The following is a 57,671-nucleotide window of genomic DNA, read 5'->3' on the forward strand; positions in this document are numbered from 1 at the left end:
GTTGAGCAAAGCGAAACATCTGTCCTTTTTGGGTTTTAAGCTTAAATACTTTTTTAGACAGATTCTTCGGGCTTTAGCCCTCAGAATGACAATACCAATATTTATTTAGATTTCGACTATTTAGCAATTCGGGTTAATTATCAGATAGATGAAATTCTTATTGACAGGCAATTACAACAAAAAATAATTAGCTGTGAAGGTAAATTAAAAATGGAGAAACAGTGTTAAATTTTTTGTTCAACAACATAAAATGCAATCATAACAAGATTTATCCTTTTAGTGACGGAACTTTTTGTCCTGATTGCGGACAGGAAATAAAAATTTCGTGGCAGCTTTTGCGTTGTGAATGCTGTTCTTCAAAAAGAAATGTCAGGGTTTTCTTTAATAAATTATTGCCCGAAGAAAAATTCTGTAAAAAATGCGGCAGTTCTGAATATTATATTGAGACAAAAGAAAAAATCGAATTTTTTGATTATGAATACGCCATTATTTTGAAAGAAGAAGTAAATACAAAAATAAAAATTAAAAAAACTTTGCAAATTTGGATAGAAGAAGAAAATGTTCGGCAGGTTCTGCGCAAACCAAAATTGCTGACAGTGTTTTAGTAATCAATTTTTTCAGTCTGTCATTCTGAGGGTTTTAACCCGAAGAATCTGTCCGGTAAGCATTTTTAGCTAAAATCATAAATTGGACAGATCCTTCGCTTTGCTCAGGATGACATTCTCAAAAATCAATGTTTGCAATAATTTTAGCTAATTGGCGACTCGAGTTATTTAGCGATGAGAGTTAATCAGAATTTTTTATAGTAATATATTTATATGAATTTAGATGATTTAAAAAACTTAAAACAGCTTATTGAAACAATTTCAATCTTAAGATCGCCGCAAGGGTGTCCATGGGATAGGGAGCAAACGCATAAATCCTTGAGAGAAAACCTTTTGCAGGAAACTTATGAAGCTCTTGATGCAATAGATAAAGAAAACGATGATAATTTAAAGGAAGAACTCGGAGATGTTTTGCTTCAGGTGGTACTTCATTCGCAAATAGCTTCTGAAGAGAATAAATATACTATAGAAGATGTGGCAAAAGGCATTACAGATAAGTTAATAAGACGTCATCCGCACGTTTTTTCGGATATAAAAGTAAAAGACTCTGATGAAGTAATGGTTAACTGGGAAAAAATTAAGAGAAAAGAAAAACCGGAGCGAAATTCCGCTCTTTCAGGTATTGCTGAAACAATGCCGGCTCTTATGGTTGCGCAGGAATTAAGTAAAAAAGCGGTAAAAACAGGTTTTGAGTGGCCTGATGAGTCGTCTCTATGGGATTGTTTCGAATCTGAAATTAAAGAGTTTAAAGATGAAATTGTCGAAAATAATCAAAAACTTATGGAAGAAGAATTTGGCGATATTTTATTTTCTCTTGTAAATGTTGCCCGCTGGCATAAAATTGATCCTGAAATTGCCCTTATTAACGCCAATAAAAAGTTTAAGGCAAGATTTCAGCTTATGGAAACACTGGCATCAAAGGATCTTGCCGAATACAATATTGATGAGCTTGAAGAGTTCTGGCAGAAAGCCAAAGAAGAGTTGAAAAATAAAAAATGAAAGTAAAAATTATTGGCGGTGGATTAGCCGGATCAGAAGCAGCTTTGCAACTTGCAAAAAAGAATATTAATGTTGAATTATACGAAATGCGTCCTGAAAAAACAACAGGCGCACATCAAACAGATAAACTCGGAGAATTGGTTTGCTCTAACAGCCTTGGGTCAAAAGATTTAGGGGCGGCAAGCGGACTTTTGAAAGAAGAGTTAAGAATGCTCGGCTCTTTTCTCATAAAATTTGCCGATGAAAGCAGTGTACCTGCGGGAAATGCGCTTGCTGTCGACAGAGATATATTTTCGGAAAAAATTACTAACGCCATAAAATCAAATGATTATATAAAAGTTTTTAATGAAGAAATTACCGAAATTCCTTCGGATTGTCCAGTAATTATTGCCTCTGGCCCACTGACCTCAGATGGGTTGACGAAAGAAATAATTAACTTTACAGGTGCTGATAATTTGTATTTCTTTGATGCGATTGCTCCGATAATTGAGAAAGATTCGGTGAATTTTGATAAGGCTTTCTGGGCAAGCCGCTATAATAAAGGCGAAGCTGCTTATATAAACTGTCCTATGAATCAAGCAGAGTACGAAAAATTTTATGAAATTATTACGACTTCTCCTAAAATTGAACTTAAATCCTTTGAAAAAGATGCAAAGTTCTTTGAATCTTGTATGCCGATAGAAATTATGGCTTCAAGAGGCAAAGATACTTTAAGATTTGGTCCTTTAAAACCTGTAGGTCTTATTGATGATAGAACAGGAGATAAAAATTTTGCTGTGGTTCAGTTAAGGCAGGATAATAAAGCTGCAACTTTATATAATTTAGTCGGGTTTCAGACAAATTTAATATGGGGAGCCCAAAAAGAACTTATTCACAGTATTCCCGGACTTGAAAATGCCGCTATTGTCAGATACGGCGTGATGCACAGAAATACTTTTATACACAGTCCTTCGGTGATTGATTCTACTTTGCAGTCAAAAAAAAGACTGGATTTGTTTTTTTCCGGGCAAATAACCGGTGTTGAAGGATATACAGAGTCTATTGCTACAGGACTTCTCTCAGGAATAAATATGAGCAGGTTTATAAACTCAGAATGCTTGTTAAAACTTGATTCAGTATCAATTTTAGGGGCTTTATGCTCTTATATAACCTGTCATGAACACAAAAATTTTCAGCCCATCAATAGTAACTGGGGAATTTTAAGTCCTATGGAAATGGATAAGAAAACGAAAAAAGACAAGAAGCTTAAAAATAAGCTTCTTGCCGATAGATCTATAAATTTTATGAAGGATTTGGGATTTTAATTACAAGCTGTCCTGTTAAAATTCCCGCTTCGCTAAGCTATTTCTTCATCTATTTGTTCTGATTTCGCAGTTTTTCTTAGTTTTTTGACTTTATGATTCTGAAGAGACTCTATAGCCGCACTTTTTTTGTTTTCAACCATTTCAGGTGTAACTTTAATCTCGCTGATATCATCTCTTGAAGGAACTTCATACATGATATCGAGCATAATCTCTTCAACTATGGATCTTAAAGCCCTTGCGCCTGTTTTTCTCTTAAGCGCTTCAACCGCAATAAGCCTTATAGACTCGCTTTCAAACTGAAGGTCTACATTATCCATTTTTAAAAGTTCCTGATATTGTTTAAGAATGGCATTTTTAGGCTCTGTAAGTATTTGAACCAGAGCTTTTTCGTCTAAAGGATCAAGAACTGCATAAACAGGAACTCTTCCGATAAACTCAGGAATTAAGCCGAATTTGATTAAATCATCGGGAACCATTTTTTTAAGCATTTTTGCTGCGGTAAGCTCTCTTTCATAGGCAGCTTTCGGAGTTGTGGCACCAAAACCTACAAGTTTACCTGTGCCGGCTCTTGCATCAACAATTTTTTCAAGCCCTACAAAAGCTCCGCCAACAATAAACAAAATATTACTTGTATCAATCTGAATAAATTCCTGATGAGGGTGTTTTCTTCCGCCTTGCGGAGGAACATTTGCAACAGTTCCCTCTATCATTTTCAAGAGAGCCTGTTGAACACCTTCACCGCTTACATCTCTTGTGATGCTGGGGTTTTCAGATTTTCTTGCAATTTTGTCAATTTCGTCAATATAAATAATCCCTCTTTCGGCTTTTGCTGCATCGTAATCAGCACTTTGATAAAGCCTTAAAAGAATGTTTTCAACGTCATCGCCAACATAACCTGCTTCTGTTAAAGTTGTGGCATCAGCAACAGCAAACGGAACATCAAGCATTTTAGCCAGAGTTTGGGCAAGAAGGGTTTTTCCGCTTCCTGTAGGTCCTACAAGCAAAATATTACTTTTTTGTATTTCTACTTCTTTATTTTTATTATCAGCAATAGATAAATTATGGTTTATTCTCTTATAATGATTATAAACGGCAACGGCGAGCTGTTTTTTCGCATCGTCCTGACCGATTATATGCTGATCAAGATATAATTTGATATCATAAGGTTTCGGAATTTCTGCCAGTTTTGGGGCTTCAGCGTTTTCTTCTTTTTCTTCACTGGAATCAAGAAATTCTTCATCAAGAATTTCATTACAGAGATCGACACATTCATCACATATATACACTTCCGGACCGGCTATTAATTTTTTTACCTGATCCTGTGTCTTGCCGCAAAAAGAGCACTTTAAGCGCGCATCATCTCTTTTAGCCATAAATTAAGTTTCTCCTGCGTTAAAAAAACTAGAGATTATCAGAAACTTCTTTCTTTTCAATCTTAGTTATTACTTTGTCAACCATTCCATATTCTAAAGCTTCTTCAGGGGTCATAATATAATCCCTGTCAGTGTCTTTTTCGATTTTTTTGAAGCTTTGTCCTGTATGCTTAGCAAGAAGCTCATTAAGAGTACGTTTAATTCTTCCTATTTCAGCGGCCTGAATTTGAATATCTGTTGCCTGACCCTGCGCACCGCCTAAAGGCTGGTGAATAAGGATTCTTGAATGAGGAAGTGCCATACGTTTTCCCGGAGTTCCTGCTGCCAGAAGGAAAGCGCCCATGCTTGCAGCCTGACCAAGACAAATTGTATTTACATCGGCTCTTATGTGCTGCATTGTGTCAAAAATTGCTAAACCTGCTGTTACACTGCCACCGGGGCTGTTAATATAAAGCATAATGTCTTTTTCCGGATTTTCCGAATCAAGAAGCAACAGCTGTGCAACTATGAGGTTGGCTATCATATCATCAATAGGTGTTCCGAGAAAAATTATTCTTTCTCTTAAAAGTCTTGAGAAAATATCAAAAGATCTTTCTCCTCTACTTGATTGTTCAATTACTACAGGCACAAATCCCATTGAAATTACCTTTCTATAAACAAACTAATATTTACATTAAACTTTTGTTAAAGTGTCTTCAATATATTTTACTTCATTATTCTCAACAAGATAATTAATTATTTTTTGACTCATTATTTGTTGGGATAATCCTTGCGCAATAGCCGGACTTTGGGCCATTTGCTCATAAATAGCTTTTTCATCGGAGTTATAAACTCTTGCAAGCTCTTTTACTTTTTCTGCAAAATCTTCTTCAGTCAGCTGAAGATTTTCTGTTTTTGCCACGGCACTAAGAACCAAACTGGTTCTTACACGTTTGGCAGCTTCTTCTCTAAGGCTGTTCCACGTGTTTTCATGTCCTTGTTGTTCAAGAACCTGTTCCCATGAAATTCCCTGACTTTTGAATTTTGCCTGAACTTCTTCAAGAAGTGTTTTTGCTTCTCTATTAACCATAGAATCAGGAATATCAACGTTAGCAGAATCAACTACTTTTTCAAGAACAGCTTTTTCTGTCCTGATTTTATTTTCATTTTCTCTTGATTTTTCTAGATATTTTACCATATCTTGCTTAAGGTCTTCCAGTGTCTGGAAAGGACCGACTTTTTGAGCAAGCTCATCATTTATTTCAGGGGTGATTTTCTTTTTAATTTCATTGATTTTTATTGTAAACTCAGCGGGTTTGCCGGCTAAAGTTTTGTCATGGTAGCCTTCAGGGAAAGTTACATTGATTTTAAACTCTTCACCCCTGTTTTTTCCAACGACTTGTTCGGCAAATCCCGGAACGAAATGGCTGTTTGAAAGGTCAAGCTGCTGATTTTTTCCTGCTCCGCCTTTTATAGCTTCACCGTTAACTGTTCCGTTGAAATCAATTATGACTATATCGCTGGTTTCTGTGGGTCTGTCCACTATCGGCTCCAGAGTAGCAAATTTTTCGGAAAGAAGTTTTAATTCTTTTTCGATTACGTCATCGGAATGTTTAAATTCAGGTACTTCAAATACCTGACCTTTGTAGTTTACGAGATTAACTTCTGGTTTAACTTCCAGTCTTGCATTAATTGAAACGGGTTTGCCCAGTTCAAAGTTGTAATTTTCAATAACCGGTTCTGTTGTCAAGTCAAGTTGATGTTCACTTATTACATCGGCAAATATATTCGGCAAAAGAGCATCAAGTACTTTTTGCTGTATTCTTCCGACTCCAACATGTTTTTCTATCATTGAGCGTGGAGCTTTGCCTTTTCTGAATCCGGGGATATTAACATTTTCGCCTATTTTGCGGCATGCTTTATTGTATTCCTGAGCTGCAACATCGGCACTAACTTCGATGTTAAGCTTGAATAAGTTATTTTCCTGCTTTTCTAAATTTACTTTCATAATTTTTCTCTTATATTAACTGCATCAATTTATTGTGTAAATTTCCTGTTTTTAAAAAATTAAGTCAAGTGTATAATTTTCCACTTATAATAGTACACTTTAAACATTCTAAAGTAAATCTTTCTTGAATTGAACGTTAATTTAACTCTTATTTTAAATATAGACTTAAATTATAATAAAAATTTAATTATAAGAACTCGAACTATTGAAGGATATTTTTTTGATAAAAACCAAAAAGAGCAGAATAAATATAATAATCCGCCCTCTTTGTATAAAATTTGTTCTGATTTTTTAAAAAAGCGGGAAACGAGGCTCGAACTCGCGACCCCCTCCTTGGCAAGGAGGTGCTCTACCACTGAGCTATTCCCGCAGAATTGTGAAACGGTCGTATAAAAACCGGAAAAACGTTTTTGGTCGTTTGGAAGGTTTTTAGCTTACCCATCATAGTTTACATAAATTATACATGCGAAAGATTTAAATACAAGAGTTCCTGACTTAAATTTTTCTTAAACCCTTTACCCTTGTTTTGTCCTTGAAGAAACAAGCTTAATATCAGATATTTTGCCGTATTTATTTCCGAGCATGATTTTTTCGGCTTCTTCAAGAATTTTTACCACTTCATAACCGTTGAGACCGTCACTTCGCGGTTTAATTTTATTTTCTATGCAGTTAAGAAAATGCCGGCATTCAAGTTTCAGAGGTTCTATTTCGATGTAGTCGGGGGTTTCTATAATTCTTTTTTCTTGAGAAAAGTTATCATAGACAACAAGTTTGTTTTCAGGCAAGGTATCATCAAGAACCGCTGTGGCTTTAGTCCCTCTTGCGATAAGCATAACGTGCTTAACGGGATGAATCCAGCTATCGCTTAAGTGAACAAGAATATTATCCTCAAAATCAACGTCTAAATGAGCAATATCAATTATTCCATCATTATTTACCGAAGTGCCAACCGCTGATCTGACGTTTAAAGGTTTTTTGTCAATGATATAGGCCGCCATAGACAGGTCATGCGGTGTTAAATCCCACATTACACTCCTGTCATTTCTGAAAAAATTGACATTAAGCCTGTCGCTCTGAACATATATAATATCGCCGAGAACGCCTTCTTTAATCAGCGTTTTTAGTCTCGTAACGGCCGGATGATAAAGCAATAAATGCCCTACCATTAAAACAAGACCTTTTCTTTCTGCTATTTCGTTTAATTCTTCTGCTTCATGGCTGCTGGTAGCTATAGGTTTCTCAACATATACGTTTTTTCCTGCTTCAAGCGCTTTTTTTACCAGACTGTAATGTGTGTGGCTTGGAGTTGCTATTACAACGCCTTTTATGTCTTCTGTGTCGAGGACTTCATCAAAATCTTTTGTGCCAATAACTTCGCTATACTGGGATGTAATAGTATTAAGCGTTTCAGAATCCATATCACAAATGCTGTGTAAAGCCTCAAGGTTGTAGAAATTCCTTACCAGATTTCTACCCCAGACTCCGCAGCCGATTATCGCTACTTTTGTTCTGTCAGCACTCAAACTTATACGCTCCTATATATATCCTCTTTCAGTTTAAAAAATAAAGAAAATTAGTCAACAAATACATAAAATAAAGACACAAATTTTAATTATATTATTGAAACCTGTCAGTAAAGCAACTACAATTTAAATTGAAAATGATGAGAGGAAAAATGTCGCAATTCAGAAAACCATTTGTTCAAACAAGGCGTGATGCGTGGGTTGAGATAAACCTTGCACACATTGAACATAATATTAAAACATTAAAAAACTTTACATCTTCCGAGACAAAGTTTTTGGCAGTTGTCAAAGCGGATGCATACGGGCATGGATCTACCATGACAGCGCCTACTTTGCTTGCATCAGGGGTTGATATGCTTGGAGTTGCTTCTGTTGATGAAGGAATCCAGCTAAGACAATCGGGTGTAACTGCGCCCATACTTGTTCTCGGTTCAACTCCGGAATGGGCTATAACTTCTGCCACCGAGAATAAAATACAAATTTCTGTTTTTACAGACAGCCATATTGATGCCTGTATAGATACTTATAACAGGTTATCCACCTCCGCTTCGCAAAAAAAACCGCAGGTTCATATAAAAGTTGATACAGGCATGAATAGAATAGGTCTTTTTTATAAAGACGCTTCTCAATTTGTTAATAAAGTTTTGAATACCGAACAAATAGAATTAAAAGGCGTTTTTTCTCATCTTGCCTGCGCGGAATGTCTTGAAAAAAGCGAAATACAAAAACAAAAATGGCTGGAGGTCATTAAAGATATAGATAATAAAAATATTTTGAAGCATATAGCTAATACAGCAGCCCTGATAAGCTATAAAAACATGCATTATGACATGGTAAGAGCAGGTATAGGAATTTACGGTCTTATGCCTGATTTAAGCCCTGATATAGTCAACAAGCCCGAATTAAAACCTGCTATGAGTCTTAAGGGAAGGATTATTTTTCTTAAGGAGATTGAGAAAGAAAACGGCATAAGCTACGGACACAGTTTTGTTACGGAAAATGAAGTTACAAAAATTGCTACAATTCCGATAGGTTACGCGGACGGAATTTCGAGAAATCTTTCAAACAAAATTTACGGAATTCTAAACGGTAAAAAAATAAAACAAATAGGCAATATAACAATGGATCAGATGATGTTTGATGTTTCAAATGTTGATGTCGCTGAAACAGGGAATATAATTACTCTTGTAGGACAAGATGGAGATGAGTCAATTCATATTGATGAATGGGCAGATTTATTAGGCACAATAAATTATGAACTCACATGCCAGCTAAAAGTCCGCCTTCCAAGAGTTTACACAAGAGAATAATATTTTAGGCTTTAACGTTAAGTTTTTGGCATATTTTATCAAGCTTATTATCCATTTCGGCAAGTTTTATAGAGGTAGCCATACTAATATCAAAAGTCCTAAGTGTTGAATAATCAATTAAATCTTTTCTTTTGTCTATTTTTAATTTATTCACGGTTTCTTCTAAGAAACGATCAGAAGGAGTAGATAAATTTAAAAATTGCTTAATAGCCGCATGTGAACCTGCATTAGCAGAGGCATTGTAAAAAGATTGAAGTCCGTCCATTTTTAATTTCTCCTTTTTTTGATTTTACTAAACTAAATTTTAACTTCTGAATATATAAATCATGTGAATAAAAAAAATTGACAGCAAAATTCATGCGAAATTTTTGATATTTCCGAAAATTCACTTGTGGTAATGGCTTGGGTGCAATAACTTGCCTTAATACTTCTTAATATTTTAAAGATTTTAATCAGATAACCGATAAAAAAATAATATATTAAATTGATTAATATATTATTCTGATTGTGCGAAAGCGGCATACTGTAGTAAAATAAATAATTATCATTTTGTTTAAATTCTTATTAAAGTTATATCTATAAATTTGGAGAATTATATGTTTGAACGTTTTACCGAAAAAGCAATCAAAGTAATCATGTTGGCTCAAGAAGAGGCACGCAGACTTGGTCATAATTTTGTTGGTACAGAACAAATACTGCTCGGACTCATTGGGGAAGGAACAGGGATAGCGGCAAAAACCCTTAAAGCTATGGGAGTTAACCTTAAAGACGCAAGAATAGAAGTGGAAAAAATTATAGGACGAGGTTCAGGCTTTGTGGCTGTTGAAATACCCTTCACTCCCAGAGCAAAACGTGTACTGGAATTGTCATGGGATGAAGCAAGACAGCTCGGACATAATTATATCGGAACAGAACATCTTCTTTTAGGTTTAATAAGAGAAGGCGAAGGGGTTGCGACAAGAATTCTTGAAAATCTTGGAGTTGACCTTAATAAAGTAAGAAGCAACGTAATTCGGATGCTCGGCGAAACAAGAACAGGAGCACCAACTTCTGCCACTGCAAGCGGAGGAAGAAGTAAAACTCCTACGGTTGACGAGTTCGGTACAAATCTTACACAGGCAGCGCAAGAACAGCGCCTTGATCCTGTTGTAGGAAGAGAAAAAGAAATCGAAAGATTAATTCAAATTTTAGGCCGCCGCACAAAAAACAATCCTGTTTTAATAGGAGAACCCGGTGTCGGTAAAACAGCTATTGCCGAGGGTCTTGCTTTAAGGATTGTCAATAACGAAGTGCCTGAATTTCTTGAAGATAAAAGAATTGTCCAGCTTGACATGGGGCTTTTGGTCGCCGGTACAAAATACAGGGGCGAATTTGAGGAAAGACTCAAGAAAATTATGGATGAAATAAGAGGAGCAGGAAATGTAATCCTCATAATCGATGAAATGCATACATTAATCGGTGCAGGTGCGGCAGAAGGAGCTATTGACGCTGCAAATATTCTTAAACCTGTCCTTTCAAGAGGAGAATTACAGGTAATAGGTGCTACAACTCTTGATGAATACAGAAAACACGTCGAAAAAGATGCCGCACTTGAAAGAAGATTTCAGCCTATCTATATTGAACAGCCTTCAGTTGATGAAGCTATCGAGATTATAAAAGGTTTAAGAACAAAATATGAAGAGCATCACAAGCTTATAATTTCTGACGCGGCAATAGACGCGGCTGTTAAGCTTTCAGACAGATATATTACAGATAGATTTCTTCCTGATAAAGCTATCGACCTTATTGACGAAGCAAGTTCAAGAGTCAGGCTTCAAGCAAGTTCGCTTCCTCCTGAAGGAAAAGAGATTGAAAAAGACCTTAAACAGGTTATCAAAAATAAAGAACAATCCATCAGAAATCAGGAATTCGAGAAAGCAAGCCAGTTAAGAGATAAAGAAGCTGAACTTAAAGATAAAATCAGGGAAATTTCTCAAAAATGGAAAACCGAGCAGGAAGCTAATAAATCTGTGGTAACAGAAGAAGAAATCGCGATAATTATAAGCACATGGACAGGAGTTCCTGTTACAAAACTTACAGAAACAGAATCTGAAAGACTTCTTAAGCTTGAAGAGCTGCTTCATGATAGAGTTATCGGTCAACATTCTGCTGTTGTTGCTATTTCTAAGGCAATTAGGCGGGCTCGTGTCGGACTTAAGAGTCCGAACAGACCTGTTGGAAGTTTTGCTTTCTGCGGCCCAACGGGTGTTGGTAAAACAGAACTCGCAAAAGCTCTCGCAGAATCAGTTTTTGGTTCGGAAGATAACATAATAAGAATTGACATGTCGGAGTACATGGAAAAACATGCCGTAAGCAAACTTATAGGCTCTCCTCCGGGATATGTCGGTTATAATGAAGGCGGACAGCTCACTGAAGCAGTAAGAAAGAAACCTTACTCCTTGATATTATTCGATGAAATTGAAAAAGCCCACCCTGATGTGTTTAATATGCTTCTTCAAATCCTTGATGACGGAAGACTTACCGATTCCAGAGGGCGTGTGGTTAACTTTAAAAATACAATTATAATTATGACAAGCAACGTTGGCGCTCGAAGCATGGAAAATCCGTCAAAATTAGGGTTTGCTGTTGCCGAAAATGAGGAACAGGACAGATATGAAAAAATGAAAGACACCGTAATGGAGGAGCTTAAAAAAGCTTTCCGTCCGGAATTCCTCAACAGGCTTGATGATATAATTGTCTTTGCGCATCTTACAAGACCGGAAATCAGACAAATCGTTGATATTATGCTTTCAGATCTTCTTAAAAGACTTACTGCTCAGGAAATCAAAGTCGAGGTGCTTGAGCAGACAAAAGATTATCTTGCAGAAGAAGGCTACAGCCAGACTTATGGTGCAAGACCTCTTAGAAGGCTTATCCAGAAAAAAATCGAAGATCCGATTGCAGAAGAAATTCTTACCGGATTGTACAAAGAAGGAGATGTCTTACAGGTGAAGCTCGAAGGCAAAAAAGTTGTTTTTGAAAAAATTCAGGGGCCTCCTCCTAAAAAAGACACACCTGAAACAGAAGAAAAAGAACTTCCGGCAACTCCTGAAGCTAAATTGACGAAAGAACAGGAAGTAGAATAATTTGGTCGAAGGAATTAATTATGCCTGATGAAGACCCTAATATCAAATTATTAAAAGAATTGATCCAAAATCCAAAAATTGGAGAAATTCTGCTGCACTATAAAAAAATCACTATTGAACAATTATGCGAAGGGCTTGAACAACAAAAACAAGTAAATCTTCCTATTGGACAAATTTTAATACAAATGAATATTATCACCGAGAATGAGCTTATCGAGCTATTATCAATACAATCTAATATTGATAAGATAGTAACTGAAAGTTACAATGAACTCGAAAAGTTAAAAAATGAAAAATCAGATATATAATAAGATTTTCTCCGTCTTTATTCTTTTATTTTCAGCGGTTGTCCTCTTTGCAAGTGTAATTGTGCTTATAAAATACTTTATTGTTACATTATCAGGCTTACATGACCCCGTTTTTAAATTAGTAAAAAGTATTTTGAGTGAAGAAAATACAAAAAAAGACCTGATTCCTCAGATTATTGTTATTTTTAAGCTTATTTCGCTAATAATTTCAGGCGGACTTATTCTTGTAATTTATTCAACTCTTTCAACGGTTTTTAGCTGCATTTTTTACAAATTTTGCAGTCGAAAACATAAAACAATCAATCATCCTTTAGAATTTTCTATCATAAAAGGGATAAAATGGAATTTTTACAGGCTTTTTCTTGTATTGATGCCGCCTTTTTTAGTCAAAGCAATAGCCACAGTTTTATTAGCTGCTTCAATTTTATTATTTAACTTTTTACTTAAAATTGTCGCCATAAGTGTTAGCCTTACTGCTTTTATAATGAGTTTCATTTCTTTTGGCCTGATGTTTTTGTTTATGTTGTCATTAATTGTTTCTTTCTGGCAGATTTTTTCAACTCTTTTTGGCACGGAAATAGCTGTCAGTGAACCTAGATTAAAAAATAAAACTATTGAAAAACGCTCTAAAAAGCTGATTTTAGCTAATCATTATAATATTTTGCTTTGTATAAGTTATTTTATGATTAATTTAATTATAATTTTTCAGATAAAATATGCCTTAACAACAGATTTTTTGATTAATTCCTTAAATCAAAAGGTTTTTAATCAGGTTATAATATTTAATTTGCTTTGTATACTTGTTTTTGAGTATTTCAAAACCTCAGGATATGTAAATTCATTAATAGAATATAATCATAAAATATCAAAATGCCCTATAAAAGTGATTACATCTTAAAAATTTGTTAGGTTTTCGCTGTTGTATAACTGTTTAAAAGTTCACTGTAACGTTTTCTTTCTTTTATATTTATATTATAGCTATTAATATTTGCCTTTTGCTCCTGAGTTGTGCTTTCAAACGGAATCAAACTTTGTAAAGAAAGTTTATTTTTAATTATAACTTTATCATCTCTACGAAACATCATTATTAGATTGTGAGGATCATGCGTTAGTGCATAGTTATAGTCTGGATGACCAGGCATACGGACTTTATCAAAATATTTAAGTTCTTCTTGAAAAGCAGTAAAAATTGAATCAAGCGATTTTAGATTTTTAGATTTTTTCATTTTATTAATTAATTCGTCAGGTTCAGTACCAAATAAAGTTTTGATCTTTGTTGCAGCGCTGCGGGCAAATTCAGCATTTCCACCTTTACAAATTTGCAACTCATTTGATAATCCCAAAAGATACATACATTTTAATTGTTTGGAATAGAATTGATCAGCTTCAGGAGAACCACTTTCAAGAGGTCTTTTTTCATATTTAATTTCTTCAAGAGTTATTTTGCGTAAATTATTATAAAAATCTCTTACGTCTTGATTTATATATTTTTTGGCTTCGGCAAGTAGTAAATTTCTCGCCTCTTGCCCATTTTTTATTCTATCTTCGGTATTTTGTAAATTAGCTTTAATAGAGTTAATTTCTCTTTCTTCAGCAGACTTAATTCTTGAAGGACTTTCTTGACTTTCCTGAACAATCGGTTTAATTTCTTTTACAACCTGTTTTATTTCTTTGTTAGCAGCTTTTGAAGTTCTATGGTTTTTGTAAAAATAAATAACCCCGCTTATTAAAGCTAAAGCTCCTGCTCCTATAGCAAGTAACTTGTTATAGGCTTTTTCGGGTTTTTCCTCAACGGGTTTATTCTTAGAAAAACTTACAGTGTCTTTTATTTGAGTTTCAACAGGCGTGGATTTCTGCAAATTTACAGGCTTATTTAAAGAACTTTGTGCAAGTATATTTTTATTTAAAGAATTAGGATTTACAGACATAGTTTTTTATTCCATGTTTTCTTATATATATTTAAAAACAGGAATATTAAAAAAATTGTTATTACAACTTAAAAATATTATTTCCATCACTGTCTATGGCTACAGTTACAGGAAAATTTTCTATTTTAAGCTTATAAATAGCCTCTGCTCCAAGTTCAGGGTAGGCAATAACTTCGGCTTCTTTAATTTTGCTTGCAAGAAGACAGGCCGTTCCACCTGTTGTAATAAAATAAACCCCTTTATTCTTCTTTATGGATTCAATCACTTCTTCGTTTCTTTTTCCCTTGCCGATTGACCCTATAAGACCTCTATCCATTAAAGCTGGAGTGTATTTATCCATTCTGGCAGCAGTTGTAGGGCCTGCCGGACCTATAATTTCGTTTTCTATCGGGGGGCAGGGGCCTACATAATAAATTATTTTATTTTTTATATCAAAAGGCAATTCTTGACCATTATTAATAGTTTCAATCATTTTTTGATGTGCCGCATCTCTTGCCGTATAGATATAACCGTTTATAGAAACCCTATCACCTGCTTTTAAGAGTTTTATTTCTTCAAAATCATCTACCTGCACTTTATTAATATTTTCTTCGACATTGGAAGTTTGTCCAAATTCGTAGTCAGGCTGAAATTTATATTTAACTTCATCCTCAAAAACCTCGGCAAAAGCGTAACGCGAAGCATGACAGCTAAAATTTAGAGCCACCGGAAGTGCTGCAATATGGGTAGGATAGCTTAAGATGTTTACACCAAAGACTGTTGTATCTCCGCCAAATCCACTTGCCCCTATTTTAAGCTCATTTGACATTTTTAAAATTTTAAGTTCCATCTGCGAAACTTTATCATCTGACAGCTCAAGTTCTTCTTCTGATTTTACAGGTTGCAAAAGGGCTTTTTTAGACAAAAAAGTTGCATAATCCATAGTTCCGCCTATTCCGATTCCCAGTCTAACAGGCGGACAGGTATTTCTGGCCGAATTTTTAACGGCTTCCACCGCAAAATTTATAATTTCATCGGCTCCGGCAAAAGGTTTAAGCATTTTAATAACACCCATGTTTTCACTACCGCAGCCCTTAATTACCAGTGAAAGTTTAATGGTATTTCCCGGAATTATTTTTGTATGAATTACGGCAGGAGCATTTGTATTTGTATTAGTTCTTTCAAAGACAGGGTCTTGAACTATAGAATACCTGAATTTGTTTTTTGTGTAAGCTTTTTCAATCCCGAGATTTATCGCATCTTCGAAATTGCCGCCATCCAGATGAACATTTTGACCAATTTCGGCAAAAACAACCACAAAGCCGGTATCCTGACAAATAGGTCTTTTAATTTCAGAAGCTATTTTCATGTTTTCAAGTATTTGCCACAGAACATTTTTTGATTCTGTAAAACTTTCTTTTTTATAAGCATTATAAAGTTGTTTATATACATCCTGAGATACATATAAATTGGCGTGTTTACATAATTTTGAAACTATTTCCGTTATTTTTTCAGTGTTTATAAAACTAATATCCCTGCTCATCAAAAAATCTTTTTTTATTCTCTACCTACTACCAAACAACTAAGAACTTTATGATATCATTTTATTGTTAGGAAAGTAAATTAAAAAAGTTTGTATAAAAATAAGGTTTCAATGTAAAAATGGCTGTACTCAAGGTTATAACTTACGGGAATAATATTTTAAGAACTCCTTCGAAAGAAGTGCTTAAAATATCAGCAAAAATTCAAAAACTTGTAGATGACATGTTTGACACAATGTATGCAAATAACGGTGTAGGGCTTGCTGCGCCCCAGGTGGGTTTTAATTACAAAATTTTTGTGATTGATGATTCGGGAGAAGAAGAAATACCAAGACCAAAAGTTTTTATAAATCCGAGAATTGTTAAAAAAGACGGAGCGGTAAACAGCTATGAAGGTTGTTTAAGTTTTCCCGAGGTTTATATAAATGTTAGGCGTTGCGAAAATATTGTTATCAAGGCAAAGGATATAAAGGGAAGACCATTTACTGTTGAAGCAAAAGGCGGTTCTCTTTTAGCAAGGGCTATTCAGCATGAAAATGATCATCTCGAAGGAAATCTTTTTATAGATCACACCAGAAATAGGTTTGAAACAGAAAATATACTTCAAGAAAAAGGTCTTCCTTCGATAGAAGCGGAAAAACTTCTTGACGAACAGGAACTTGAAGAAAAAATTCAGAAACATGAAGCCGAAAATACTCCGGTTCCTGATTTAACGTGATAAAAATTCATTGTAGTGGAGCAAAATGAAAATAATATTTTTTGGAACCCCACAAATAGCTGTTCCATCTCTTAAATATTTGATAAAAACCTCTGATATAGAAGTTATTGCTGCAATTACGCAACCTGATAAACCTTGTGGAAGAGGAAAATGTATTTCTTCTTCCCCTATAAAGCTTGTTGCTCTCGAAAAGAATATTCCTGTATATCAGCCAACATCAATAAGAAAAGATGCAGAGTTAATAAAAACACTTAAAGAACTTGAGCCTGACTTTTTTATAACTTTTGCTTTCGGGCAGATTTTAAGTCAAGAGCTTCTTGATATCCCGAAATTTGGTACAATTAACCTGCATGCATCGCTTTTGCCTAAATACAGAGGTGCAAACCCCATACAAGCACCTATTATAAACGGTGATAACTATACAGGAATAACTACAATGCTTACAGAAATAGGTGTTGATACTGGACCTATCGTGCTTCAAAAGGTTATAGAAATCACAGAAAATATGGATGCTGTTGAATTAACGGAAATAATTTCCAGGTTAAGTCCTGAGTTGATTTATGAAAGCATTGTAGGTTTGTATAATGAAAAAATCAAAACAGTTTCTCAAAAAGATGAAGAATCAACACATGCTCCAAAAGTTATAAAAGATGATGGCATTATTAATTGGAGTGAATCAGCAGTTCAAATTCACAATAAAGTAAGGGGATTAAAGCCATGGCCGTCTTGTTTTACATACATAAACAAGACTTGTATAAAAATTACAGAAACACGGCTTTGTGAGGAAAAAAATACAGAAGGAAGCTTTGGGGAAATTGTTGGCAAAACAGGAAAGGGCATTAATGTAATTACAGGAGCAGGTATACTTACTATCACAAAGGTTCAGCCTGCCTGCAAAAAGGAAATGGATGTTTTGAACTGGTATAATGGTGCAAGAATTGAAAAAGGAGCTTGTTTTAGATCCTTCTGCGAATCAGAAGCCGAATGTGCTTACGAAACTTCTTGTGAAATTTTTGAGAAATAAAAAAGATTGAGGATTGAAAAAACTTCTTCATCGGAATACTATTAGTAAAAGTTTGAAAATTTTATAAAAAATCGGGACGTAGCGCAGCTTGGTAGCGCACTACCTTGGGGTGGTAGGGGTCGCAGGTTCAAATCCTGTCGTTCCGATTCTTTTTTTAACTGCATTTCAGCAATAGCAAAGATTTTAAGATAATTTTCATGCCTGAAATCAATTTTGATATATTTATATAAATTTAAATTATTTTTATATATTTTGATGTATTGTTGCAACAAAATTGCAACAAAATAAATTGCTTAATTTTCAGATTGTTTCTGCTTTATTCGTTCAATTATGTTTTTTAATTCATCATCATGAAAGACTTGATGAATTAATTCATTTACGGACAAATCAAGGTCTTTAGCGTAGCCATTTAAAAGCTCTCTATCTTTAATGTAAATAGTAGCTTTTGTTGTGGTTTTTCCTGTTTTGGGTCTTCCTGAACCTTCTCTTGTTCCGCCACGATGAGACATATTAATTAATTCTCCTAATATTTAAAATCATTTTAGCATTTACTTTAAGAAAAGGATAATGGTTGTAAATAATCGGCTATACCCCGCCCCTTCAAGATAAACGGGTATTCTTTATTTTTACATAAGGCGGAAACCCTTTAAACAGAGGGTTTTCAGGCATGATTTTTGTTTTAAAAGCCTTTGAAAAAATCTTCTAAAGAAATTTCTAGTGCTTCAGTTATTTTATAAAGAGTAGCAACTTTAAGTTCACTTTTAGCACTTTCTATTTCGCTTAGTGTGCTTTTGCTAATTTCGCTAAAATAAGCTAATTTTTCAAGAGTTAAACCTTGCTTTGTTCTTAGTTCTATTATTCTATTAGCGATTTTTTCGTTTAAATTCATTATTAATTCCGCATTTATGATGTGTTTATAATAATGAATTTTCTTGCTACAATGGTTCGGTCGACCGAATAACGAAGAATAATATTTGTCATTTTAATTGAATGTATATTTATATTATAGTTGTATAAATAAATTTAAGAAAATATAGTGAGAGTTGTTTATTATGCATAAAATATTTAAATCCTTATTAGTTGTCATTTCATTTTTAACAGTAATAACATTAAGTGGTTGTGTAAATGTTGAATCACAAATAACAATAAACAAAGATGGAAGTGCTGATGTAGAATACAAACCAATGTTTAATCAGGCAATGATGGGATTTGCTGGGAATGCTTTATATGAAGTAAAAACAAATGCGGAAAAAAGTGGTTATAGTGTTTCAAGTCTCAATGAATATGGCATGGTAGGTTTAAAAGCAAAGAAACATATTGAAAATTTAAATGAAACTGATATTGATGGGTTGCCTAATTGTTTTATCAAAGAAAACAACAAATTTATAACAGTTAATAAAGGTTTTTTTACTGATAAATATGATATTGATATAAAAGTTGACCTTTCTAGCAAAAATAATGATTCTAACGAAAATAATCCTTATTTTAATGAGATTGAAAATTCTGCAACTCAATCAGCAAGTTTTAGTTTTATATTGAATTTACCCGTAAAATCTGATAGCAATAATGCGAGTAACGTTACAAATCAAGGAAAAAATCTTAAATGGAATTTAATATATGGCAATATTAATGAAATTCAAGCAGAATTTAAAATAATAAAACCAATAAATATAGTAATTGCAATTATTTTAGGTGTATTAGTTCTTTGTTTAATAATATTTCTTGTTCTGAAAAGAAATAAATTAATAGAAATTTTAAATAAAATTGATTTAATAAATGTTTTACGGTCTGTTATCTCAAATAATATTAATTTAATTAAAAAAACAGTTAAAGTTGTCTTATTTATATTACTGTTATTAGCTTTAGGCTATTTAAGTTATATTGGTTATGATAAATACGTTGAAAATATAAATAAAGTTGAACTTTACCCTATTTTAGAAAATGGTAAATGGGGTTATATTAATAAATCAGGAAAAATTGTTATAAAACCACAATTTGCCACAGCAAGGGGATTTGCAAACGGTTTAGCAAGGGTAAATATTGGGGGTCAAACAAAAAATTATGAAAAATATATATTAAAATGTTTTTATGAAATAAGACCAAAATTTAAGATGAAATCGTTAAATGAGGTTGTTAATATTTGTGTAGAAGAAACTTCAAAAAATGATGTTACAAGAATAAATCGGATTTTAAACACGTTTTTGTACGGCGGAAAATGGGCATATATAGACAAAAAAGGAAACTTTTTAATTAAACCAATCTATCAAGAAGCTTTGGCTTTTGGAAATCCTTATTTTAATAAAGACAATGAATTAGCTCCTGTAAAAACAACTAACAAATGGGGATATATAAATAAACAAGGTAAGTTTATTATAGAACCGCAGTTTGAAAAAGCTGAAGGCTTTTCAGAGGATTTAGGATTAGTTAAATTTGAAAATAAATATGGATTTATAGATAAAAAAGGGGATTTTATTATAAATCCCCAATTTGACAAAGCTTTATCTTTTTCAGAGGGTTTTGCCCCTATAAAAATAGGTAATAAATGGGGGTATATAAATAAACAAGGAACGGTTATTATAAAGCCTAAATTTGATGAAGTTTCTCCATTCTTTGAAGAATTAGCAAGTGTAAAAGAATCAGGCAAATATTTTTATATTGATAAAGACGGAAAACAACTCTTTAAAGATAAATATAAAAGTGCTTTTAGATTTTCTGAAGGATTGGCGGGTGTAAACTTAAATAATAAATGGGGATTTATAAATAAACAAGGTAAATCCGTTATAGAACCTCAATTTGATGAAGTAGGATATTTTTCAGAGGGTTTTGCCCCTATAAAAATAGGTAATAAATGGGGGTATATAAATAAAACAGGGAAAATTGTAATTAAATTGAAATTTATTCAAATAGATAATTTTTATAATGGTTTAGCTTTAATCGTAATGAAGGATAAAAAGTTTGCATATATAGACAAAACAGGAAAAATTATTTATCAAACTCCAGAAAAAGAAAAAATTAAAATTGTCAAAAAAGAAACTTCAAAAACAATAACTATTAATAAAAATCAAGACGAAAAACAGTTATCTAAAGAAACTAATAGTAAAGTATCTAAATCTTCAAAGAATACTGCAATAATCAGCAATAAAATAAATAAAAAGCCTGTTAAAAAAAATGAATCTCTTATTAAAGTCAGCAAAAAGACTAATTATATTAATGTCAATAATATTAAATCTAATAAAACCAATAATCATGATTCAAAAAATACTGTAAATACAAACGATTTATTATTAGGGGAATAAAGAAACAAAAGGAAATATAAAATGAAAAAAATAATATTAATTTTTTGCTTAATTATTATAGGACAATCGGTACAGGCTTCAAATTGGATTGAGTTTACTTTTAATAATAAACCTCTATTGATTGATGATGAAAGTATTAGAATTAAAGGTAATATAATATATTATTGGATAAAATCGCCCGAATATAAAGCCTATATGGCTTCTGATATTACAACAAATACAGTTGCCTATTTAGGAATAATAAAAACTAATAACCCATCCGAAAAACAATATTTTGATAAAAATAATATAAAATTTGAAAAAGCAGTTCCAGATACAATTGAAGAAATCGCTAATAATTATGTCAGCAATATAACAAAACCCTGTAAAGATGCTTATTTAAAATTTGTTGATTCATATAAAGCGGGTAATATGCAAGAGGCGGAAAACAATTTAAGAATTGCATTACAAGAAGCAGAAATAATAAAAGAAAAATATAATAATAACAGTTTTTTAATTTCTATAAGTAAGTCATTAGCTCAATTTTACGAAGAAATAAATAAATATAGATATTCGATGTATTTATACAAATACATAGCGGATAACGGTAAATTAAACAGTTCAGATTTACTTTCAATGGAATATAAAATAAAAGACCTCGATGCAAAATTTAAAGAACAGGCAACAAATTTTATTTATGAAAAACAAGCAAGTATAGAAAAAGAACGAGAACAGGCAGAACAAGCACGATTACAACAACAGCAACAAGCACAATTAGAAGTGAGTAGAAAACAACAACAAAAAGAAAATTTGTATAAAGGCATTAATCAGGGCTTAGGCTTAATACCATTACTTTTACTTCATTAATATAAATAAATTTAATGACAATTTAGAATCTCGAAAGGAATTTTATAAATGAAAATATTAATAACAACATTATTATCAATATTTATTTTTTCTCTTGCCGCTTTTGCAGCTGAATGGACGGAAATTAAAGCAAAAGAAGATAAAACTTTTTATATTAATGAATCAAGCATAGAGAAAAAGGGCGATGTAAGTAATTTTTGGTACAAAGTTGATTTAAGTAAAAATACAAAAATCAGTTCTATAAAAGAATATGTTTCATTGAATTGTAATGAAAGACTTTTTAAAACATTAGAATCTGTATCATATGATTTAAAGGGGAATTTGATTGAAAGAAAAGTAGCAACAGATTCATTTGAGCCGATTCCTCCTGATTCTACAATTGATAATTTTTATTATAAAGTTTGTAGTGTAGATAACAAAGATGTTGAATTGCCTAGTGTCCGTTTGTATTTAGCAGATGTAAAAAAGACCGTTTATGCTAATTGGCAAATGCCATCGTTCGATAGTAAAGAAAAATCCACTTATAATGTTAAAATTTCAAAAGAGGGTATTATTGAATCGGCAAATATATCTGAAACAAATGGAAGCATTGCGTTTAATAATTCAATATTAGATGCATTTAATAGAACTTCATCGTTTTCGCCTATGCCTAAATCATATAAGGAAGATTTCAAAGAATTTAATATGGTTTTTGATGCTTTAACTTTTGTGACATTTTCAACAAAATAGAATAATAAAAGGGTTAAAAAAATTATGGCAGAAAATTTAAATAAACCAATATACATAAAAGACCTTTTTGAAGATGATTTCATTGATAAATGGATTGAATATTTGTTTTTAGGTGAAGAGAATTTTAAAAAAAAATATTATGTTGAAATTGATTTTGATAAAATCGAAAATTGTTGCCGTAAAGACCTTAATAAAATTAATTTTGAATCTTTGAATGAATTTGATAAAACAATTTTTTATAATAATGAAGAAACGAAATATTCCATTAAAGATTTTTACCAACAATACATATTATTTAAACGCAAAAAAACAAAATTAAAAAAATTAATTTCAGATGAAGATTATTTATTCCATACTTATGTAATGAAACAGTATTCATGGGAGGATTTAAGTTTAGAAGACCCCTTTAAACTTTTCGTAAATGAATCTTCTTTACCATTAATTCCATCAAGTTCACCCGAAAATAAAATAATTAATTTTATAGAAATTGAGTTGCCTATTAACTTATACCAAAAAAAATATACTTATACAGAGGTTCTCAAAGAGATATTGGATGAAGATAAAAATACAAATGAAGACGAAGACGAATTTATATTTATAGATACAAATAAAAATACAGACCTTTTTAACTACGACATAAAAAATAAAGAACTTATAGTTTTAAAAGCTTTAAAAGTAATATCTCAAGAAATTTTTAATTTAAGTATAAGTAATTTTTCAAAAAATTATAACGAAACTTATAAATTTTGGAAATATGATGAAAGCGAATCAAATATAATAGAAAAAGTATTTGATACAATATCATACTTGTTAAATGATTTTTCAGAGCAATTTTGTACTAACTCAAATTATTTACTAAATTTTGCTTTTGTCGAAAGCTTTAATATTTCTCTTAATGTTCCTCAAAAATACAAAAAATACAAAACTTTTGATAAAGACCTACAAAAAACACCATTAAACAATACTTTCAAGGCTCTATTAACTATTAAAGAAAAGTTTTATAAAAAACTCGCTAATCTTTCAGAAAAAAGGGTGGGGGGCAATAAACCAAACATAGTAAAAGAAATACGTGATAAATATAAACGAGAAGAAATTTTTAAATATTTCGAATTAATAAATGAACAAAAAAAGGGCAATAACTTCCAAAATTTTAAAAAACATAATAAGGAATTTAACCTTTTAACTAAATATTTTGAAAAACACCGAAAATCTGATGAATTAAAAAAATATAACTCAATAGAACAATATTTTTATAATTTTGATGCTGACAAATTAGCTTTGGCAATGTTCTTATCAGAAAACAATTATGATATTCAAGTAAAAACTTTATATCCAAAGATAAAAAAAAGAATGCTTTAATATTTTCTTTCCGCAATATTAAACATCATTAGGGATATTAAACCAGCTTTCTATTACTTGTCCAGACCTATTACCTGCCATAAACCCTAAAAGTATTGTGCTGAAAGGGATAATTTATTTTGCCGTAAAAATATTTTGATTTTAAAATCAAAATAGGCTAAAACCTTGTCTATAAAAGCATTTTGCCCTTGTATGAATTGTGAAATATGTTATAATTGTAATATAGAAATTAAAGAAAATTTGTAAAGTAATTTATAGACATAGAAAAGGTGGTAAAAAAACAAATAAAAAAACACTTAAAAGTTAAGCTTAACAAAAAGAGAATAAACAAACCGTGAATAATTATTCAAAACCAATAGAATATAGGCATCAAGAAAGAATGCCGATTGTGTAAAAAGATTTTTATATAATCTGCATTCTTTATCGAAAAGCCTTAATTCTAAAATAGTATCCCTATCCGACTAGATAATTTTTATCTTTGGGAAAAATTCGATTGTATAAAATTAGAAAAAAACAAATGGAGAATAAAAAAGATGAAGACAATACTACATGCTTCAACGCTTAAAGTGCTAAAAATACTAGAAAACAAAGCTGATACAGGCAATAAAATAGTTAATTTAAGTCAAAACACAATAAAAAGATATACTGGCTTAGACAGATTTACAATCAGGGCTTGTATTCAAGAATTAGAAGATTACAAAGTCCTTACAGTCAATAAAATATGGGGTATTTGTAATACTTATAGACTCGAAAATAACTACAAAGAACTGTTACAAGAATTATTACAGGAGAAAGAATAATGAATAAAAAATTAAAGACTTTATTTAAATTAAACCTACCAACTAAAGGATTTAAAGGCTTAAAAAAATACAAAATCCTTACTTGTCTTGTATTTGAAGCAGATAATAACAATATTGTTAATTTAACTCAAGAACAAATTGCTAGAACTGTTGGATGTTCATATGTGTATGTAAATTTAATTATCAAGGATTTGTGCGATAGAAAGCTTATATCAAAAGATTCAAACGGTAGAAATAATATTTATAATTTAACCAGTTTATTTAAAACAATAAAAAGTGAGGATGACAATGCTTAAAAAACTCTTTCAAAGATTATACAAAACTTTTCTTATAATAAGACATTTTATTATACCCATAAGCTTATTAAAATACACCTATATCATAATCCCTGCAAGTCATTACATACAAATAAAAGGAATTAAAATATGTCAGATAAATTAATAATAGATAAATTATCTATTTTCTCTCCGATAGAAAGGGATTGCCTTCCTTCATTATATAGAATCAATGAACAATTAAGGCATTACGGCAATAACAATTTCTTAAACCTTAATATTTCTGTTAAACACAATAAGTTATGGCTAACTTTATGCCCGTATAAGTTCTTGTATCAATCTAAAGAGAATATTAAAGGCATTACATTTAGTGAATTTAAAGATGTTATTCATAATTTAAACTTGATTCTTGAGGATTTAGTGAGTATTTACAATATTAAAACAGAAGATAATCTTTTGAACTTTAGTATATCAGCGATTGATTTAACCACAAACATATATGCAGATTACTTTTTCAAGTCTTATATTCCGTTATTTGATTCTATAAAGCCAAAATACAATCTAAGAATATCTAAGATTAGAGATATTAGAGCAACAAAAGAAGATAGTTGCATATATTTTATGTCAAAAGGCAAAAGAGCTTCAAAAAATGACTTCACAATAAGAATTTACGATAAGAAAGAAGAAATGAAGCAGAATAAAATAAACCCTTTACCCGAATTAGAAGATAAAAATATCATGAGGTTTGAATTGTCTTTTAGAAGCACTAAATATATCAAGAAAAAGCTTGATATTTCAAAGCTTATTGATATTTTATCAATGCAATCTTTTGATAATCTTGAAGAAAAAAGAAAAGAAATCTTAAAAGATTATTTGTTCCATGAAGTGATAGAGGACGATAGACACTGTTTAAATTCTTTAAATGATGTGGAAATTGCAAGATTAATAAAGGAAAAACAGAAAAGAAATTCCCTTATAACAATCATGCTCTTATTATCAGCAGACACAATAAATTATAAATACTTAAAAGATATATTTATGACCATTGGAATGTGTGAAACGCATATAAACAATGAAATGAAGAAAATTAAAAGATATAAAAGTTTATACAGACAGAATAAAACAAATAATCTTCCTACAATAGCCAGTTTATATGAAGAAATTTATTGTAAATTGTTTTCAGATAAGCAAAAACAACTTGCGGAAGTAGCATGAGTATTGATTTTATATATTTCATAAGTTTATATAACCAAATCATTATTAACAGTTAAATTATAAGCTTCATAAATCAAATCTAATGCGAAAAGAAGGCTTATTAAGAGAGATTAAAGAAAGGTTGTGTAGTTTTTACATTGAGGTACTCAAACGCTCTTTAAAATTAAAATTCTCCATAACCTTTTTATAAATATTGTCGGCAGATTAAAAAAGAAAGAGATATAAAAATATGTTACTAAATTTAAAAGAAACATCAGAAATGTTAAAAATCAAAGACTCAACATTATATGCGTGGGTACATCAAAAGAAAATTCCACACATAAAGTTTAGCAAAAAACATTTATGTTTTGATTATAACGAGTTAGTAAAATTTATAGAGCAAGGCAAAGTTGCATAATTAAAGAGCTATAGAAAAAAGGGTACTTGCAATTAATCAGATAGTGAGTTATTATAATATCAGTACCCTTTAATCTAAAGAGGTTGTTCATGGCAAGTATAAGAAAAAGAAATTGGATAAATAAAGACGGCAAAAGGACTTTTTGTTGGATGGTTGACTTTATAGATAATGAAGGCAACAGAGAAAGCAAGTCAGGCTTTAAAACTAAAGTTGAGGCAGAGGCATACAGAGCAAAAATTGAACATTCTTTAAATACAGGCAGTTATATAAAAGATAACAAAATACTTTTTGAATCGGCTATGGCTATTTTTATTGAATCCCACATAAATCATTATTGTAAATTTAGTACAGCGGATACTTATAAAAGTGTAATAAATCAGCATATTTTGCCATTTTTTAAAGGGAAAAAACTTAATGATATTAAGCCAACAACAATTCATAGCTTTATAACCGACAGAAAAGACCATGAAGCATCTATTTCTAGGATAAATGAAATATTGAAAGTCTTAAAAGTGTTTTTTAATAAGCTTGAAGAATTGGAAATGATTCAGAATAATCCCGCAAGATGTATTAAAAAACTTAAAGAGGTAAAAAAAGAAATGAAAATTTTATCAAAAGAACAAATAAATATTTTACTTGAAAGCTCTAAAAACACCAATCAGCAAGCATATACATTAATATCGACAGCCATTTTTACAGGAATAAGACAAGGCGAGTTACTGGCTTTAACTTGGGAAGATGTAGATTTTACCAATAATATTATAAATATTAATAAAACTGTCTATGATGGAATTGTAACAACAACAAAAACAGAAAGTTCCGTTAGAAAAATAACTATGTGCAAAGGCTTAAAGAAAGTCTTACAAGAATGGAAATTAAGAACTTCAAATGATAATTTAGTTTTCCCTAATAAAAAAGGGAATCACATAGACAAGAAAAACCTTACTGCAAGAATATTTAAACCTATTTTAAAAAATGCAGAGTTGCCGAATATTCGATGGCATGACCTTAGACATACTTATGCTTCAATCATGATTTCTGAAAGAGCTTCAATGCGTGTTGTTCAAGAGCAATTAGGTCATAAATCATTTAAAACCACTATGGATACTTATACACACACCTTAGCAAGTGATGCAGAAAAATATATTGAAATTTTAGACGGTATAATTACAAAAGAAGATGAAAAAATTTTAGAAGCCGTATAAATAAAATTATGAATTAATATTTGAAAAGCACTCTCAAAAATGAGGGTGTTTTTTATATAAAATACTAAAAAATTAATCCTTAAAATTATGAAATTTAAACTCGATGCAACAAAATTGCAACATTGACTAAAAATAATAATTGATAGAAAATTAATGAGAATCGAAAACACTCTTTATTATTGGCTTTATAGATTTAGCAGTTACAAGTTTTTTAAAATGCCAATGAACTTGGGGTGGTAGGGGTCGCAGGTTCAAATCCTGTCGTTCCGAGGCTTACAGAGAGGGTTTCGAGGAATCGAACCCTCTTTAATTTTACCTCCCGTCTAAATCCCGTCTAGTTGTCTAATTTGTAAACTTGGTAGAAATATATATAGCTCTAACAAAAAATGCTCCGATACCGGAGCATTTTTCAAAGATATTTACTTTGCAATATTCTTATTTTACAGCACATAGATGACTATTCTGTCCTGTTAAAAGAGTATCCAATGCCTGAATTGCTTGAACTTTTCTTTCAGGAACAGGATGTGAATATCGCATTGTCGTTGCAATATCAGCGTGTCCAAGAATTTCTTGTACTACAGCAAGGTCAATTCCTGCAAATACCATTTTTGTAGCGGCAGAGTGTCTTAAACAATGAGGAGTTAAATTTTCAATATTTGCTCTTTTGCAAACACGCTTAAAACCCTTTTTAATGTTCTCATATCTATTATTTGTGAAAGGATTTGTAAAGACATAATCTGACTTTTTATTGTTATAAAGTTCAATTAATTCATTATAAACTGTGTTGCTCATAGGGATACGTCTCATTTTTCCGCTCTTAGTCTTGTATAAAGTAATAGACTTCTGCTTAAAGTCAATATTTTCAGACCATTTTAACGATAAACACTCACCTTTTCTCATAGCAGTGTGAAGAAGAACGATAATTATAGATCTTAAATAAACATCTTCCTTAATGCAGCTATTTATAAGAGCTTCTTCCTCTTCAGGGAATAAAAACCTTTCAACTTTATTATCCGCTCTCAAAGGTTTTACTTTCTTTGCAGAACAGGGATTATCATTTGTCCAGCCATTATCTATAGCTATATTAAACATTTTTGAGATAATAGAAACGTTTCTATTAATTGTAGCATTGGCAATGCCTTTATTTTTTCTATAAAGCCTATATTTTTCAATCATAAAAGGAGTTATATCTTTTAATTTCTTTCCTGAAAAGAACTTCTTGATTCCTTCAACAGTATATCTATCATTATGCCAACCGATACGGTTAATTTCTCCGTATTTAACAAACACAGTAATTAAATTATCAAAAAACATTTCGCCTTTGCCTTCAGCAAGGTCATATTTGCCTTGTAAGATTTGTGCTTTTAAAATAGTTTGTGCTTTTTCAGCATCTTTCATACAAGTCGCTTCTGGAATACTTTTATGATAGGTCTTTCCACGTATCATAAATTTATAGAACCAAGTTCCTGCTTTGCTTTGATACACACTCATAATAAAACCATCCTCTAACCTCTATCTCCCACAAATTCAAAAACAACTCAAGGCGCTTAAATAAACTCCGCGCCATTTTCCAGCCACAAAAATAATTTACTCTTGACAAATAGGATCTTTCTGCCCAGTTTTATGTAAACTTCTTTTGGAAATCTTTTTCTTTTGCTGCCACCATTTTTACCTGAGTTGCAAGTATATGAATAAATAGTTTTCTCAGAAATTTGTAAAAATTCCGCTACCTGCTCCACTGAAAGCAACTCTAAACTTAGAGCAAAATTGTTAATAGTCATTTTTTTGTCCCCGTATCTCTATTTTTACTAACATCTCAGGATGTTTCTGTATAATTCTTTTTATTTTTTTATCGGTATCAATTTTTTGTTTTATTTCCCAAACATCCATAATTTAAAATATAATTTTTGTTCTATTTTCACCGGAGCAATAAAAAGATAAATAAAATCTGTTAATTTTCCACATGCCCAGACAGCCTACAGCAAAAGATATACTAATGGGATGATGGAAACTGTGTCCGTATTTCAAAACTTGCCTTAAAATGCCTAAAGTGTTGTTTTGAAGATTTTGATCAAAAAAAACCTATCACAACTTTGTGATAGGTATAAAGAGAAGGTTTAATATTATAAGGTATAGTTATACTGCTTTAATTCTTTTCTCTGCCATTTCGGCGTATTCAGGATTTAGTTCAATTCCAAGCCAGTTAAGGTTAAGCTGTTTTGCAACAAGTCCGGTGGTTCCGCTTCCCATAAAAGGATCAAGTACAATACCATTTTCAGGACAGCCAGACTTTATAGGTATTTCTATTAATTTTGGGGGATATGTTGCAAAATGAGTTCCGCTAAAGTTTGTTGTAGGTATATCCCAAACACTACGCATATTTCTTCCTTCCAGCTTCCCTGTTAAAATCTTTTCTTGTATTTTTTCATAGTTTTTTTTATTCAAGCCCTGATAATTAGCGCCTTTGTTTTCATTACATCCGCTTTTGCAACGTTTTATTGTAGATTCCTTGAACGGTTCAAGCTGTTGCTCAAAGTAGTATTTTTTATTCTTGCTAAAGAAAAATAAATATTCAAAATCAACGGTGAATCTGTCTTTAACACTTTGCGGCATACAGTTAGGTTTCTGCCATATTATGACATTTCTTAATATCCACCCCCTATTTACCATTTCAATAGCAAACCTGAATGGAATCATAAGTAAACTCTTATCATATATACCTTTTTGAGGTGCTTTTTTAGGAAGGTAACTCAAATCATCAGGTAAAATAGAATTTTTTCCTTTACAATGACCTGTGCTGGTTATACCCATGCCGCTTCCACCATAAGTATCGCCCAGATTCACCCAGCAAGTTCCTGTATCTTTCAATACTCTTTTAGCTTCATCGAAAATATCACATAGATGTGAAACATATTGGTTAAAATCAGGTTCCTGTCCTAATTCTCCTGCCCAACCGTCATTCCATAATACAGGATTAGTGCTGTAATCTCTTAATCCCCAGTATGGTGGTGAGGTTACAACACAATCTACATAACTATCAGGAATTTTTCTCAAAACATTTAAACTATCCCCCATCATAACTTCATTAATAATAGTCATTCCTAAATCTCCAAAATTTTATCTATCAACTTTCCTTACGGAACTAAATAAAAATTTAATTTTCCGAGAATAAGTTGGTTGATAATGTTTAGAGGTTAGGGGCTTCTCTTATTAACAAGTATTAAATTAAAAAAATGACAATTTTTTGCCGGATGCGGAAATATATTTTAAAATCAAAAGTTTTCGTGAATTTGCCACAATCACATCTAGCAAACCGTCATTTTCCCCGTATTTTAAAGATTTTTTAATTAAAATGGAAAAAATACAGGTACTTATTGACACTCTTGATTAAAATGTTTAAGCAGTTGCAAAGTTAATTCCCGCATTTCCTCTTCAGGGGGCTTTTCTTGCGGAAATAAATATTTGTCTATTTTACTTGTTCGGAACAATATTTTTCTACCGAAGCGTATATAGAGATCCTTATGGAATTTGCCAGCCCTAATATACTTGTAAATCAAACTTGTAGATACGTTTAATTTTTCAGCAAACTGTTTTACCGATAAAAACTGCTCATTTTCAATTATCATAACAAAAACCCTTTCTAGTTATAATAAAAATCCAATTTTACTTGCGATTACTTTTGTTAAATGGGATAGGATGATGTGAGATATAGTTAATTGAGGATTAAAATTGGAAAAAGGATACAATTATTTTTATAAAAAATAAATTAAAACAATTGGCAGCTATAAATTTCTATTTTACAGAGGATATAAATTTGCTTCTTTTAAAATATCTATTAAATCGTCTAAATAGTCAGAAAGATAATTTTCATTAAAATCTTTGGCGGATATAGTATTACTTGTATAATTTTTAGGTGTAATTCTTTTAGATAGTAATACTATATTATCCCCGTCCTGTTCTATCATTGAATTATCATTCAGGATATAAAATATTTTTTTATAAAGAAAGCTCATTAACAATTTAGGAAAATTATAAGGTGGTTTATATTTTTCTTCATAAATATTTTTAGATAGGCTATTGATTATATTGGTTGTCATTTTTTTACTTTTAACAATTTCATTGAAATCTTGATATTCTATATCTGTTAACAGGATATTATTATTACACCCATATTCTTTCTTAACAGGGTTTATATTATCTATTTTATTGTCCGTAGGACAAATATGAGATAGAGAATCTGTTTTAGGAGGAGAGGGAGAGAGATCGTTACTTTCAGAAGAAAGAGCTAATATTATATCAGAGGAAGAGTCCGGCGAATTTAGAGAATCAAGTTGTTCCGAAGGAACAATGTTATCTCCTGTACTTTTCTCTAATATAATATTATCTCCTGTAATGTCCTGTTCTGTAATATCCTCTTCTCTAATAGCTTCATTTTGCTCCGGCAAATTTGTAGCATTTGCTACATTTTTATTTGCTTTGGCATTACCCCCTTTAGTTCCATTCTCAGAGCGTATGGCGGAAATCTCTTCCTTCTCTTTTAACCTATTTAAGCAAGCATTTGAAAAATAAAAATCTTCATCATTTTCAAAAAGTTCATAGTTTTCTAAAACTTTAATTAAAAAATCCTGTTTAATTTTTAAGGAAAATGCTGTACTTTTAATTTTATTTTTTGGGAGATAGCCTCCTTGCTCATATAAAATTTCAATTATGCACCAAAAAATTCCTAAACCTTTATATCCTAATTCGGAAATCAATTCCTGTAGTTTAGGATCATTTCTTGAATAATAATCGTGTGCAAACCACGGTTGTTTAAATTTAGCTCTAGCCACTTCTATACGGTCCTTTCTTTATTTTTTACACCTTACCCGGTTATCCAAGCAATTAATTTTGATTTTGAAAATAAAATCTTGCGCTTGCCGACCTTATAGTATAAATCGTCAGGGAATACCCCCCTGTGAAGCATAACGTAAATGCTATTGGGTGTGCTGCAAATTAACTGTGATACAGTCTTTACTGTAATAAAATCTTGTTCATCCATAATAAATACCTCATTTTAAAAATTTGAACTTTAAATTAATTAACCATTCTTTTAATACAATTTAATTATTTTTAATTTCTTTTACTTACAAAAAATGTAAGTAAAAGAAATTAATGTTATAGACGGCATTTTTATTTCTTATGCGAGATATATTTGCTCACCTATATCGGAATAATTTACGATATAAGTTCTATAGCACTTTTTTATAGGAACGTATACTAAGCAGCTTTCATACGGACCCGAATTTTTAACTTTAGCAAACTCAATTTTGTATAGACATTCGTCAGACTTAATATAGTCATAAAACGCCAAAATATTTTGTTCACGTTGTTTTAAATAGCATATATGCTCATTTAAAAAGTATTTGCATACGTTCCACTTTAATTTTTCATTATAATGCCCATTGTTAGAGGCTTTCCATTGATTACGAATATCTGTGACCAATTTGCTGGGGTATTCGGTTGCCGCTATTATTTTTGCTTGTAATTCCGCTTCTTCAGATTCAAAAGGTTCAAGGCTTTTGTAGCATAATTCGTCAATAAATCGATGAATTGCTTCATTTCTAAGGAAGTAATCAAATTTTTCCTTTTGAAAATCTTTTAAATTGCTATCCCACATTGAATTCATAAAGTTGTCTTGTGTTGTGTTATGCAAATGATTCTCATTAAATTTTTGAACTCTTTTAAGTTCATCAATTTTTTTTAGATCTTCATTCATTTTAATTTCCCTTTCTTCTTTATATGTATATTTATCTATCAACTCTTTTAGTTTTGGCTTGAAGTATTCAGATGCAGGGTTTATATATTCAGCAAATTCATCTGAAATACCATTTTTAGGTATTCTACCCAAAGGAAGTCCTTGTTTTTTTAAGTTTTTTTCCATAATTAGTCCTCCCTTTCTTCATTTTGAAACAATATTTCAGGATAAAACTTTTTAAGATCTTCATTTTGAAAAATTTCTTCGTGCAATGCTCGTTTTAATACACGTACATCCCCACTGTATATAATATACAAGCTATATATGCCTGTAATTTCTTCTGCTTCACCCCATGCAGCCCATTTAATATCCATTTTGTCCAATGTTTGCAAAGAATTAAAGATTGGCTCAATGTGATATTCTTTTTCACTTTCCATAAAAATTAATTTAAGGCCTGCAGTAGGTATTGGTAGTATTTCCGTGCTCATATATTGAAAAAAGTATTCTTTTTTGCTGTCAAGCTCAACGTACCTCTCTCCTGTATACGCTTCAGGACCTAAAATAGCCAATCTTGGTGCTGCTACTTTAGTGTCAATGTTGAGAGTGTGTTTTCTTACGTCCATTGTGTTTCCCTTTCTGATTTTTCCTTTATCTACTTCAACTGTTAAGTTTTTGATAAACTCTTGATAGTTTTTTAAGGTTTCATTTACTTTGTTCTGTTTTTTCTTTTGAAAGTCTTTTTTAGTTGCCATTTTTAAATTCTCCTTTTCTATCTTCTTGGTAACAGTTTCTTTTGCTCTAACGTGAGTTCATCACCTAATAATGCAGCGACTAAAGTGGAACAATTATCTAATGACACCGGACACATTTCCAATATTGTTTCAACAAAATTAGGGTCATATTCTGATGATGCAGGGTGGATGTAGTCCATCATATTGAAATAAAGAATGCGTTCATTAAAAAAATCAATTTTATTTCTTAATGTATTTTTAATTTCAAAAGCCTCATTAAATTGTTTATTTTTTTCAATTAAATCAAGTAATTTTGTCGCAAACTCTAATTTTTTAGATAATCTTTCCGTAGTGTTTTCATCTTTATTACTGTCAAGATAATCAAAACTTATTTCTAATGAGTCTTTCTTTGTATAATTTCTTTTCATCTTTTCTAATTCTCCTTTTCTTTTTCTGCTACAGTGTACTTATCAATAAACTCTTTAAATTCTGGTTGGAAGTGTCTCAAATGCAGGGTCAATATATTGGACATCTCCGACAAGTTGTAAAGCTAATTTTTTATTTTTTGGGATTATGAAGTATTCATATATTTACAATCTCCGTAATTTTTATTTAATACTTTTTGGATTAAACTTTGTTTGTAAAATCCACGCTTCATATTGCTACCTTGTTCAACTTTTGCGGTAACCGCTCATCTATTCAGTTTTCAATGTTCGATTCATAAAGTCAGGATAGCAAACGAAGTTCCTCAAAGTTCCTTAAGGAACTTTGAGGAACTTTAAACTTTTACAAAAGGAAAAAATTGAAATACAAAAAGAACCCATTATTATTTAAATAGGGCTCTTTTTGTAAATAAATGTTACAAATATTCGGTTGAGGAACTTTCTATAAGTTCCTCAAATTATACTTATTTCCCAAGCACTTTCACCACGTCTTGGTCTAAATGGATTATGTTTTTGATTATCTGAAAGGCTTTTGAATGCTTTCCTTAATATACTTATCTTTTTTGCCGCATTATTTTTAGCCTTCTCAAAGTTTTTAGACTCGGTTTTATAATCCAATTCATCGTTTATTGTACTAAAATCAATAATTTTGTCGATAGAAAGTGTACAATTATTTTTATCCATACATACTTTGAATAAAGGAATTAAATACCCTGATATTTTTTCTGGTTTCCCCTTATATTTTAATGTCCCATCATCATAAAGTACATATCCACAAGTTTCGGCTTTTTGAATAACCTCTCTTGTTATAATTTCAGAAGAGATTGTTAAACTGCTTTTTATTTTTACATCATTAATATAAAACTTTTTGAGTTCATTGAGAACTGTTTTTGCTCTTCGTACTCTCTTCCGAAGATCATCTTTTTCTGTTAATGGTTGAAAAAATTCCACGAAATCATTAACATATGTCTTTGTAGGTTTAGTACAAAACTCTGTTTCTAGTTCATTTACATAATTATAATAATTTTGTAAATATTCTTTGAAAATTGATTTTTTATTATGATTTATAAAATTTCTATTTTCTGCATTTTTTAAAAATTCTGATTCTCTACGATAAAATTTTATAATTTCTTTTACCTGATTTTTAAGTAAAAAATCATTAACTTCCTTCCAACTTAGGAAAAAACTATATTCAAGATAATCTTTTATATGATTAATAATGAACAATTTATTATCTGACGAACAAACATCTTCATTTTCAAACGGAGTATTATTTAAGTACATACAATCAAATAAGTGCGACAAAAGCCGTTTATTAGGATCAAAATTTATAGGGTCTTCCCATATATGCCGGTGAGCATCACATAAATCTTTCAATGTTTTACTATTTTTTATATGCTCAATATTTATTTCATTTTCTTCTGATTTTGTAATTAAATCAAACTGATCTTTGTATTTTGAGTCTATTTTGTCCTTATTCTCCAACTTATAAGGCTCGTTAATCGTTGACATTTTAATTATTAAATTAGTCAGCTTGTATATTATATTTATAAATTTTTCATCCTGATTTAATTTTATATAGTAATCTCTTTTTTCTTTAACTTTTTCATTTATGATAGAAGTTGTTGAAATAGTATGTTGAATTTGAAGAAATATTTTTTCAATTTCAGTAAAATCTTCTGTATAATCTTCATTATTTAATTTATCAAGATATTCTTTTGTTTTGTTAAGGAATTCTGTCATAAAATTTCTCTTAATTAATTATTATTAGAATAGTTGCAAAATCAGAACAGATTAAAAGTTTAAGTAACTCTGATAATTTATATAATATACCCATATAGCAATTTTGAGCAAGGTATGATTAAAGTCATATTTATAATTGAAAAAGTTTCAAAATTTCGGGAAAATATGAGACTGTTTAAGCGTTTTATAAAGACCAGCCTTTTGAGTATGCTCTATCGAAGGCTTTTCATGCTTAAGAGCAGTACAAATCTGGGCTGAATCTGTCATAATGAATATATGAATAAAGCTAAATAGAACATATGATTAAACATTAGCTATTAAGTTACTTATAAAAATTACACTTGTTAAGATATTTTAATTTAAAAATTTGAAACGAAACCACAATAATTGTGGGGCGGTTTGTAATGGAGATTTTTGCCTATGACAGTAAAATTAACCAGAAAAAGAACAGGGCATTACCGCTATGGCTGGTATCTATGGGAATTAATCTCAGACCTTGATTTAAAACTTGATGACATAGCAGAAATTCAAGAAAAAGAAGGTTATCCCCCTAATCCATACGGCTTATACGCCCCGAAAAAATATCAGCGGAACTATAACACAGGTAAAAAAGAATTTAAATACACATGGAAAAGTAGCACTACGAGCGACTAAGAGGCATAAAAATGAAATATAGGCTTGAGCACTTGTATACCAATTGTGTCAGTTCTTCCGCTGCCTTTGTAAATGAGCAGCTTAAAACGGCTAAAGAAGTTAGTAAACACGGTAAATGGGCTAACTTACTTTTAAATATCGGAGACTGGAGCGAGTTTGCAATAAAAAAAGACTGGCATACAAGATTATACAAAAACAAAAAATATTTAATTTTTATTCATTCGGCTATAGAAAATTTTTATCCCATTGTAATTAGTTAAAAAAGGAGTATGCGCATTGGAACAAAATCAAATTAACTACAGCGACCTATTAAAGGATGCTGTAACGAAAGAGGGCAAACTCATGGAAGCTTATCGGGCATTCCATAACTTCAGTCTGTTGAATCGGATTTATGCCTGTTGGCAGTTATCCGCTATGAAAAAAGACATAACCCCTATTAAAACTTTTAACCAGTGGAAAGAAATAAACAGGCAAGTCAAAAAAGGTGAAAAGGCACTTGAACTCTGTATGCCGGTACAAAAGACTTGGTACAAGTTTACTGACAGTAAAAAACAAATTCCTTATAGCACACCCAAAGAACAAATAAAAAAAATGCTTGGATCAGGAAAGATTGAGAAATACAACTATAAAGACTTTGTATTTAAAAAATACTGGTTTGCTTTATCTCAAACTGCTGGAGAAGAATTCAAACCCGATGATATGCCTAAAAACTGGAACAAAGAAAAAGCATTGCAAGAACTTAAAATAAAAGAAATTCCTTTTAGTTCCATAAATGGGAATTGTCAGGGATATGCCACATTTAACAATGAAATTGCAATAAATCCGCTTGCACAACTCCCGACAAAAACCCTATTTCATGAAATAGCACATATTTTACTAGGTCATACAGATAAAGAAGCAATGGCAGACAATAAGGACTTACCCATAAACCTTGTAGAAGCTGAGGCAGAGGCTACAGCCTTACTAGTACTGGAATCGCTTGGATTGGAAGGTTCTTGCTACTGTCGTGGCTATATTCAATCTTGGTATAAGGAAAAGGGATTTCCTGAAAAATCAGCACAAAAGATAATATCAGTAGCCGATAAAATCTTGAAGGCAGGGGCTTAGTCCCCTTCCTCCCTCTAAAGCAAAAATGAATATTCAGCATAGGAGTTAGTAAAATGTGTAATCATTGCAAAGAAAAGGACAAACGGATAAAAGAACTTGAAGACATAATATATAACGCTATGTATGAAGAAGAGTTAGCTAAAAACATTGAAAAGGATGGTAAAAATGAACAATAAAGCAGCTTTAAATAAATTTGAAAACCTTTATGAAAAACTGAATGAAATTATAAACCTGCCGGAATTTATAAAACATAATGCGGGATACAATTTAAAACTAAAAAATTCAGGATATATGGATCTTTCAGTTGAATTATTAGAAAAGAACACGGAATTTATATTTTTATCCCTGACTCATTACGGAAAATTAAACGGGGATCTTATGGCAGATCCCGATATGACTGTTAGAATAAACCCAAAAAATAAAACAGCAGAAGCATTAACATATCAAAATGATTATATTAGCGTTTATCACGAAGTATATCCAGAAGTGAATAAAATAAACCTGTTGTATAAAAAACAGCTTAACGATTTTTTGCATACTTGGCTTTGTAATTTAAAAAATCAGGGCTTTAAAAACAACATTTATTAACTGAGCTAAAAAATGAATGAATCTTACACAATGTAGATTGTGTTAATTTCGTTCAAATCGTCAAAATGTAGACAACATAAGAACAAGAGGCAAAATTTAAAAAGCAAGTACTTGATATATCTTACATATTGTATCCAATAGTAATACTTAATAAAACATATAGGAGTTTTCAGCTATGGAATTTGTACAACCTCTTCGAGATAAAAATTGTATAGAAAAAGTAAAAAATATTCTCTTAAAAAACGGTTATCGGGATTATTTGTTGTTTGTTTCAGGAATCAATACAGGTTTGCGAATATCAGACCTACTAAAACTAAGAGTGTCTGATGTGAAGGATAAAAGCCATATTGAGTTCAGGGAAACTAAAACGGGCAAAAACAAACGTTTTTATATATCCCCTACACTTAAGACCTGCTTCGACAATTACATCGTTTCTATGACCTCTGAACAGTTCTTGTTTTCCAGCAGGAAAGGAAATAACAGACCGATTACCAGAGTGCAAGCGTATAAAATTATTAATGATGCTGTCAAGGCTACAGGTTTATGCGACAAAATCGGCACACATACTCTGAGAAAGACTTTCGGGTACTGGCACTACCAACAGTTCAAAGACGTGGCACTATTGCAGGATATTTTTAACCATTCTGCGCCTAGTGTGACCCTCCGCTATATCGGCATTAACGATGATATGAAAGACAAAACTATTGCTGAATTTTCGTTATAAATTGAATCTTTATATTACAATATTTAATACAATTAATTGTTGTAAAAAAGGATTGAAAAAAATGATGCATTATCAGCAGGATAAAATTAAAAGCAATTTGTAAAGTTATCCCCTTGGCGGTCGGTAGTTTCTTGCATTCCAAAAACTTGCAGAAGCTGGTGTTTTTCCTGCATTTTGTGGGACTTTGCCTACTCCAAAGAAGAAGTTGGTATTTGGTACTTGCGGTGTGGCTACAAGTGTTGAAAACATATATGCACCTTCAGGAACAACCGTTAAATTGCGAAGATTGGTCATGTCTTCATGCTGCCGTTGGCTGAGAGTTTTATCAACTTCTGCAAATCGAGAAGCATAAAGACATGATATCTGTCCATCCAGTTCGCCATAACGTTTTATTAAGGAATACACTTTTTCTTTATTTATTTTTTGCCCTTTCATTGCTTTACGAAGTTCTGTTGCTACAGAAATACGAATATTTGCAATTTCCTTCATTGCATTGCGTTGTTCACTAATAATGCTTGTAATGCGTTGTCTTTGTGTAGAATTTAGAATGTTTAAAAAATCCTGACCACTATCCCCTGTGAGGGACGTGCTAATAAAATAATTCGGATTGTGCATGGCAGGATAATCTTTCATATAAAAACCGCCAAAATATGTGCCGTGACGTTCGGGACAGAAATACGCATCAGCGTTTATACCACCTTTATACCAGGAAAAAAGTTCACTTGCATAAGTCATTACCGCTACAAATTGCATATTGGTTAAACCTCTTTTAAGGTTTTCGTCTTCAGGTACATCTGACCACGTTGCCGAATTATCAAATTTCATTTTTGCAAGATATGACTTTTGTTTCGGTGTAAATGAGGAAATAATTTTTCCTACAACCTCTGCACGACGAAAGGTCAACTGTGCATCCAGTGTGTAAAGATTTCCGGTATAGGTTTTAACAGCATAAGAGTTTAACTCTGTTGCACCTGTTGGGATATTACCTTCTAAATTTCTACGAAAAGCGGTCATTAACGGAAAACGGTTATATGCAAAATTAACATAAACAGGTTCTTGTTCTTTTGCAAGAGCGATCAATTTCGCTTTTTGCTCATTTGTTAAAATTTTCAATACATTATTTGCTGCTTTTGAAAGAAAAGTAGTGTTATGCCCATAACCTGCCGTATCAACATCACGCATATATTGAAAACCAAAAAAATCAGCAACTTTACCCGGTGGCATAAATGTGTCTGCACCTGCACTGCCGGTAATAAAGGCAAGCCCGTTGAAAGCAATTGTGCTAAGTTGAGCCCTGTCAGACATCGCCTGTTCCATAGAGTAGCCTCCGGATTGTTTTGGAGGTCGGTTATTTTCACCATATGCTATATTGTCACAGCAGAACATGAAAATATTTGATGAGATTAATAATGCCAATAATCTTATAAAAATTTTGTTCAAAAAACTCTCCTTTCGAGAAATAGCTTAAATTTTAACTTAGAGAAAAGCTATTTGAAAGCCTATTTGAGAAGAAAAAATTTATTCATTTCTGCAACCTGATTTTGTCCGGCATATGGGTCTATGGATTGTGCATTTTGAACACTTACAGAAAGTCCGACTGCTTGGCATCTTGATGCAATTGAAGACGCTTCGTTAGGTTGCATAGTTGCTATTATAGCTGATATATTGGCAGCATCACCTGCTGCTGAACCCGAACCTTTAATACCAAGCTCGTCCATAATACTTGACCATGGAGCTCCGCCTTTATGTCCCTGTTGTGTTTGAGATGCCATTAGTGTAGATGCTTTATTAGCTTGATCTGTGTTGTTTGCAGAGTCAGTATTGCCAGATTTGGCTTGTTGAATTGCAGCCAAATCACCTTCTCTTGAGCCGGTTGGTTTTAATCCGAGAGATTGAAGCTGTATAAGAATTTGTGGATCTATAGGCGGTTTTTGATTTATATACGGATTAAATTGAATTCCTGATATCATCTTACAGTCCTCATAATAATTTTTTCATACAAAAAGGGAGAAAATTCATAGAATTTACTTCTCCCCTTTTTTTGTATTTGTTTGAATATAGTTAATTTTATGTTGGTGTACTTATAGTAAGTCCTAAAGCTTGACATCTTGAGGTAATTGAAGCTGCTTCATCAGGCTGCATAGTTGCAATCAAAGCTGATATATTAGTAGCGTCTCCTTCTGCTGAACCTGAACCTTTAATGCCAAGTTCATCCATAATGCTTGACCAAGGTGCTCCGCCGCCTTTAGGTTTATCTCCTTGATGTGCTTTTTGAATATTTGCTACATCAGTAGCTTTATTTCCTGAAGATTGAAGACCTAATTCAGCAAGTTTAGCTAAAAGATTTTTACCTATTTCCGGTTTACTCTGAGATTCTCCATTTGATTGAGGAGCATTTAGAGAAAGCCCTGCTGCTTGACAGTTTGCTATTATTGCAGCAGCTTCTTCAGGCGATTTTTTTTCAAGAATGGCTAATATGTTTGAAGCATCACCCGCAGAAGTACCTGAACCCTTGATGCCAAGCTCGTCCATAATGTTTGACCAAGCTGCTCCACCTTGTTTAGGCTGAGAACTTTGTGCGTTTAATGTTGAAGCAAAAATACTTTGATTATTATTGGTTTGGATTGAAGTTTGAGTGGCTTGGGCTGCCTTAATAGCCGCCAAGTCTGCTTGCATTGATCCTTGAGGTTGTAATCCAAGAGCAAGTAGCTGTGCCAAAATTTGTGGGTTAATCGGCGGTCTGCCGGATGATGATCCTACTGATTCGATGCTCATAATTCTTCTCCTAATTAAATAAAACTAATAGTGATTTAATATATTTTAAGTATATAAGATTTAAATCTTTTAATTATCTGGCTTAAGAATAGTTTTATTTTAGTTCTGAAGGACTAATTAAATTCAACTGTGAATTTTCAACATTCATTTATTAAAATGACGAAACAGAATATGTTTCGCCATTTTAAACACTTGTTTTTCAATTTATTGTTCGGAGCCGGAACTATTGTTATTGTTTTTTTTAGCCTGCATAGCTGCTCTGATATTTTGTATATCTGTAGCTTTATCACCTGATGATTGAAGACCTAATTCAGTTAGTTTTCTTTGAAGATTTTGACCGATTACAGGTTTTCCTCCATTTGTATTTGATCCGCTTTGCGATTGAGAACCTTGATTGCTTTGTTGTCTACTATTTTGTCCACCTTGTGGTCTGAAATTTTGTTGATTATTTTGTCCCATTTGCCCTTGAGGCGGTGGTCCTTGTTGTTCGCCATTATTTTGTCTCATTTTGTTTTGCGGTGGTGGACCTTGTGGTCTCATTTGACCCTGTTGTCCCATTTGACCTTGAGGAGGTGGACCTTGTTGCCCGCCGTTTGGTCCGCCTTGTGGTCTGTAATTTTGTTGATTATTTTGATTATTTTGTCCTTGTCTAAAATCTTGCTTCTGTTCTTGTTGAAATTCTTGTCTGTCTTGTTTTTGATCTTGGTTGAATTCTTGTCTGTTTTGCTTTTGCTCTTGTTGAAATTCTTGACGATTATTTTGATTATTTTGTCTTTGTTCTTGCCATTGCGGTTGTCCTCCTCCTTGAGGGTTTCGTCCTTGTGCTTCGGCTCTTTGACAGTTCATAGATGCAAATGAAATTAATGCAACAGATAAAGCTAAGGTTGCGATTACAATTTTTTTCATTTCTTAATCTCCTGATAAACTAAAAAACTATTTTATGTCGTTTTTCATATTAAGTATTTTATTTGTATTTTTATAATACACATGTTTTTAAAAAATTTTAAGTGTCTGAAAACAAAAAACGTTATTCCGAAATACAGAAAAAGACTTGTTCGCTTATCACACATATATATTGACAATTTACTTTTCAACTTTACATTTTTAACATTCCGAAATTAATTTCTTAAAAACAGAAATATTGTGTATAAATATAAACTACAACCCTTTAGCCATCAGGCTTAAGAACTGGTTTGTTTTAGTTCTTAAGAACAGGTATTTTATAAAATTCTTTCTTTTAAAGCTAAGAGTGCAGCTTGTGTTCTGTCATCAACGGATAGCTTTTGAATAACATTGCTTACATGATATTTGACTGTGTAAACAGATAATGAAAGCTGTTCAGATATATCTTTATTACTTAATCCTTCTGCAATAAGCCTCAAAACGTCTTTTTCTCTTGGAGTTAATCCAAAATCAGTATAAGTTTCTTGATTTTCTTTTTGTATTTGATTACTAATTGTTTTTGACTGAAGATATTCCATAATATATGCAGCAACAGAAGAATCAATCCACATAGTTCCTTCATTAACAGTTTTTATTATATTTATAAGCTCATCAATTTTAATATTTTTCATACAATATGCATCAGCACCTGAATTAAAGGCAGACAATACATTTTCTTTTTCGGTATAAGACGTAAACATAATAATTTTGATATTCGGATTATATTGTTTAATTTCTTTTGTGGCATCAATTCCGTTCAAAACAGGCATTGATATATCCATTAAAATTAAATCAGGATTTAATTTTATCGCTAAATCTATAATTTTCTTACCATTTTCAGCTTCTGCCAAAACTTCAATTTCCGAATATTTTTTTAATCCGAAAGCTATTCTTTGTCTTGTAAGTTCATGATCTTCAGCGATAAGTATTTTTATTTTCATAATTATTTATATCCAATTCTCTTCAAATTTAGTAGGCAATTTTATTATAAATCTTGTATATTTATCTTTTTCGCTTTGAACGGAGATTTCTCCGTTATGAAGCCGGATTAACTCTTTACATACAAATAATCCCAGACCCGAACCTATTTTTCTTTCATAACTTTTCCCTGTAAAGTACCGATCAAATATATGTTCAATGTCTTCCTGCAAAATACCGTTCCCGTTATCTTCAATATTAATATTAATGAATTTTTCATAAGAATCCACAGATATCAAAACTTTGCCTTCATCTGAGATATTTTCAATTGAATTTGATACAAGGTTTAAAAATATTCTGTTTAAAGAATTTTGATCAGCAACTATAAAGGGAAAATCATTCGGGATTTGATTTATTAAACATATATTTTTCTCTTGAGCTAAAATTTGTAGTTGCTCAAAGCAATTTTCGACCACATCATAAAGATTTATCTTTGTCATAGTGAGTTTTAAATCTTTTAAGTCAAAGCGGTATGCTTCAAGAATAAGGTTTACCATTCTCAAAATATGGCTGTTATTTTTTTCAAGATTTTTCGCCAGTTCAAAACTGTCTTTTAATCCTAATTCTTCAAATTCTTTTGAAATTAATTCAAGCGTTTTTTCCTGAGCTATCAAAGGAGTTCTAAGATCATGGGTCAGGTTTGATATAAAACTGTTTCTTATTTCTTCTTTCTCTTTTAATCCTGTTACGACTTTATTAAAACTTTCAAACGCATGTTGTAATTCTTTTTGGGCGATATTTGTATTTAATTGGGACAATAATTCACCCTGTTGTAATTTATTTAAAGCATTAGACAGGGTTAACAAAGGTTTTATAAAGTTATTATTGAGATATAAGCCAATAAATAAACTAAATAATGCGCCTGTAAATAAAATTATCATTCCGAGTTTTTCAGGTGCAATCCAAGGTCCGGGGGGCGGATTATGACGTTTTAACAATATTGAAGCAATTGTTTTACCTCTATAATCAGTTAATTTTATTACATCATGCGGAATATTTTTATTTTTTGGAATTCCCGTAAGTTCATTTTCCGGTAATCTTTTTTTATTTTCTTTTAATAGAAATGGCGGTGAAAACGGATCTTTTACTGTTTCCAAAAGATTATTTTTATTTATTTTATCTCCTGAATACAACTCCATATCGAAAGGACCTGCCGGAAATAATTCTTTAATATCAACTTTATAAACAATCTTAATTCCGCTGATATCAACTTTTTTAAAAGGGACAATATAAACAGCTGACAATTCCGGTTTTTTATTGTCCTGATTTTCCGTTAAATCATAATATGCAGTTATTCTTTCATATTGATTTAAGTTTTTGACTACAAAGTCCTTATTAGCAGCTATCCAACTTACCTGTTTTACTTCTAAAATATTTTTTAATTGTTTTAAAGAAATATCTTTTATCGGAGTATTTTCTATAACTCGTAAAATATTATTCTCTCTTACTTTTAAATAGTTTTTACTTGTAAAATTCAACTGCTTAAAGCCAATTGAAAAAATACGCTGTTCTTTATCTTTCTTTAAATGTTTCTCTTGATATTGATGCCAGGAAAACATTAAAAACAAAGGCAAAATAGCAGAAATTAAAAATAAAATAATGAAATATTTTGAAAACTTAAGCATTTATATTTTCCTGCAAAACCAGCTATTATATAATAATTAGAATACCATTTAATTAGTGTTTACTGATTAGTTCTTAAGAATAGTTTTTAGTTGATATTTTATCTCAATTAGGACACAGGAAATTTATGTCGTTCCCAGATAGCACAAGGTTTATTGCTTCATTATTATGAAGATAAATATGAAGTTTTTAGTGCAGGAACAAAACCATCTGTTGTCAATAAAAATGCAATAAAAGTGATGAAAGAAATCGGCATTGATATTTCAGGACAAAAATCTAAGCATGTTAATGAATTTATAAATCAGACTTTTGACATAATAATAACGGTTTGTGATAATGCTAAAGAAGCTTGTCCTGTTTTTCTAGGCAAGGTTTTTAGAGAAGTACGAAATCAGATTAAAGATAAAATAACTGATTATTTCAACTAATTTAGGCTATCCTGATTTTACAAAACTTGGAACTGTTTCTCTTTAAGTTTTAATGACTGCAACCGCAACTACAGGAATTAGAAACTGTTTTTAAAGCTCCATTCAAATAATCCAAAACAAGTTTTTCAGGTTCTTCAATCGGAGCCCCAACAATAACTTTAATTCCTTGCTGTTTAAGCATTTCCTGTGCAGGAATTCCCATTCCTCCTGCTATAACAATAGTTGCTCCATTTTCCGATACCCATGGTGACATGTATTCATGACAATGCCCTTCAGGTTTTTTTGTTTCTTTGGAGATTATTTTATTTGATGTTTCATCAACTTCAATAAATGTAAAAAGCTTACAGCTTCCAAAGTGAGCACATAATTTATCATTCTCTGTCGGAATCGCAATTTTCATAAGTTTAGTCCCCTTCTGTTTTTTGGTCATTAAAATTTAAAAAATTTACCGCTGCTTATTTTCATAGTAAACTCTTATTGAATGTTACTATTATAATATAAGTTGACAATTTGAATTGTCAAGTGCAATTAAAATTTTAGATAATGAGTTAAATATCTTTAATTAGGTGAAAAATGCAAGTTGATGAAAATTTACCTGTATATCCTATGGGTGTAGCTTCTAAGATTCTGGATGTCCACCCTAGAACCCTGCGGATTTATGAAGATGAAGGATTGATTAAACCTTCTCGACAAGGCGGGAAGAGAATGTTTTCTCAAAATGACATAGCGTGGATTCAATGTATAAGAAAACTTATCCATGAAGAAAATCTAAGTATTCCCGGAATCAAAAAATTACTGGAATTTATGCCATGCTGGAAGTTAAAAGATTGTCCGCTTGAAGTAAGAATAAATTGTGCTGCTTTAAAAGAACGTGAAAAAAAATGCTGGGAACTTGCACAGAAAGCTTGCGAGAAGTCTTGTCAGAGTTGTGAAGTGTACTTAAAAGAGAATAAAAATGACTGAATCCATTAAATTTGACCCTAAAAAACTGGAAAAATTAAACAATCCTGATAGGGCAAAAACGCTGAATCCTGATTTAATCTGGGAAACATTAAACATGTCGAATCCTGAAGCCTTAGTTGATGTAGGAGCAGGTACAGGATTTTTTGCTTCACTGTTCTGTAAAAAAATGACTCAAGGAAAAATATATGCCTGTGATACAGCAGACATTATGATTAACTGGATGAAAGAAAACCTTTCTAATGAAGGGAATTGCAGTATTATTCCAACAAAATGCGAAGAAAATTTAATCCCAATTCCTGATGGCATAGCAGACTTAGCTTATTTTATAAATTTGTATCATGAACTTGAAGAACCTAAATCAATGCTCTTAGAATCTTATCGCCTTTTAAAGAATAGCGGAAAAATTGCTGTAATTGACTGGAAGCCAGAAGAAACTCCGGAAGGACCTCCTGCTAAAATTCGTATATCAGAAAATATTGTATTTAATCATCTTGAAGCTTCAGGATTTACTAACATTAAAAATCATAATATTTTACCTTATCACTACTTTTTTACAGGAGAAAAATTATAAAAAAATACAAATTATTAAGATTTTCTTAAATACACTATACTTTTCCAAAAACATATATTAATATAATTATATAAAGATATTCTTATATAATTATTATTTTATATAGATAAGGAGAAAAAATTATGAGCAAAGCATTAGAAGTTTCAGATGTAGTTTTTGATAATGAAGTTAAAAGGTCAACGCTTCCTGTATTGGTTGATTTTTGGGCACCGTGGTGCGGACCTTGTAAAATGCAGATTCCTGTAATTGATGATTTATCACAGGAATTAGAAGGAAAAGTAAAATTTGTAAAAATAAATGTTGATGAAAACCGGCTAAAGGCAGGTGAATTTAATGTAAGCGGAATTCCTGCCCTTCTTTTGTTCAAAGACGGAAAACTTATTGAAAGAATGTCAGGTTTTCATCAAAAAACTCAACTTAAATCAATTTTACAAAAACATATATAGGATAAAACAAATTATGAAAAACAAATGCGAAGAAATGGCAGAAATATTTAAAGCTTTATCCCATCCGATAAGGCTGAGAATAGTTTGCGGACTTATACAGAAAAAAGAATGCAACGTAACAAAAATGGTTACTCATTTAAATATGCCTCAGCCTAATGTATCTCAGCATATAAATATTTTAAAAAATGCTGACATTATAGAAGGATACAGAAACGGAAATGAAATTTGCTATAAAGTAACTAACAAAATTGTTGAAAAAATGATACAAGCCTTGGAGCTTGAAACATTGGAGGTAAAATAATGATAACAATTGACAAAAATAAGTGCCCTCAAAATCACAGATGTCCCGCAATAAAAGTTTGCCCTGTGAATGCTATTTCTCAAACAGATTATAAGCTTCCTGTCATTAATAATGAAATCTGTATTGAGTGTAAAAAATGTATAAGCTTTTGCCCTATGCGAGCAATACATGAAGTCTAAAATATTGTTTCGGAGTTGGAAAATGCGTAAATTATTAATATTTCTAACATTTTTATTACTTATAAATCCTGTATTTGCACAACAGGAGATAAAACCTTCTTCTGCTTTATCTATGAAAGAAGCTATTAACTGTGCCCTTCAAAACAACAATGAATTAAAAGCATTAAGAAATTCCTTATCGGCGCAACAAAGAGAAATAGGCATCGCCAAAAGCGACCTTATGCCGAAAGTCAGATTTGATGAAATTTTTATAAGCACAAACAATCCTGCTGTTGATTTTGCTCTCAGGATAAATCAGAGAAGGTTTACTTCCGGGGATTTAGCCAATGCACCCGGGTCGTTTAATAAGCCTGATACAATAAACAATTTTCTTACAGCCGTAACTCTGGAACAACCGATATATGTCAGAAAATCTTTTGTAGGGTTGGATATGGCAAAAAAAGAATACTCTGCTCAGACTTTTGATTTTTTCAGAAAGCAGGAAGAAATTGCTTTTAATGTTTCTAAAACTTATTTATCGGCAATGACGGCACAAGAATACATTAATGTATCTCAAAAAGCAGTTGTTGATTCAAAAGAACATTTAAGAATTGCGCAGGTTAGATTTAAAACAGGGTTAGGGCTATACTCTGATGTTTTAAGAGCTTCTACGGCAGTAACGGAGGCTGAACAAAAGCTTGTTTCAGCCAATAAGAATTTAAGTCTTGCCAAAAGAGCATTGGGATTGCTTCTCGGAATACGTACTTCTGTGGAGATAAATTCCGTAACTCCTCAGCTCTGTATAAAAAATATCGATTATGCAGATACAGCTATTGCTTCTCGAAATGACGTAAAATCCCTCGAAGCAAAAGTTGAAAATGCCAACAACAATGTTAAATATGCAGAATCTGATTATTACCCGAGTGTATCAAGCTTCGGTTCGTATCAGCTTTATGATAACAGAGCGCCTTTTGCAGCGGAAGGACATAACTTTATTGCAGGTGCTGCTGTTAAATGGGAAGTTTTTGACGGATTAAAGACAAAAAACAAAAAATTACAGGCAAAAGACATGGTTTTAGAAGCACAGGACTATCTTGAAGGGTTTAAGAATCAAATAGCATACAAGATTTTTGAATCCTGTCAAAACATAGAAGAAGTTCAGAAAAATCTTGAACTCTCAACTTCTGCTTTAAAAACCGCTGAAGAAGGTAAAAGGCTTGTTTTAAAGAGATGGGAAAACTCTTTATCACCTATGGTTGACCTGCTTGATGCTCAGATTAATCTTGATAAAGCAAGAGCGGATGTGGTTAAAACTACTAACGATTATAAAGTTGCATTACTGAGTCTTAGTTTTGAAAGCGGTATTTTGTTCAAAGACTTGGGGATTGAGTAGAAAGGAAAACAATTATGAAAAAAATAATACTTTCATTGATAATATTGTCTGCATTAACAGCAGGTTGTACGTCTAAAAAGGAACAAGCCTCAGATAAACCTCAAATTTCAGGCATTGAAGTCAAAGCCATAAATAAAACAGCTGTTGATGATTTTTATGAAACTTCTGCAACTGTCAAATCTAAGATTTCAAGTGTTGTTTCAAGCATGATAATGGGGCGGGTGACTTCTTTAAGAGTGAAGGAGGGCGATAAGGTAAGAGCAGGGCAGCTTTTATTAACTATAGACAGCAGAGATACCGTTCAAAAAGCTATTGGTGCTCAGGCAGGAGTTAATGAAGCATTGAAAGGAACAGAAGAAGCTGACCAAAACAGAAAACTAACAAATAAAACCTATCAGCGATATGAAAATTTATATAAAGAAAATGTCCTCACCAAACAGGAATTTGACCAGATTTCCACCCAAAAACAAGTTGCTGATTTGGAATACCAAAAGGCAATGCAGGGAGTAAAAAGAGCTAAAGCAGGTCTGGGAGAAGTCGGCGTTTATCAGAGTTATTCAAGAGTAACTGCACCTGTGTCGGGCATAGTTGTTGAGAAAAATATTGATTTAGGAAGTATGGCAGTTTCGGGACAGCCTCTATTAACTATCGAAACCACTTCAAACCTTGAACTTGTTGCAGATATTAACGAAAGTATGATTGATAAAATCAAAATCGGCACACCTGTTTATCTTGAATCAGATGGCAAAGAAATTAAAAGTAAAATAACTTCTGTAATTCCTAAAATAGACCCGATGACAAGAACTTTCAAGGTTAAAATTGCTTTTTTAGGTTTAAATTCAGGCGGTTACGTCAAAGTTAAAATACCCACCGCTAAAAAAGAAGCTATAGCTGTTCCTCAAAATTCAGTTGTCCAAAAAGGACAATTGACAGGAGTTTATACGGTTGATGAGAAAAATATAATTTCTTACAGACTGATAAGAACAGGAAAAACTTTTGGCAATAATGTTGAAGTGCTTTCAGGTTTAAACAATGGCGATAAAGTTATAACAAAGGGTGTTGATAAAGCTGTTGACGGGGGAGAAGTTAAATGAATCTCGGAATATCAGGCAGAATTGCTAAAGCTTTTATACAATCAAAACTTACTCCGCTTATAATTTTAGCTTCTATAATTCTGGGAATATTCGCGGTGGCGGTTACTCCGAGAGAAGAAGAACCGCAAATTATTGTTCCTATGGCAGATGTTTTTGTGCAAGCTCCGGGGCTTTCTGCTCATGAAGTGGAATCACGTGTTACAAAGCCTATGGAAAAACTTTTATGGGAAATAAAAGGCGTTGAATATGTTTATTCTATCGTCAAACCAGGCATGAATTTAACTATAGTCAGGTTTTATGTTGGACAAGACCAAGAAAAGAGTATAGTTAAGCTTTATAACAAATTAATGTCGAATTATGACAAAATTCCGCAGGGAGTATCGCAGCCGTTGGTTAAAGTTCGGTCGATTGACGATGTTCCGATTCTTTCTATGACTTTATCAAGCACCGATAAAAACTATTCAGGATACGAATTAAGAAGAATAGCAGGAGAAGTCGGTGATGAACTCAAAAAAGGTAATGATGTTTCCGAAGTTAATATAATAGGCGGGCAGAAAAGACAGGTAAAAGTAACTTTTGACCCCGTAAAACTCAGAGGATATAACTTAAGTCCGTTTCAAATAACCCAAGCCATTCAGAAGTCAAATTTTATTGCAGATTCTGGAAAATTTTCTTCAAACAATAATGAATTTACCGTTCAGACAGGCGGATTCTTAAATAATTCTGACGAAATAGGTAATCTTGTCGTAAATACTTCTAACGGAGCACCTGTTTATCTCAAAGATGTTGCGGATATTCAGGATACAGCGGAAGAACCTTCTAACTATGTTTTTAATTGGGATAAAAAAACAGGCTCTAATGAAGCTGTGACAATTTCTTTGTCAAAGAAAAAAGGAGCTAATGCAACTGTTATAGCCGAAGATGCTATTAAAAAAGTCGAAGCTTTAAAAGGCGAACTTATCCCTCACGATGTAAATGTCACAGTAACCAGAAATTACGGAGAAACTGCAAAAGACAAGTCTGATGAACTTCTTGAGCATATGATGATTGCTACGATTTCTGTAATTATACTCATTGCTTTATTTTTAGGCAAAAGAGAAGCGGTTGTCGTAGCGGTCGCAGTTCCTGTAACTCTTGCACTGACTTTGTTAATAAGTTATCTGCTCGGCTATACTTTAAACAGGGTGACACTTTTTGCCCTTATATTCTCGATAGGGATTCTTGTAGATGATGCAATAGTGGTCGTAGAGAATATTCACAGGCACTTCAAAATAGAAGGAGCCAGTCTGAAAACTGCGATAAAAGCTGTTGACGAAGTAGGAAACCCTACTATTCTTGCAACATTTACAGTAGTTGCTTCGCTTTTACCTATGGCATTTGTATCGGGTCTTATGGGTCCTTATATGCGCCCGATTCCTGTCGGTGCTTCTGCTGCTATGGTGTTTTCATTGCTTGTAGCTTTTATAGTCAGTCCGTGGCTCAGTTTTATAGTTTTGAAAAATGTAAAATCAACAGGTCACGATGAAGAAGAAGACAGCAAATTTATTGATTATTATAAAAAAATCATAACTTCATTAATTGAAAACAGAAATAAACGCCTGAAAGCTATTGCTGTAATTCTCGGGTTGCTAGTTGTTTCGATGCTATTAATTCCGCTGAAAGCCGTACAATTTAAGATGCTGCCGTTTGATAACAAAAGCGAACTTCAGTTGATAATTGATATGCCGGCGGGAACGACACTTGAACAGACGGCTATGGTTACTCAGGAACTCGGCAAGTATATTCAGACAGTTCCTGAAGTTGTAAATTATCAAAGCTATGTCGGAACTTCAGCTCCGTATAATTTTAACGGACTTGTAAGACATTATTTTCTTAGACAAGAAAGCAATGTAGCCGATATTCAGATTAATTTTCTTCCAAAAGATAAGAGAAAATCGCAAAGTCATGCAATAGCAAAAAGACTCCGACCTGAATTAAAGAAAATCGGCGATAAATACGGAGCTAAAATAAAACTTGCAGAAATTCCACCCGGTCCTCCTGTTCTCAGCACCCTTGTTGCAGAAGTTTACGGACCTAATGAAAAAAGACAGGTTGAAATTGCAAAGCAAATCAAAAATATTTTCAATAATACCAAAGGCGTTGTTGATGTTGACTGGTATGTTGAAGATGACCAATCAAAGATAACTTTTGAAGTCGACAAAGAAAAAGCGGCTTTAAACGGAATAAGTTCAGAAGTAATTGCTCAAAGTCTACAAACAGCGCTTGGCGGAACTTCGGCAGGATTATTGCACCTTAATAACGAAAAAGAGCCTGTCGAGATATTAGTCAGAATGCCTCAATCTCAAAGAGCGGACATTCAATCTTTAAATTCCGTAAGTGTTCCGACTTCATCAGGCGGGTTTGTACAGTTGTCTGAGCTTGTAAAACAGAAGCAGGGCATAGAAGACAAAACAATTTATCATAAAAACCTCAAGAGAGTCACTTATGTAATAGGTGATGTTGCGCAAGAATACGAAAGCCCTGTCTATGCAATATTAGATATGCAGAAGAAAGTTGAAAAACTCAACCTTGCCGAAGGTTACAAACTTAAGCAGTACAATATAGTTCAACCTTGGTTAGAAAATAAATATTCCATGAAGTGGGACGGCGAATGGCATATTACTATTGAAGTTTTCAGAGATATGGGAATTGCATTTGCAGCGGTTTTAGTACTGATTTATGTGCTGGTAGTTGCTTGGTTTAAGAATTTTATAACCCCATTAATCATCATGGCACCGATTCCGTTGACTTTAGTCGGAATTTTACCTGGGCATTGGATATTCGGAGCGTTTTTTACCGCAACTTCAATGATTGGATTTATAGCGCTTTCGGGAATAATAGTCAGGAATTCAATCTTGTTGGTTGATTTCATTCAACTTGAACAGGAGGCGGGAAGCAGCTTAAAAGATGCGGTAATAAAAGCAGGTGCTGTAAGATTCAGACCTATTGTTTTAACGGCTTTAGCTGTAGTTGTCGGTTCGTTTGTAATGGTACTCGACCCGATATTTCAGGGGCTTGCAATTGCTATGATGTTCGGTGCGGTAGTTGCTACGATTCTAACCTTGATTATCGTTCCGATTTTATATTACGAATTTTTCAGAAATAAAGGAGAATAATTATGTATTTTGCAAAAACAGATAAATGGTATTTAGAAAGAGTTATTTGGCTTATTGCAGGAACTATCACAATAATAAGTGCTGTTCTTTCATACTTTGTAAGTCCATATTGGCTTATTTTAACTGCATTAGTCGGACTTAATCTTATAATATTTGCTTTTACAGGTTTCTGTATTATGGCAAACTTGCTTGTTAAATTAGGATTTAAGTCAGGAATACAAAATTAAGATAAAAGAGGAAATAAACATGAGTAAATTTACACAACTTGCAAAAGAACATTATGAAAAGGGCAGTTCTTGTTCAGAGGCTGTTATTAAAGCAGCACACGACTGTGGTATTTATAAATCTGACAATATAGAAGAAATCCATAAAATTGCTTCAATGTTTTCAGGGGGAATGTCGAGCGGTTGTGTTTGCGGTGCCGTTGCAGGGGCACAAATAGTGCTTGGCTGTGTATTTGGCAAAAATTCCACAGGAAATACTAATTTAAACAGAACTGTTGCGAGTGATTTTATAAAAAAGTTTAAAGAAAAAAGAAAAGTAACTTGCTGTACTTCTTTAAGTGCTCCGTACAAAAATAATCCCACTGAACGCAGAAAAAACTGTGTTTCTATAGTTGAAGAATCTGCACAAATTCTTGAAAATCTTGTAAATATCTACTCAAAAGAAGAAATTAATGTTTGAGATTAAGAAATATTTAAGCGGTTTAATTCTTGTAGCTGTACTTACAACTTTGGCTGTTTATATTCAAAATATTCCGTTAGTTAAAAGTTTAAGCCTGAGTGCGATTATTATTGCAATACTTCTCGGAATGCTGATAAAAAATACTATCGGCACAAAAGAGATTATGAACGAAGGCATTAAACTCTGCTCTAAAAAAGTATTAAGACTTGCGATAATCCTGTTGGGTTTTAAACTAAGCCTTTTAGAAGTTTCTAAACTCGGCTTTAAAGCCGCAATAATTATTCTTATAATCACTTCAGCTACTTTGATTTTTACAAGGTATCTCGGTAAAAAACTTAATATATCTCGCAGTTTATCAATTCTAATCGGTGCAGGTACTTCAATTTGCGGAGCTTCTGCAATAGTTGCAGTAAACGCTGTTACTAAGTCAGAAAATGAAGAAGATGTTGCATTTGCTGTCGGCATAGTAACAATTTTTGGAACAGTATTTATGCTTTTCTATCCGGTTTTATTTCACGTTTTTCATATAAATACAATTTTTTATTCGTTATGGGCAGGAAGTTCTATTCATGAAGTTGCTCAAGTTGTAGCGGCAGGTTTTGCTGCGTCAAATCAGGCAGGAACTTTTGCTACTGTGGTTAAACTTACAAGAGTATTGCTTATAGTTCCTGTTACAATTCTTTTAAGCATAAGAGAATCTAAAAGAAAGAATTCAGATAAATTCAGCTTTAAAAATATAACAATACCTTGGTTTGTGTTGATGTTTTTGGGAGTAATAATAATAAATTCGCTAAATATAATTCCGCAGAATATATCAAAAAGCTTAATAAATATTGATAATTATCTAATGACCGCAGCTATGATCGGATTAGGACTTGAAACAAGTTTGTCAGGAATGAAAAAAACAGGACTCAAACCAATATATCTGGGAGCTATTTCATCTGTATTTATCTCTGTTTTTAGCATAATAGTCATTTTCTTCATTAAATAATTTAAAATAGTTTTTTATTTACCTAAAAGTCAAAAGCACTCATTTTCAGGCATTGTTCAAGCTCATAGCGGTCAATATGGCTTTTTAAAAGATATCCGATTATTAAAGAGCTGGAGATTACATCTTTTACGCTAATATCAACGTTATTTCTTGCCATATCAAGTAACTCAGCATAATCATTTATAGCCTGAAGAACTTCTAAATTCATTCTTTCTTCCATTAATTTCTCAGTTTTCTTAGATTTCTCAAGGCTAGTAAAGAATTTTTTTATTTGTTTCCTTAAGCTCATTTTATTTAACCCCAATGAGGATATTAATATGCTTGAGTTATACCCTTAAGCGTGATTTTTTAAACAGTTTTTAATTTATTTCCGTACGTAATTGGTTAGGTTCCAGACAAGAGCTATGAACCTGTGTTATCAGAAGAAGAGAAAATGTTATTACAGAATTTGGAAAACTCTTTTCTTTTATTTTGACTTCATCCTGACAAAATCTAATAGTAATTTAAACTGACCGTTGTCAGCTGCTTTTAATGCTTGAATATATTTATTTCTTAACTCTGAAGATTCAAGAAGACTGCCTTCTCCCCAAGAAAACCGAGGCTGCCCTAAGTCTTTCATTAAAATATCTGTCATTAACCTTGAATGCCTGCCATTCCCATTTGGAAAAGGATGAATCCATACTAAACGGTGATGAAACCTTGCCCCTATTTCATCAGGTGGATAAGTTTCATTTTCAATCCAGCATTTTGTATCTTCGAGGAGATTTCTAAGATCATTTACTATTTGCCAAGCAGGAACTCCTATGTTTCTTTCCGTTGTTCGAAATCTTCCTGCCCAACTCCAAACATCTCCGAACATTTTTTTATGAAGTTTTTTAATAAAATCTTCTGTTAAAATATTTTTTTGTTTTCTGCTAAAAACCCATTTTTCAGCATTTAATATCCCTGCACGTTCAATTTCATTAAGCTCTTTTCTTAATGTAATCCATGTAGGAATCAATTCATTTTTTTCTTCTTCCGTTAAAGGCGTTGAAGATTCATCAACTTCAAATAAATTATCCATTACTCTTCATCCCATAATCTTGCCGTAGAGCCGCTGAGTAGCTCTTGGACAAGAGTTTCAATTTCATTATGTGTATTACTGACTGAAGCTTGATTTTCGAGCCTCATAGTGTGTTCTGCTTTATTTAATAATGTCATTGCCTTTTTCTTAGCTTGTTCATGTACCATTGATTCTAAATCTTGTTCAGGTACGAGTGCATATACGAATCTACAACCTAATGCCTCTGCAACACTTTCTATAGTATTAAGTTTTAAATTTCCTAAAACTTCATCTTTTTCAATTGCTATTACTCTTGGTTGAGCAACATTCAATCTTTTTGCCAGTTGAGCTGTAGTCATCCCTAGTGCATTACGAATAGCCCTTATCCATCCTTTTTGAGGACGTACAAAAATGCTTAAATTTTTAATTTCTGAAAACTTTGCATCAAGATGTTTTCTTGCTATTTTACTACTGTTGCCCATAATGATAACCTATACATTATTTTATTCTTTATTTATTATAACCTATAGATTATTAATGTCAATAAATATTATAAC

62 protein-coding genes, 2 tRNA genes and 1 pseudogene are annotated in these 57,671 nt (G+C 32.0%); 36 read left to right on the forward strand and 29 right to left on the reverse strand.

Annotated elements, in window-relative coordinates:
- Positions 1–221: 221 nt before the first annotated feature.
- The 3 genes from WCG23_00005 (at position 222) to trmFO (ending at position 2,908) form a co-directional block, all read left to right on the forward strand.
- Positions 222–605 (forward strand): hypothetical protein, encoded by a 384-nt coding sequence (locus WCG23_00005; GenBank protein MEI8388243.1) that lies wholly within the window; start codon positions 222–224, stop codon positions 603–605.
- Between the two features lie 213 nt (positions 606–818).
- Positions 819–1,604, forward strand: coding sequence for a nucleoside triphosphate pyrophosphohydrolase (gene mazG, locus WCG23_00010; protein ID MEI8388244.1), 786 nt, complete (start codon positions 819–821; stop codon positions 1,602–1,604).
- Positions 1,601–2,908: a methylenetetrahydrofolate--tRNA-(uracil(54)-C(5))-methyltransferase (FADH(2)-oxidizing) TrmFO gene (gene trmFO, locus WCG23_00015; GenBank protein ID MEI8388245.1), complete on the forward strand. Its 1,308-nt coding sequence runs from the start codon at positions 1,601–1,603 to the stop codon at positions 2,906–2,908. Before mazG ends, trmFO begins: the two co-directional genes overlap by 4 nt.
- 32 nt (positions 2,909–2,940) lie before the next feature.
- Here trmFO and clpX read toward each other — a convergent pair whose 3' ends face one another.
- The 5 genes from clpX to WCG23_00040 all read right to left on the reverse strand — a co-directional run bounded on the left by clpX (position 2,941) and on the right by WCG23_00040 (position 7,791).
- Positions 2,941–4,281 carry an ATP-dependent protease ATP-binding subunit ClpX gene (clpX, locus tag WCG23_00020; protein MEI8388246.1) on the reverse strand — a complete coding sequence of 447 codons (1,341 nt, stop codon included), beginning with the start codon at positions 4,279–4,281 and terminating at the stop codon, positions 2,941–2,943.
- Between the two features lie 28 nt (positions 4,282–4,309).
- On the reverse strand, positions 4,310–4,918 hold the full coding sequence (gene clpP, locus WCG23_00025) for an ATP-dependent Clp endopeptidase proteolytic subunit ClpP (GenBank protein ID MEI8388247.1): 609 nt from the start codon (positions 4,916–4,918) through the stop codon (positions 4,310–4,312).
- Between the two features lie 36 nt (positions 4,919–4,954).
- On the reverse strand, positions 4,955–6,268 hold the full coding sequence (tig, locus tag WCG23_00030; GenBank protein ID MEI8388248.1) for a trigger factor: 1,314 nt from the start codon (positions 6,266–6,268) through the stop codon (positions 4,955–4,957).
- Between the two features lie 298 nt (positions 6,269–6,566).
- Positions 6,567–6,638, reverse strand: a tRNA-Gly gene (locus WCG23_00035).
- A gap of 145 nt (positions 6,639–6,783) precedes the next feature.
- Positions 6,784–7,791 carry a Gfo/Idh/MocA family oxidoreductase gene (locus WCG23_00040; GenBank protein ID MEI8388249.1) on the reverse strand — a complete coding sequence of 336 codons (1,008 nt, stop codon included), beginning with the start codon at positions 7,789–7,791 and terminating at the stop codon, positions 6,784–6,786.
- A gap of 152 nt (positions 7,792–7,943) precedes the next feature.
- Here WCG23_00040 and alr point away from each other — a divergent pair, with 152 nt between their 5' ends.
- A complete protein-coding gene (alr, locus tag WCG23_00045) occupies positions 7,944–9,101 on the forward strand; it encodes an alanine racemase (protein MEI8388250.1) in 1,158 nt (385 codons plus the stop codon).
- A 4-nt stretch (positions 9,102–9,105) separates the two neighbouring features.
- Here the strand turns inward: alr and WCG23_00050 are convergent, their stop codons facing one another.
- Complete coding sequence (locus tag WCG23_00050; GenBank protein ID MEI8388251.1) at positions 9,106–9,366, reverse strand: hypothetical protein; 261 nt, start codon at positions 9,364–9,366, stop codon at positions 9,106–9,108.
- A 331-nt stretch (positions 9,367–9,697) separates the two neighbouring features.
- Between WCG23_00050 and WCG23_00055 the strand changes: the two genes are divergently transcribed.
- The 3 genes from WCG23_00055 (at position 9,698) to WCG23_00065 (ending at position 13,432) form a co-directional block, all read left to right on the forward strand.
- The gene (locus tag WCG23_00055; GenBank protein ID MEI8388252.1) at positions 9,698–12,226 is read left to right on the forward strand and encodes an ATP-dependent Clp protease ATP-binding subunit; all 2,529 of its coding nucleotides are present in this window, start codon (positions 9,698–9,700) and stop codon (positions 12,224–12,226) included.
- 20 nt (positions 12,227–12,246) lie between these two features.
- A complete protein-coding gene (locus WCG23_00060) occupies positions 12,247–12,534 on the forward strand; it encodes a hypothetical protein (protein ID MEI8388253.1) in 288 nt (95 codons plus the stop codon).
- Between the two features lie 133 nt (positions 12,535–12,667).
- A complete protein-coding gene (locus WCG23_00065; GenBank protein MEI8388254.1) occupies positions 12,668–13,432 on the forward strand; it encodes a hypothetical protein in 765 nt (254 codons plus the stop codon).
- A 7-nt stretch (positions 13,433–13,439) separates the two neighbouring features.
- Here WCG23_00065 and WCG23_00070 read toward each other — a convergent pair whose 3' ends face one another.
- Complete coding sequence (locus WCG23_00070; protein ID MEI8388255.1) at positions 13,440–14,462, reverse strand: hypothetical protein; 1,023 nt, start codon at positions 14,460–14,462, stop codon at positions 13,440–13,442.
- Between the two features lie 61 nt (positions 14,463–14,523).
- On the reverse strand, positions 14,524–15,984 hold the full coding sequence (locus WCG23_00075) for a fumarate hydratase (protein MEI8388256.1): 1,461 nt from the start codon (positions 15,982–15,984) through the stop codon (positions 14,524–14,526).
- A gap of 119 nt (positions 15,985–16,103) precedes the next feature.
- Between WCG23_00075 and def the strand changes: the two genes are divergently transcribed.
- The 3 genes from def (at position 16,104) to WCG23_00090 (ending at position 17,870) form a co-directional block, all read left to right on the forward strand.
- Entirely contained in the window at positions 16,104–16,700 is a 597-nt protein-coding gene (def, locus tag WCG23_00080; protein MEI8388257.1) for a peptide deformylase, read from the forward strand.
- A gap of 25 nt (positions 16,701–16,725) precedes the next feature.
- Entirely contained in the window at positions 16,726–17,724 is a 999-nt protein-coding gene (gene fmt / locus WCG23_00085; protein ID MEI8388258.1) for a methionyl-tRNA formyltransferase, read from the forward strand.
- Between the two features lie 72 nt (positions 17,725–17,796).
- A tRNA-Pro gene (locus WCG23_00090) sits at positions 17,797–17,870 on the forward strand.
- A gap of 147 nt (positions 17,871–18,017) precedes the next feature.
- Here WCG23_00090 and WCG23_00095 read toward each other — a convergent pair.
- Both WCG23_00095 and WCG23_00100 read right to left on the reverse strand, forming a co-directional pair.
- Complete coding sequence (locus WCG23_00095) at positions 18,018–18,233, reverse strand: hypothetical protein (GenBank protein ID MEI8388259.1); 216 nt, start codon at positions 18,231–18,233, stop codon at positions 18,018–18,020.
- Between the two features lie 170 nt (positions 18,234–18,403).
- Positions 18,404–18,613 (reverse strand): helix-turn-helix transcriptional regulator, encoded by a 210-nt coding sequence (locus tag WCG23_00100; GenBank protein ID MEI8388260.1) that lies wholly within the window; start codon positions 18,611–18,613, stop codon positions 18,404–18,406.
- Between the two features lie 163 nt (positions 18,614–18,776).
- On the opposite strand from WCG23_00100, the gene WCG23_00105 reads away from it, so the two are divergent.
- From WCG23_00105 to WCG23_00140, 8 genes are all read left to right on the forward strand, one after another.
- Positions 18,777–21,020 (forward strand): WG repeat-containing protein, encoded by a 2,244-nt coding sequence (locus WCG23_00105; protein MEI8388261.1) that lies wholly within the window; start codon positions 18,777–18,779, stop codon positions 21,018–21,020.
- Positions 21,021–21,041: 21 nt separating this feature from the next.
- A complete protein-coding gene (locus WCG23_00110) occupies positions 21,042–21,866 on the forward strand; it encodes a hypothetical protein (protein MEI8388262.1) in 825 nt (274 codons plus the stop codon).
- Between the two features lie 48 nt (positions 21,867–21,914).
- Positions 21,915–22,595: a surface-adhesin E family protein gene (locus tag WCG23_00115; protein ID MEI8388263.1), complete on the forward strand. Its 681-nt coding sequence runs from the start codon at positions 21,915–21,917 to the stop codon at positions 22,593–22,595.
- A 24-nt stretch (positions 22,596–22,619) separates the two neighbouring features.
- Positions 22,620–23,954, forward strand: a complete 1,335-nt coding sequence (locus WCG23_00120) for a hypothetical protein (protein MEI8388264.1) — start codon at positions 22,620–22,622, stop codon at positions 23,952–23,954.
- A gap of 533 nt (positions 23,955–24,487) precedes the next feature.
- Complete coding sequence (locus WCG23_00125; GenBank protein ID MEI8388265.1) at positions 24,488–24,754, forward strand: hypothetical protein; 267 nt, start codon at positions 24,488–24,490, stop codon at positions 24,752–24,754.
- On the forward strand, positions 24,754–25,050 hold the full coding sequence (locus WCG23_00130; GenBank protein ID MEI8388266.1) for a helix-turn-helix domain-containing protein: 297 nt from the start codon (positions 24,754–24,756) through the stop codon (positions 25,048–25,050). The genes WCG23_00125 and WCG23_00130 overlap by 1 nt, the downstream gene beginning before the upstream one ends.
- A gap of 129 nt (positions 25,051–25,179) precedes the next feature.
- A complete protein-coding gene (locus WCG23_00135) occupies positions 25,180–26,244 on the forward strand; it encodes a hypothetical protein (protein ID MEI8388267.1) in 1,065 nt (354 codons plus the stop codon).
- A 486-nt stretch (positions 26,245–26,730) separates the two neighbouring features.
- Entirely contained in the window at positions 26,731–27,846 is a 1,116-nt protein-coding gene (locus tag WCG23_00140) for a site-specific integrase (GenBank protein MEI8388268.1), read from the forward strand.
- A 435-nt stretch (positions 27,847–28,281) separates the two neighbouring features.
- On the opposite strand, the gene WCG23_00145 is transcribed toward WCG23_00140, so the two are convergent.
- The 9 genes from WCG23_00145 to WCG23_00185 form a co-directional block, all read right to left on the reverse strand.
- Positions 28,282–29,337: a tyrosine-type recombinase/integrase gene (locus WCG23_00145; GenBank protein ID MEI8388269.1), complete on the reverse strand. Its 1,056-nt coding sequence runs from the start codon at positions 29,335–29,337 to the stop codon at positions 28,282–28,284.
- Positions 29,338–29,393: 56 nt separating this feature from the next.
- The gene (locus WCG23_00150; GenBank protein MEI8388270.1) at positions 29,394–29,627 is read right to left on the reverse strand and encodes a helix-turn-helix domain-containing protein; all 234 of its coding nucleotides are present in this window, start codon (positions 29,625–29,627) and stop codon (positions 29,394–29,396) included.
- A 355-nt stretch (positions 29,628–29,982) separates the two neighbouring features.
- Positions 29,983–30,945, reverse strand: a complete 963-nt coding sequence (locus tag WCG23_00155; protein MEI8388271.1) for a site-specific DNA-methyltransferase — start codon at positions 30,943–30,945, stop codon at positions 29,983–29,985.
- A gap of 272 nt (positions 30,946–31,217) precedes the next feature.
- Positions 31,218–31,472, reverse strand: a complete 255-nt coding sequence (locus tag WCG23_00160; protein ID MEI8388272.1) for a helix-turn-helix domain-containing protein — start codon at positions 31,470–31,472, stop codon at positions 31,218–31,220.
- A 171-nt stretch (positions 31,473–31,643) separates the two neighbouring features.
- Positions 31,644–32,675: a Lin1244/Lin1753 domain-containing protein gene (locus WCG23_00165; GenBank protein ID MEI8388273.1), complete on the reverse strand. Its 1,032-nt coding sequence runs from the start codon at positions 32,673–32,675 to the stop codon at positions 31,644–31,646.
- 347 nt (positions 32,676–33,022) lie between these two features.
- Positions 33,023–33,766 carry a hypothetical protein gene (locus WCG23_00170; GenBank protein ID MEI8388274.1) on the reverse strand — a complete coding sequence of 248 codons (744 nt, stop codon included), beginning with the start codon at positions 33,764–33,766 and terminating at the stop codon, positions 33,023–33,025.
- A 2-nt stretch (positions 33,767–33,768) separates the two neighbouring features.
- Positions 33,769–34,332, reverse strand: coding sequence for a hypothetical protein (locus tag WCG23_00175; protein ID MEI8388275.1), 564 nt, complete (start codon positions 34,330–34,332; stop codon positions 33,769–33,771).
- Between the two features lie 17 nt (positions 34,333–34,349).
- Positions 34,350–34,739 carry a hypothetical protein gene (locus tag WCG23_00180; GenBank protein ID MEI8388276.1) on the reverse strand — a complete coding sequence of 130 codons (390 nt, stop codon included), beginning with the start codon at positions 34,737–34,739 and terminating at the stop codon, positions 34,350–34,352.
- Between the two features lie 468 nt (positions 34,740–35,207).
- Entirely contained in the window at positions 35,208–36,497 is a 1,290-nt protein-coding gene (locus tag WCG23_00185; protein MEI8388277.1) for a hypothetical protein, read from the reverse strand.
- Positions 36,498–36,917: 420 nt separating this feature from the next.
- Between WCG23_00185 and WCG23_00190 the strand changes: the two genes are divergently transcribed.
- The 6 genes from WCG23_00190 (at position 36,918) to WCG23_00215 (ending at position 39,570) form a co-directional block, all read left to right on the forward strand.
- On the forward strand, positions 36,918–37,151 hold the full coding sequence (locus WCG23_00190; protein MEI8388278.1) for a hypothetical protein: 234 nt from the start codon (positions 36,918–36,920) through the stop codon (positions 37,149–37,151).
- Between the two features lie 11 nt (positions 37,152–37,162).
- Entirely contained in the window at positions 37,163–37,411 is a 249-nt protein-coding gene (locus WCG23_00195; GenBank protein MEI8388279.1) for a hypothetical protein, read from the forward strand.
- A 16-nt stretch (positions 37,412–37,427) separates the two neighbouring features.
- Positions 37,428–38,258 (forward strand): ArdC-like ssDNA-binding domain-containing protein, encoded by an 831-nt coding sequence (locus tag WCG23_00200; GenBank protein ID MEI8388280.1) that lies wholly within the window; start codon positions 37,428–37,430, stop codon positions 38,256–38,258.
- A gap of 53 nt (positions 38,259–38,311) precedes the next feature.
- On the forward strand, positions 38,312–38,434 hold the full coding sequence (locus WCG23_00205) for a hypothetical protein (GenBank protein MEI8388281.1): 123 nt from the start codon (positions 38,312–38,314) through the stop codon (positions 38,432–38,434).
- On the forward strand, positions 38,424–38,846 hold the full coding sequence (locus WCG23_00210) for a DUF1249 domain-containing protein (protein ID MEI8388282.1): 423 nt from the start codon (positions 38,424–38,426) through the stop codon (positions 38,844–38,846). The genes WCG23_00205 and WCG23_00210 overlap by 11 nt, the downstream gene beginning before the upstream one ends.
- Before the next feature lie 175 nt (positions 38,847–39,021).
- A complete protein-coding gene (locus tag WCG23_00215; GenBank protein ID MEI8388283.1) occupies positions 39,022–39,570 on the forward strand; it encodes a site-specific integrase in 549 nt (182 codons plus the stop codon).
- A 105-nt stretch (positions 39,571–39,675) separates the two neighbouring features.
- Here WCG23_00215 and WCG23_00220 read toward each other — a convergent pair whose 3' ends face one another.
- The 6 genes from WCG23_00220 to WCG23_00245 form a co-directional block, all read right to left on the reverse strand.
- A complete protein-coding gene (locus WCG23_00220) occupies positions 39,676–41,010 on the reverse strand; it encodes a hypothetical protein (protein MEI8388284.1) in 1,335 nt (444 codons plus the stop codon).
- 59 nt (positions 41,011–41,069) lie between these two features.
- Positions 41,070–41,540: a hypothetical protein gene (locus tag WCG23_00225; GenBank protein ID MEI8388285.1), complete on the reverse strand. Its 471-nt coding sequence runs from the start codon at positions 41,538–41,540 to the stop codon at positions 41,070–41,072.
- A 97-nt stretch (positions 41,541–41,637) separates the two neighbouring features.
- A complete protein-coding gene (locus WCG23_00230) occupies positions 41,638–42,345 on the reverse strand; it encodes a hypothetical protein (protein MEI8388286.1) in 708 nt (235 codons plus the stop codon).
- 204 nt (positions 42,346–42,549) lie between these two features.
- Positions 42,550–43,251, reverse strand: a complete 702-nt coding sequence (locus tag WCG23_00235) for a hypothetical protein (protein ID MEI8388287.1) — start codon at positions 43,249–43,251, stop codon at positions 42,550–42,552.
- Between the two features lie 314 nt (positions 43,252–43,565).
- The gene (locus WCG23_00240) at positions 43,566–44,228 is read right to left on the reverse strand and encodes a response regulator transcription factor (protein MEI8388288.1); all 663 of its coding nucleotides are present in this window, start codon (positions 44,226–44,228) and stop codon (positions 43,566–43,568) included.
- Between the two features lie 6 nt (positions 44,229–44,234).
- Complete coding sequence (locus WCG23_00245) at positions 44,235–45,890, reverse strand: HAMP domain-containing sensor histidine kinase (protein ID MEI8388289.1); 1,656 nt, start codon at positions 45,888–45,890, stop codon at positions 44,235–44,237.
- 126 nt (positions 45,891–46,016) lie between these two features.
- Between WCG23_00245 and WCG23_00250 the strand changes: the two are divergent.
- Positions 46,017–46,316: pseudogene (locus WCG23_00250) on the forward strand (arsenate reductase ArsC).
- Positions 46,317–46,365: 49 nt separating this feature from the next.
- On the opposite strand, the gene WCG23_00255 reads toward WCG23_00250, so the two are convergent.
- Positions 46,366–46,716 carry a NifB/NifX family molybdenum-iron cluster-binding protein gene (locus tag WCG23_00255; GenBank protein MEI8388290.1) on the reverse strand — a complete coding sequence of 117 codons (351 nt, stop codon included), beginning with the start codon at positions 46,714–46,716 and terminating at the stop codon, positions 46,366–46,368.
- Positions 46,717–46,889: 173 nt separating this feature from the next.
- Between WCG23_00255 and WCG23_00260 the strand changes: the two genes are divergently transcribed.
- From WCG23_00260 to WCG23_00310, 11 genes are all read left to right on the forward strand, one after another.
- Positions 46,890–47,279, forward strand: coding sequence for a MerR family transcriptional regulator (locus WCG23_00260; GenBank protein ID MEI8388291.1), 390 nt, complete (start codon positions 46,890–46,892; stop codon positions 47,277–47,279).
- Positions 47,272–47,850 (forward strand): class I SAM-dependent methyltransferase, encoded by a 579-nt coding sequence (locus WCG23_00265; protein ID MEI8388292.1) that lies wholly within the window; start codon positions 47,272–47,274, stop codon positions 47,848–47,850. Before WCG23_00260 ends, WCG23_00265 begins: the two co-directional genes overlap by 8 nt.
- 122 nt (positions 47,851–47,972) lie before the next feature.
- On the forward strand, positions 47,973–48,296 hold the full coding sequence (gene trxA, locus WCG23_00270) for a thioredoxin (protein ID MEI8388293.1): 324 nt from the start codon (positions 47,973–47,975) through the stop codon (positions 48,294–48,296).
- 13 nt (positions 48,297–48,309) lie between these two features.
- Positions 48,310–48,597, forward strand: coding sequence for a metalloregulator ArsR/SmtB family transcription factor (locus tag WCG23_00275; protein ID MEI8388294.1), 288 nt, complete (start codon positions 48,310–48,312; stop codon positions 48,595–48,597).
- A complete protein-coding gene (locus WCG23_00280; protein ID MEI8388295.1) occupies positions 48,597–48,776 on the forward strand; it encodes a 4Fe-4S binding protein in 180 nt (59 codons plus the stop codon). The genes WCG23_00275 and WCG23_00280 overlap by 1 nt, the downstream gene beginning before the upstream one ends.
- 22 nt (positions 48,777–48,798) lie before the next feature.
- On the forward strand, positions 48,799–50,148 hold the full coding sequence (locus WCG23_00285; GenBank protein MEI8388296.1) for a TolC family protein: 1,350 nt from the start codon (positions 48,799–48,801) through the stop codon (positions 50,146–50,148).
- Positions 50,149–50,162: 14 nt separating this feature from the next.
- The gene (locus tag WCG23_00290) at positions 50,163–51,242 is read left to right on the forward strand and encodes an efflux RND transporter periplasmic adaptor subunit (GenBank protein ID MEI8388297.1); all 1,080 of its coding nucleotides are present in this window, start codon (positions 50,163–50,165) and stop codon (positions 51,240–51,242) included.
- Complete coding sequence (locus tag WCG23_00295; protein MEI8388298.1) at positions 51,239–54,397, forward strand: efflux RND transporter permease subunit; 3,159 nt, start codon at positions 51,239–51,241, stop codon at positions 54,395–54,397. Before WCG23_00290 ends, WCG23_00295 begins: the two co-directional genes overlap by 4 nt.
- 2 nt (positions 54,398–54,399) lie before the next feature.
- Entirely contained in the window at positions 54,400–54,624 is a 225-nt protein-coding gene (locus WCG23_00300; protein ID MEI8388299.1) for a DUF2892 domain-containing protein, read from the forward strand.
- 19 nt (positions 54,625–54,643) lie between these two features.
- Positions 54,644–55,081, forward strand: coding sequence for a C-GCAxxG-C-C family protein (locus WCG23_00305; GenBank protein ID MEI8388300.1), 438 nt, complete (start codon positions 54,644–54,646; stop codon positions 55,079–55,081).
- Positions 55,074–56,072, forward strand: coding sequence for a YeiH family protein (locus WCG23_00310; GenBank protein MEI8388301.1), 999 nt, complete (start codon positions 55,074–55,076; stop codon positions 56,070–56,072). The genes WCG23_00305 and WCG23_00310 overlap by 8 nt, the downstream gene beginning before the upstream one ends.
- 22 nt (positions 56,073–56,094) lie before the next feature.
- On the opposite strand, the gene WCG23_00315 is transcribed toward WCG23_00310, so the two are convergent.
- The 3 genes from WCG23_00315 to WCG23_00325 form a co-directional block, all read right to left on the reverse strand.
- Positions 56,095–56,280, reverse strand: coding sequence for a hypothetical protein (locus WCG23_00315; GenBank protein MEI8388302.1), 186 nt, complete (start codon positions 56,278–56,280; stop codon positions 56,095–56,097).
- Positions 56,281–56,538: 258 nt separating this feature from the next.
- Positions 56,539–57,135: a mobile mystery protein B gene (locus WCG23_00320; protein ID MEI8388303.1), complete on the reverse strand. Its 597-nt coding sequence runs from the start codon at positions 57,133–57,135 to the stop codon at positions 56,539–56,541.
- Positions 57,135–57,596, reverse strand: coding sequence for a mobile mystery protein A (locus WCG23_00325; protein ID MEI8388304.1), 462 nt, complete (start codon positions 57,594–57,596; stop codon positions 57,135–57,137). Before WCG23_00325 ends, WCG23_00320 begins: the two co-directional genes overlap by 1 nt.
- Positions 57,597–57,671 lie beyond the last annotated feature (75 nt).

Source organism: bacterium, from assembly GCA_037147175.1.
Classification (GTDB): Bacteria; Cyanobacteriota; Vampirovibrionia; order Gastranaerophilales; family UBA9971; genus UBA9971.

Coding starts and splice junctions, on each gene's coding strand:
- WCG23_00175 (MEI8388275.1), bottom strand. CDS start 34,332: ATGGCAACTAAAAAAGACTTTCAAAAGAAAAAACAGAACAAAGTAAAT.
- WCG23_00235 (MEI8388287.1), bottom strand. CDS start 43,251: ATGAAAAAAATTGTAATCGCAACCTTAGCTTTATCTGTTGCATTAATT.
- WCG23_00155 (MEI8388271.1), bottom strand. CDS start 30,945: ATGACTATTATTAATGAAGTTATGATGGGGGATAGTTTAAATGTTTTG.
- WCG23_00125 (MEI8388265.1), top strand. CDS start 24,488: ATGAAGACAATACTACATGCTTCAACGCTTAAAGTGCTAAAAATACTA.
- WCG23_00130 (MEI8388266.1), top strand. CDS start 24,754: ATGAATAAAAAATTAAAGACTTTATTTAAATTAAACCTACCAACTAAA.
- fmt (MEI8388258.1), top strand. CDS start 16,726: ATGAAAATAATATTTTTTGGAACCCCACAAATAGCTGTTCCATCTCTT.
- WCG23_00310 (MEI8388301.1), top strand. CDS start 55,074: ATGTTTGAGATTAAGAAATATTTAAGCGGTTTAATTCTTGTAGCTGTA.
- WCG23_00115 (MEI8388263.1), top strand. CDS start 21,915: ATGAAAATATTAATAACAACATTATTATCAATATTTATTTTTTCTCTT.
- WCG23_00095 (MEI8388259.1), bottom strand. CDS start 18,233: ATGTCTCATCGTGGCGGAACAAGAGAAGGTTCAGGAAGACCCAAAACA.
- WCG23_00305 (MEI8388300.1), top strand. CDS start 54,644: ATGAGTAAATTTACACAACTTGCAAAAGAACATTATGAAAAGGGCAGT.
- clpX (MEI8388246.1), bottom strand. CDS start 4,281: ATGGCTAAAAGAGATGATGCGCGCTTAAAGTGCTCTTTTTGCGGCAAG.
- WCG23_00300 (MEI8388299.1), top strand. CDS start 54,400: ATGTATTTTGCAAAAACAGATAAATGGTATTTAGAAAGAGTTATTTGG.
- WCG23_00240 (MEI8388288.1), bottom strand. CDS start 44,228: ATGAAAATAAAAATACTTATCGCTGAAGATCATGAACTTACAAGACAA.
- WCG23_00245 (MEI8388289.1), bottom strand. CDS start 45,890: ATGCTTAAGTTTTCAAAATATTTCATTATTTTATTTTTAATTTCTGCT.
- WCG23_00185 (MEI8388277.1), bottom strand. CDS start 36,497: ATGACAGAATTCCTTAACAAAACAAAAGAATATCTTGATAAATTAAAT.
- WCG23_00265 (MEI8388292.1), top strand. CDS start 47,272: ATGACTGAATCCATTAAATTTGACCCTAAAAAACTGGAAAAATTAAAC.
- WCG23_00215 (MEI8388283.1), top strand. CDS start 39,022: ATGGAATTTGTACAACCTCTTCGAGATAAAAATTGTATAGAAAAAGTA.
- WCG23_00210 (MEI8388282.1), top strand. CDS start 38,424: ATGAACAATAAAGCAGCTTTAAATAAATTTGAAAACCTTTATGAAAAA.
- WCG23_00275 (MEI8388294.1), top strand. CDS start 48,310: ATGAAAAACAAATGCGAAGAAATGGCAGAAATATTTAAAGCTTTATCC.
- WCG23_00325 (MEI8388304.1), bottom strand. CDS start 57,596: ATGGGCAACAGTAGTAAAATAGCAAGAAAACATCTTGATGCAAAGTTT.
- clpP (MEI8388247.1), bottom strand. CDS start 4,918: ATGGGATTTGTGCCTGTAGTAATTGAACAATCAAGTAGAGGAGAAAGA.
- WCG23_00100 (MEI8388260.1), bottom strand. CDS start 18,613: ATGAATTTAAACGAAAAAATCGCTAATAGAATAATAGAACTAAGAACA.
- WCG23_00285 (MEI8388296.1), top strand. CDS start 48,799: ATGCGTAAATTATTAATATTTCTAACATTTTTATTACTTATAAATCCT.
- trxA (MEI8388293.1), top strand. CDS start 47,973: ATGAGCAAAGCATTAGAAGTTTCAGATGTAGTTTTTGATAATGAAGTT.
- WCG23_00145 (MEI8388269.1), bottom strand. CDS start 29,337: ATGAGTGTGTATCAAAGCAAAGCAGGAACTTGGTTCTATAAATTTATG.
- tig (MEI8388248.1), bottom strand. CDS start 6,268: ATGAAAGTAAATTTAGAAAAGCAGGAAAATAACTTATTCAAGCTTAAC.
- WCG23_00060 (MEI8388253.1), top strand. CDS start 12,247: ATGCCTGATGAAGACCCTAATATCAAATTATTAAAAGAATTGATCCAA.
- WCG23_00280 (MEI8388295.1), top strand. CDS start 48,597: ATGATAACAATTGACAAAAATAAGTGCCCTCAAAATCACAGATGTCCC.
- WCG23_00105 (MEI8388261.1), top strand. CDS start 18,777: ATGCATAAAATATTTAAATCCTTATTAGTTGTCATTTCATTTTTAACA.
- def (MEI8388257.1), top strand. CDS start 16,104: ATGGCTGTACTCAAGGTTATAACTTACGGGAATAATATTTTAAGAACT.
- WCG23_00190 (MEI8388278.1), top strand. CDS start 36,918: ATGACAGTAAAATTAACCAGAAAAAGAACAGGGCATTACCGCTATGGC.
- WCG23_00290 (MEI8388297.1), top strand. CDS start 50,163: ATGAAAAAAATAATACTTTCATTGATAATATTGTCTGCATTAACAGCA.
- WCG23_00050 (MEI8388251.1), bottom strand. CDS start 9,366: ATGGACGGACTTCAATCTTTTTACAATGCCTCTGCTAATGCAGGTTCA.
- alr (MEI8388250.1), top strand. CDS start 7,944: ATGTCGCAATTCAGAAAACCATTTGTTCAAACAAGGCGTGATGCGTGG.
- WCG23_00320 (MEI8388303.1), bottom strand. CDS start 57,135: ATGGATAATTTATTTGAAGTTGATGAATCTTCAACGCCTTTAACGGAA.
- WCG23_00110 (MEI8388262.1), top strand. CDS start 21,042: ATGAAAAAAATAATATTAATTTTTTGCTTAATTATTATAGGACAATCG.
- WCG23_00195 (MEI8388279.1), top strand. CDS start 37,163: ATGAAATATAGGCTTGAGCACTTGTATACCAATTGTGTCAGTTCTTCC.
- WCG23_00120 (MEI8388264.1), top strand. CDS start 22,620: ATGGCAGAAAATTTAAATAAACCAATATACATAAAAGACCTTTTTGAA.
- WCG23_00135 (MEI8388267.1), top strand. CDS start 25,180: ATGTCAGATAAATTAATAATAGATAAATTATCTATTTTCTCTCCGATA.
- WCG23_00070 (MEI8388255.1), bottom strand. CDS start 14,462: ATGTCTGTAAATCCTAATTCTTTAAATAAAAATATACTTGCACAAAGT.
- WCG23_00225 (MEI8388285.1), bottom strand. CDS start 41,540: ATGATATCAGGAATTCAATTTAATCCGTATATAAATCAAAAACCGCCT.
- WCG23_00315 (MEI8388302.1), bottom strand. CDS start 56,280: ATGAATTTAGAAGTTCTTCAGGCTATAAATGATTATGCTGAGTTACTT.
- WCG23_00140 (MEI8388268.1), top strand. CDS start 26,731: ATGGCAAGTATAAGAAAAAGAAATTGGATAAATAAAGACGGCAAAAGG.
- WCG23_00075 (MEI8388256.1), bottom strand. CDS start 15,984: ATGAGCAGGGATATTAGTTTTATAAACACTGAAAAAATAACGGAAATA.
- WCG23_00180 (MEI8388276.1), bottom strand. CDS start 34,739: ATGAAAAGAAATTATACAAAGAAAGACTCATTAGAAATAAGTTTTGAT.
- WCG23_00260 (MEI8388291.1), top strand. CDS start 46,890: ATGCAAGTTGATGAAAATTTACCTGTATATCCTATGGGTGTAGCTTCT.
- trmFO (MEI8388245.1), top strand. CDS start 1,601: ATGAAAGTAAAAATTATTGGCGGTGGATTAGCCGGATCAGAAGCAGCT.
- WCG23_00205 (MEI8388281.1), top strand. CDS start 38,312: ATGTGTAATCATTGCAAAGAAAAGGACAAACGGATAAAAGAACTTGAA.
- WCG23_00230 (MEI8388286.1), bottom strand. CDS start 42,345: ATGAGCATCGAATCAGTAGGATCATCATCCGGCAGACCGCCGATTAAC.
- WCG23_00160 (MEI8388272.1), bottom strand. CDS start 31,472: ATGATAATTGAAAATGAGCAGTTTTTATCGGTAAAACAGTTTGCTGAA.
- WCG23_00170 (MEI8388274.1), bottom strand. CDS start 33,766: ATGGAAAAAAACTTAAAAAAACAAGGACTTCCTTTGGGTAGAATACCT.
- WCG23_00255 (MEI8388290.1), bottom strand. CDS start 46,716: ATGAAAATTGCGATTCCGACAGAGAATGATAAATTATGTGCTCACTTT.
- WCG23_00055 (MEI8388252.1), top strand. CDS start 9,698: ATGTTTGAACGTTTTACCGAAAAAGCAATCAAAGTAATCATGTTGGCT.
- WCG23_00295 (MEI8388298.1), top strand. CDS start 51,239: ATGAATCTCGGAATATCAGGCAGAATTGCTAAAGCTTTTATACAATCA.
- mazG (MEI8388244.1), top strand. CDS start 819: ATGAATTTAGATGATTTAAAAAACTTAAAACAGCTTATTGAAACAATT.
- WCG23_00150 (MEI8388270.1), bottom strand. CDS start 29,627: ATGACTATTAACAATTTTGCTCTAAGTTTAGAGTTGCTTTCAGTGGAG.